44 protein-coding genes (1 of these 44 running past the window's edge) are annotated in these 57,671 nt (G+C 75.4%); 21 read left to right on the top strand and 23 right to left on the bottom strand.

The features are described 5' to 3' along the window. Positions 1-378 carry the 5' portion of a maleylpyruvate isomerase family mycothiol-dependent enzyme gene (locus tag ACH4SE_RS24465; RefSeq protein ID WP_398545595.1) on the bottom strand. It extends 366 nt beyond the left edge of the window, so only the first 378 of its 744 coding nucleotides appear in the window; the start codon lies at positions 376-378; its stop codon lies beyond the left edge, outside the window. Positions 379-425: 47 nt separating this feature from the next. Between ACH4SE_RS24465 and ACH4SE_RS24460 the strand changes: the two genes are divergently transcribed. Next, entirely contained in the window at positions 426-923 is a 498-nt protein-coding gene (locus ACH4SE_RS24460; protein WP_398545594.1) for a GNAT family N-acetyltransferase, read from the top strand. A 152-nt stretch (positions 924-1,075) separates the two neighbouring features. On the opposite strand, the gene ACH4SE_RS24455 is transcribed toward ACH4SE_RS24460, so the two are convergent. The 5 genes from ACH4SE_RS24455 to ACH4SE_RS24435 form a co-directional block, all read right to left on the bottom strand. Continuing rightward, positions 1,076-1,795: an alpha/beta hydrolase gene (locus ACH4SE_RS24455; protein WP_398545593.1), complete on the bottom strand. Its 720-nt coding sequence runs from the start codon at positions 1,793-1,795 to the stop codon at positions 1,076-1,078. A gap of 389 nt (positions 1,796-2,184) precedes the next feature. Next, positions 2,185-3,279: an ABC transporter ATP-binding protein gene (locus ACH4SE_RS24450; RefSeq protein WP_398545592.1), complete on the bottom strand. Its 1,095-nt coding sequence runs from the start codon at positions 3,277-3,279 to the stop codon at positions 2,185-2,187. Next, positions 3,276-4,139: an ABC transporter permease gene (locus ACH4SE_RS24445; RefSeq protein ID WP_398545782.1), complete on the bottom strand. Its 864-nt coding sequence runs from the start codon at positions 4,137-4,139 to the stop codon at positions 3,276-3,278. Before ACH4SE_RS24445 ends, ACH4SE_RS24450 begins: the two co-directional genes overlap by 4 nt. A 92-nt stretch (positions 4,140-4,231) precedes the next feature. Next, on the bottom strand, positions 4,232-5,098 hold the full coding sequence (gene modA / locus ACH4SE_RS24440; RefSeq protein WP_398545591.1) for a molybdate ABC transporter substrate-binding protein: 867 nt from the start codon (positions 5,096-5,098) through the stop codon (positions 4,232-4,234). Positions 5,099-5,277: 179 nt separating this feature from the next. Beyond that, positions 5,278-8,820: a discoidin domain-containing protein gene (locus tag ACH4SE_RS24435; protein ID WP_398545590.1), complete on the bottom strand. Its 3,543-nt coding sequence runs from the start codon at positions 8,818-8,820 to the stop codon at positions 5,278-5,280. A 296-nt stretch (positions 8,821-9,116) separates the two neighbouring features. On the opposite strand from ACH4SE_RS24435, the gene ACH4SE_RS24430 reads away from it, so the two are divergent. The 3 genes from ACH4SE_RS24430 to rsgA all read left to right on the top strand — a co-directional run bounded on the left by ACH4SE_RS24430 (position 9,117) and on the right by rsgA (position 16,014). Continuing rightward, a complete protein-coding gene (locus ACH4SE_RS24430; protein ID WP_398545589.1) occupies positions 9,117-9,539 on the top strand; it encodes a hypothetical protein in 423 nt (140 codons plus the stop codon). Then, entirely contained in the window at positions 9,520-14,688 is a 5,169-nt protein-coding gene (locus tag ACH4SE_RS24425) for a caspase family protein (RefSeq protein WP_398545588.1), read from the top strand. The genes ACH4SE_RS24430 and ACH4SE_RS24425 overlap by 20 nt, the downstream gene beginning before the upstream one ends. A gap of 216 nt (positions 14,689-14,904) precedes the next feature. Continuing rightward, entirely contained in the window at positions 14,905-16,014 is a 1,110-nt protein-coding gene (gene rsgA, locus ACH4SE_RS24420) for a ribosome small subunit-dependent GTPase A (protein ID WP_398545587.1), read from the top strand. Between the two features lie 169 nt (positions 16,015-16,183). On the opposite strand, the gene ACH4SE_RS24415 is transcribed toward rsgA, so the two are convergent. The 4 genes from ACH4SE_RS24415 to ACH4SE_RS24400 all read right to left on the bottom strand — a co-directional run bounded on the left by ACH4SE_RS24415 (position 16,184) and on the right by ACH4SE_RS24400 (position 19,328). Next, positions 16,184-16,315, bottom strand: a complete 132-nt coding sequence (locus ACH4SE_RS24415; protein ID WP_398545586.1) for a hypothetical protein — start codon at positions 16,313-16,315, stop codon at positions 16,184-16,186. A 177-nt stretch (positions 16,316-16,492) separates the two neighbouring features. Then, positions 16,493-17,542, bottom strand: a complete 1,050-nt coding sequence (locus ACH4SE_RS24410; RefSeq protein WP_398545585.1) for a LacI family DNA-binding transcriptional regulator — start codon at positions 17,540-17,542, stop codon at positions 16,493-16,495. A gap of 210 nt (positions 17,543-17,752) precedes the next feature. Then, positions 17,753-18,139, bottom strand: coding sequence for a PPOX class F420-dependent oxidoreductase (locus ACH4SE_RS24405; RefSeq protein WP_398545584.1), 387 nt, complete (start codon positions 18,137-18,139; stop codon positions 17,753-17,755). An 88-nt stretch (positions 18,140-18,227) separates the two neighbouring features. Then, entirely contained in the window at positions 18,228-19,328 is a 1,101-nt protein-coding gene (locus ACH4SE_RS24400) for a glutamate--cysteine ligase (protein ID WP_398545583.1), read from the bottom strand. 140 nt (positions 19,329-19,468) lie between these two features. Between ACH4SE_RS24400 and ACH4SE_RS24395 the strand changes: the two genes are divergently transcribed. After that, entirely contained in the window at positions 19,469-19,816 is a 348-nt protein-coding gene (locus ACH4SE_RS24395; RefSeq protein ID WP_398545582.1) for a VOC family protein, read from the top strand. A gap of 144 nt (positions 19,817-19,960) precedes the next feature. On the opposite strand, the gene ACH4SE_RS24390 is transcribed toward ACH4SE_RS24395, so the two are convergent. Beyond that, on the bottom strand, positions 19,961-20,446 hold the full coding sequence (locus ACH4SE_RS24390) for a DUF456 domain-containing protein (RefSeq protein WP_398545581.1): 486 nt from the start codon (positions 20,444-20,446) through the stop codon (positions 19,961-19,963). Between the two features lie 1,988 nt (positions 20,447-22,434). Between ACH4SE_RS24390 and ACH4SE_RS24385 the strand changes: the two genes are divergently transcribed. The 3 genes from ACH4SE_RS24385 (at position 22,435) to ACH4SE_RS24375 (ending at position 26,277) form a co-directional block, all read left to right on the top strand. Continuing rightward, positions 22,435-23,529 carry a protein phosphatase 2C domain-containing protein gene (locus ACH4SE_RS24385; protein WP_398545580.1) on the top strand — a complete coding sequence of 365 codons (1,095 nt, stop codon included), beginning with the start codon at positions 22,435-22,437 and terminating at the stop codon, positions 23,527-23,529. Between the two features lie 96 nt (positions 23,530-23,625). After that, positions 23,626-25,368, top strand: coding sequence for a pyruvate dehydrogenase (locus tag ACH4SE_RS24380; protein ID WP_398545579.1), 1,743 nt, complete (start codon positions 23,626-23,628; stop codon positions 25,366-25,368). 444 nt (positions 25,369-25,812) lie between these two features. Continuing rightward, positions 25,813-26,277 (top strand): ATP-binding protein, encoded by a 465-nt coding sequence (locus ACH4SE_RS24375; RefSeq protein WP_398545578.1) that lies wholly within the window; start codon positions 25,813-25,815, stop codon positions 26,275-26,277. A 4-nt stretch (positions 26,278-26,281) separates the two neighbouring features. Here ACH4SE_RS24375 and ACH4SE_RS24370 read toward each other — a convergent pair whose 3' ends face one another. The 3 genes from ACH4SE_RS24370 to ACH4SE_RS24360 form a co-directional block, all read right to left on the bottom strand. Further along, positions 26,282-27,019, bottom strand: a complete 738-nt coding sequence (locus tag ACH4SE_RS24370) for an SDR family oxidoreductase (protein ID WP_398545577.1) — start codon at positions 27,017-27,019, stop codon at positions 26,282-26,284. 169 nt (positions 27,020-27,188) lie between these two features. Further along, positions 27,189-28,271, bottom strand: coding sequence for a DUF2637 domain-containing protein (locus ACH4SE_RS24365; protein ID WP_398545576.1), 1,083 nt, complete (start codon positions 28,269-28,271; stop codon positions 27,189-27,191). A 190-nt stretch (positions 28,272-28,461) separates the two neighbouring features. Beyond that, positions 28,462-29,265, bottom strand: a complete 804-nt coding sequence (locus tag ACH4SE_RS24360; RefSeq protein ID WP_398545575.1) for an iron-sulfur protein — start codon at positions 29,263-29,265, stop codon at positions 28,462-28,464. Between the two features lie 69 nt (positions 29,266-29,334). Here ACH4SE_RS24360 and ACH4SE_RS24355 point away from each other — a divergent pair, with 69 nt between their 5' ends. The 6 genes from ACH4SE_RS24355 to ACH4SE_RS24330 all read left to right on the top strand — a co-directional run bounded on the left by ACH4SE_RS24355 (position 29,335) and on the right by ACH4SE_RS24330 (position 36,327). After that, positions 29,335-30,084: a GntR family transcriptional regulator gene (locus tag ACH4SE_RS24355; protein ID WP_398545574.1), complete on the top strand. Its 750-nt coding sequence runs from the start codon at positions 29,335-29,337 to the stop codon at positions 30,082-30,084. Positions 30,085-30,552: 468 nt separating this feature from the next. Then, positions 30,553-31,638, top strand: a complete 1,086-nt coding sequence (locus tag ACH4SE_RS24350; protein ID WP_398545573.1) for a 3-oxoacyl-ACP synthase III family protein — start codon at positions 30,553-30,555, stop codon at positions 31,636-31,638. Further along, complete coding sequence (locus ACH4SE_RS24345; protein WP_398545572.1) at positions 31,635-32,408, top strand: glycosyltransferase family 2 protein; 774 nt, start codon at positions 31,635-31,637, stop codon at positions 32,406-32,408. The genes ACH4SE_RS24350 and ACH4SE_RS24345 overlap by 4 nt, the downstream gene beginning before the upstream one ends. Positions 32,409-32,598: 190 nt before the next feature. Beyond that, on the top strand, positions 32,599-34,080 hold the full coding sequence (locus tag ACH4SE_RS24340; protein WP_398545781.1) for a class I adenylate-forming enzyme family protein: 1,482 nt from the start codon (positions 32,599-32,601) through the stop codon (positions 34,078-34,080). Between the two features lie 274 nt (positions 34,081-34,354). Next, positions 34,355-35,431: a cytochrome P450 gene (locus ACH4SE_RS24335; protein WP_398545571.1), complete on the top strand. Its 1,077-nt coding sequence runs from the start codon at positions 34,355-34,357 to the stop codon at positions 35,429-35,431. Continuing rightward, positions 35,428-36,327 (top strand): NAD-dependent epimerase/dehydratase family protein, encoded by a 900-nt coding sequence (locus tag ACH4SE_RS24330; protein ID WP_398545570.1) that lies wholly within the window; start codon positions 35,428-35,430, stop codon positions 36,325-36,327. Before ACH4SE_RS24335 ends, ACH4SE_RS24330 begins: the two co-directional genes overlap by 4 nt. Positions 36,328-36,390: 63 nt before the next feature. Here ACH4SE_RS24330 and ACH4SE_RS24325 read toward each other — a convergent pair whose 3' ends face one another. Together ACH4SE_RS24325 and ACH4SE_RS24320 are read right to left on the bottom strand one after the other, a co-directional pair. Continuing rightward, the gene (locus ACH4SE_RS24325) at positions 36,391-37,137 is read right to left on the bottom strand and encodes a hypothetical protein (protein ID WP_398545569.1); all 747 of its coding nucleotides are present in this window, start codon (positions 37,135-37,137) and stop codon (positions 36,391-36,393) included. A 197-nt stretch (positions 37,138-37,334) separates the two neighbouring features. Continuing rightward, complete coding sequence (locus ACH4SE_RS24320; RefSeq protein WP_398545568.1) at positions 37,335-38,987, bottom strand: PucR family transcriptional regulator; 1,653 nt, start codon at positions 38,985-38,987, stop codon at positions 37,335-37,337. A 265-nt stretch (positions 38,988-39,252) separates the two neighbouring features. On the opposite strand from ACH4SE_RS24320, the gene ACH4SE_RS24315 reads away from it, so the two are divergent. The 6 genes from ACH4SE_RS24315 (at position 39,253) to ACH4SE_RS24290 (ending at position 45,941) form a co-directional block, all read left to right on the top strand. Further along, a complete protein-coding gene (locus ACH4SE_RS24315; protein ID WP_398545567.1) occupies positions 39,253-40,140 on the top strand; it encodes an FAD binding domain-containing protein in 888 nt (295 codons plus the stop codon). Next, positions 40,131-40,607: a (2Fe-2S)-binding protein gene (locus ACH4SE_RS24310; protein WP_398545566.1), complete on the top strand. Its 477-nt coding sequence runs from the start codon at positions 40,131-40,133 to the stop codon at positions 40,605-40,607. Before ACH4SE_RS24315 ends, ACH4SE_RS24310 begins: the two co-directional genes overlap by 10 nt. Next, positions 40,604-43,003 carry a xanthine dehydrogenase subunit D gene (pucD, locus tag ACH4SE_RS24305; protein ID WP_398545565.1) on the top strand — a complete coding sequence of 800 codons (2,400 nt, stop codon included), beginning with the start codon at positions 40,604-40,606 and terminating at the stop codon, positions 43,001-43,003. The genes ACH4SE_RS24310 and pucD overlap by 4 nt, the downstream gene beginning before the upstream one ends. A gap of 14 nt (positions 43,004-43,017) precedes the next feature. Next, positions 43,018-44,199 (top strand): XdhC family protein, encoded by a 1,182-nt coding sequence (locus ACH4SE_RS24300; protein ID WP_398545564.1) that lies wholly within the window; start codon positions 43,018-43,020, stop codon positions 44,197-44,199. Between the two features lie 4 nt (positions 44,200-44,203). Continuing rightward, positions 44,204-45,298: a winged helix DNA-binding domain-containing protein gene (locus ACH4SE_RS24295; protein WP_398545563.1), complete on the top strand. Its 1,095-nt coding sequence runs from the start codon at positions 44,204-44,206 to the stop codon at positions 45,296-45,298. 130 nt (positions 45,299-45,428) lie between these two features. Beyond that, positions 45,429-45,941, top strand: a complete 513-nt coding sequence (locus tag ACH4SE_RS24290; protein ID WP_398545562.1) for a hypothetical protein — start codon at positions 45,429-45,431, stop codon at positions 45,939-45,941. Positions 45,942-45,996: 55 nt separating this feature from the next. Here the strand turns inward: ACH4SE_RS24290 and ACH4SE_RS24285 are convergent, their stop codons facing one another. The 6 genes from ACH4SE_RS24285 to ACH4SE_RS24260 form a co-directional block, all read right to left on the bottom strand. Next, the gene (locus tag ACH4SE_RS24285; RefSeq protein ID WP_398545561.1) at positions 45,997-47,997 is read right to left on the bottom strand and encodes a sigma-70 family RNA polymerase sigma factor; all 2,001 of its coding nucleotides are present in this window, start codon (positions 47,995-47,997) and stop codon (positions 45,997-45,999) included. 127 nt (positions 47,998-48,124) lie between these two features. Further along, on the bottom strand, positions 48,125-49,546 hold the full coding sequence (locus ACH4SE_RS24280) for a cellulose binding domain-containing protein (RefSeq protein WP_398545560.1): 1,422 nt from the start codon (positions 49,544-49,546) through the stop codon (positions 48,125-48,127). Between the two features lie 168 nt (positions 49,547-49,714). After that, on the bottom strand, positions 49,715-51,226 hold the full coding sequence (locus ACH4SE_RS24275; RefSeq protein WP_398545559.1) for a beta-N-acetylhexosaminidase: 1,512 nt from the start codon (positions 51,224-51,226) through the stop codon (positions 49,715-49,717). A 90-nt stretch (positions 51,227-51,316) separates the two neighbouring features. Beyond that, positions 51,317-52,204, bottom strand: coding sequence for a carbohydrate ABC transporter permease (locus tag ACH4SE_RS24270; RefSeq protein WP_398545558.1), 888 nt, complete (start codon positions 52,202-52,204; stop codon positions 51,317-51,319). Beyond that, positions 52,201-53,187, bottom strand: a complete 987-nt coding sequence (locus tag ACH4SE_RS24265) for a carbohydrate ABC transporter permease (RefSeq protein ID WP_398545557.1) — start codon at positions 53,185-53,187, stop codon at positions 52,201-52,203. The genes ACH4SE_RS24270 and ACH4SE_RS24265 overlap by 4 nt, the downstream gene beginning before the upstream one ends. Positions 53,188-53,259: 72 nt before the next feature. Beyond that, complete coding sequence (locus ACH4SE_RS24260) at positions 53,260-54,549, bottom strand: extracellular solute-binding protein (protein WP_398545556.1); 1,290 nt, start codon at positions 54,547-54,549, stop codon at positions 53,260-53,262. A 262-nt stretch (positions 54,550-54,811) separates the two neighbouring features. On the opposite strand from ACH4SE_RS24260, the gene ACH4SE_RS24255 reads away from it, so the two are divergent. Then, positions 54,812-55,657 carry a GntR family transcriptional regulator gene (locus ACH4SE_RS24255; protein ID WP_398545555.1) on the top strand — a complete coding sequence of 282 codons (846 nt, stop codon included), beginning with the start codon at positions 54,812-54,814 and terminating at the stop codon, positions 55,655-55,657. Between the two features lie 233 nt (positions 55,658-55,890). Here the strand turns inward: ACH4SE_RS24255 and ACH4SE_RS24250 are convergent, their stop codons facing one another. Continuing rightward, the gene (locus ACH4SE_RS24250) at positions 55,891-57,417 is read right to left on the bottom strand and encodes an MFS transporter (RefSeq protein WP_398545554.1); all 1,527 of its coding nucleotides are present in this window, start codon (positions 57,415-57,417) and stop codon (positions 55,891-55,893) included. Between the last annotated feature and the right edge of the window lie 254 nt (positions 57,418-57,671).

Raw genomic sequence — 57,671 nt, 5'->3', positions numbered from 1 at the left:
GTGCACCGCCGTCTCGTGCGCCTGCCGCCGGGCCCAGAACGCCACCGGCGACGGCGCGGGCAGGAAGGTCCAGCACTCCGTCTCCCGACCGGCCGCCAGCAGCGTACGGACCAGGCCGCCGTGCCCCTCCAGGAACCAGGGCAGCAGGGCCTCGCCCACCGGCTCCGCCGGCATCGGATCCTCCGGGACGGGCCCCGGCAGCCGCTCGCCGACGATGCGGGCGGCCCAGCGGTGGAAGGTGCTGGTGTGCCGGACCAGGTCGCCGGCCGTCCAGCCGGGACAGGTGGGGACAACGGCGTGCTCGCCCGCCTCCGCGGCGGCGTCTGCGAGGAGTTCGCCCTCCCGCCGCAGGTGGGCGATGTGTTCGATGGTGCGCATGGTGCGGATTCTGCCCCGGCGGCGCGGAATTGCCTATATTGCTGCCCGTGCCCGAGATCCAGCTGCTCCGCCCCGGCCACGGCCCCGCGCTGCTCGCCTTCGAGGTGGAGAACCGGGCCTGGTTCGCCGCTTCCGTGCCCGACCGGGGGGACGACTTCTTCGCGCGCTTCGGCGACATGCTGCGGGCGCGGCTGGCGGAGCAGGAGGCGGGGGAGTGCTACTTCCACGTCGTCGTCGGTGACGGCGGCGAGGTGCTGGGGCGCGTCAACCTCGTGGACGTGGCGGACGGGGAGGCCGAGCTGGGGTACCGGATCGCCGAACGGGCGGCCGGGCGGGGGCTCGCGACGTGGGGCGTGGCGGAGGTGTGCGGTCTGGCGGCCGGGCGGTACGGGCTGAGGTCGCTGCGGGCCGGGACCACGCTCGGCAACGCCGCGTCGCGGGCGGTGCTGGCGCGGTCCGGGTTCTCCGTCGTCGGGGAGCGGGAGTTCTCCGGGGAACCGGGACTGGTCTACCGGCGCGGCCTGGCGGATCCCGCCGGAGCATAGACGGGCGGCGGCAGGCGCCTCGTCCCGCGTGCGGCACCCGGCCCCGGGCCGCCGGCGGGCGGGTCCCGGCGCTCCCGCGCGGGGACGGCCACGACGGCGCGGGCGAGGAGCCCGGAGGCGCCGCCCCGGCACGGCCGGGGCGGCGATCGGGCCTACCGCAGATGGCGGGCGAAGAAGCGGTCCCCGTCCTCCCGTTCGAAGGACGGGGTGCCGAGATGGCCGCCCAGGTTGGCGTGCAGGGTCTTCTGCTCGCTGCCGAAGGCGTCGAAGAGGTCCAGGGCGCGCTGCCGCGGGTTGCCCTCGTCGTCCCACTGGAGCAGGAACAGCAGCGGGACCCTGACCATTGGGGCCTGCTCGCGCTGCGCGCGCGGGACGTACCCGCCGGCGAAGAGGCCGGCGGCCGCGATGCGCGGGTCGGCCACCGCGAGGGCGATGCCGAGGGCGGTCCAGCCCGAGTAGCCGACCGGGCCCGCGGCCTCGGGCAGCGTGAGGAGGGCGTCCAGGGCGGTGCGCCATTCCGGGACGGCGTTCGCGACCAGCGGGCCCACGAGGGACTCGAAGATCTCGTCGGTCGGCTCGCCCGCCCGCATTGCCCGCCGCAGCTCGGCGCGGGCCTGCTCGGCGGCGGGGCTGCGCGGCCGGTCGCCGCACCCGGCGGCGTCGATGGTGGCCACCGTGCAGCCGTTCGCGGCCGTCAGCCGGGCCCGGGCCACGAGGCGGGCGTCCGTCCTGGGCAGGCCGTTGTTGTGGGCCATGAGGATCAGGGGAGCGGGCGCGGATCCCGTCGTCCACAGGGTGCCGGGGATCTCGCCGAGGGTGAATGTGCGCTCGACGAGACCGTCGTCGAGGCGGTGTTCGGAAGTGAAATGCACGGTCGTGCCTTTCGGGAGTACGCGTGACGGCGCTCCCGGACGGCCTACCGCCCGACCGTGACCCCGGAGGGGAGCACCCATGTCGACACTGCGTTCACGGGTACCACCTCCTCGTTCTCTCGCACGGCCCCGGGGAGGTTAGCAGGGGCGGGCGCCGCCCGCCAAAGGGTTTCGTGCGCCCGGAAGGTGCTGTACGCGTCCGCACGGACCGTCCCGTCGGCCCCGGTGGCACGACGCAGGGGCCGGCGGCGACCCGCTTCGGCTGCGGCATCGTCGCGTTCCCGGTGCGCACCTTCCGGGGGAGCCCGGCGCGCAACCCCTCCAGCGGTGTCGACCTCCGGGAGAACGCGCCCTCCGCTTTCCGCCGGCGCCGAGCGGCTTCCTCCCCCTCACGCGTACGCCGGTGCCTCCGGCAGCGCCGCCCACACCGTGGCGCCGGGCTCCAGGGGGAGGGCGGCGAGGGAGTGGGCGGGGAGGTCGGCGGTCAGGGCGAGGGCCTCCTGCGGCGTCGTGAGGTGGACGCGGAGGGCGTCGGCGTGGGACTCCAGGGTGCGTACGGCCACCGGCCACACCGCCGCGCCCGCCTGTGCGGCGGCGGCCCGGGTGGCGTGGAGGGTCACCGCGGACGGCGGGAAGGCCACGAAGGCGGGGCCTTCCCGCTCCGCGGTGGTGGGGAGGGTGAGGCCCGGGGCCAGGTGGACGGTGCGGCCGCAGGCGTGGCCGCGGAAGAGGTTGAGGCCGACGAGGCGGGCGACGTAGTCCGTACGGGGGCGGCGGGCGACCTCCACGGGGGTGCCCTCCTGGACGCGGCGCCCGCCCTCGACCACCAGCACCCGGTCCGCGAGGACCATCGCGTCGACCGGGTCGTGCGTGACCAGCACCGCGACCGCCTCGAACGCGGCGAGGTGGCGCCGCAGCTCGGCCCGTACGTCGAGCCGGGCGCCCGCGTCCAGGGCGGCGAGCGGCTCGTCCAGGAGCAGCAGCCGCGGGTTCGTCGCCAGCGCGCGGGCCAGCGCGACACGCTGGGCCTGGCCGCCGGACAGCCGGCGCGGCTTCTTCCCGGCATGATCGGCGAGGCCCATCCGGTCGAGGAGCCCCGCGGCGAGCGCCCGGGCGGCGGCACGCGGCACACCGTGGCAGCGCGGGCCGAAGGCGACGTTCTCCAGCGCGGTGAGGTGCGGGAAGAGCAGGTGGTCCTGGAAGACCACGCCGACCGGCCGGTCCTCGGGCGCGGCCCGGCGGCGCAGCGCGGGCTCCTCCAGCGTCCCGCCGTCCAGCCGCAGATGGCCCCCGGTGAGCGGGGCGAGGCCCGCGAGGGCGCGCAGGGCGGTGGTCTTCCCGGCGCCGTTGGGCCCGAGCAGCGCCAGCACCTCGCCGGGCCGCACGGCCAGCTCGACGTCGAGCGTGAAGTCGGGGCGGGCGAGCACCAGCCGGGCGTCGAGGCCCTCGCCGGCGAGCAGGGCGGGGGGTGGGGCGGCGCTCACAGTGCACCTCCCGTCCAGCGCTCCCGCAGGCCCGCGAGAACGGCCAGGGACACCGCCAGGAGGACCAGGCTCAGGGCGATCGCGGCCGCCGGGTCGTCCTGGAGCGCGAGGTAGACGGCCAGCGGCATGGTCTGGGTGCGGCCGGGGAAGCTGCCGGCGAAGGTGATGGTCGCGCCGAACTCGCCGAGCGCCCGCGCCCACGCCAGGACCGCGCCCGCGGCGACGCCGGGCGCGACCATCGGCAGCGTCACCCGGCGGAAGACGGTCAGGCGGGAGGCGCCGAGCGTCGCCGCGGCCTCCTCGTAGCGGACGTCCGCGGCGCGCAGCGTGCCCTCGACGGTGATGACGAGGAAGGGCATCGCCACGAACGCCTCCGCCACGACGACGCCCGACGTGGTGAAGGGCAGCGTCACCCCGAACGCGGAGTCCAGCCAGCGGCCGACCACGCCGTTGCGGCCCAGCGCCAGCAGCAGTGCCACACCGCCGACGACCGGCGGCAGCACCAGCGGCAGCGTCACCAGCGCGCGTACCAGCCGGCGGCCGGGGAAGGATGTGCGGGCCAGCAGCCAGGCGAGCGGCACGCCGAACACCAGCGACACCGCGGTGGCCAGCGTCGCCGTCTGGAGGGAGAGCCGCAGCGCCTGCCAGACGGCCGCGCCGGCGAGCTGCTGCGGCATGCTCCGCCACGGCGCCCTGATCAGCAGCGCGACGAGCGGCAGGAGGAGGAACGCGAGCGCGAGCACGGCGGGCACCGCGAGCGCGGCGGGAGCGCGCCGGCCCCGGGAGCGCCCGCGCGTCCGCCGGGCCGCCGCCGGTCCCTTGCCGGGGCGGGGGCCGCCCCCGTACGCCGGTCCCGGCAGCGCGGCCCCGGCGCCGGACCCGGCCCCGGCTGCGGACTCGGACCCGCCCCCGGGCCCCGGCTCGGATCCGCCTCCGGCGGAGAAGGGGTGGCTCACGGGTTCAGGAAGCCCGCCCCGGCCAGGACCCGCCGGCCCTCCGCGGACCTCACCAGCGCGATGAAGGCCCGCGCGCCCGCGGAGTTGGGGGCGTGCGCGAGCTCCACGACCGGGTAGTCGTTGATCGCACCCGCCGACTCCGGGAACGGCACGCCGTCCACCCTGCCGCCCGCCGCCTCGACGTCGGTCCGGTAGACCACCGACGCGTCGACCTCCTTCAGCTCCACCTTCGTGAGCGCCGACTTCACGTCCTGCTCGTACGTGACGGGCGTGAGGCTCAGCCCGCTCGCGGTGAGCGCCTTCTGCGCGGCCGCGCCGCACGGCACGGTCCTGGCGCACAGCGCGACCTTGAGGCCGGGCTTCGTGAGGTCCCCGAGCGTGGTGATGTGCTCCGGATTGCCCGGCGGCGTGGCGATCTCCAGCTGGTTGCGGGCGAAGACGGAGGGCGCGCCCCTGCCGTCGCCCGCCTCCGTGACCGTCCTCATGGTCGCCTGGCTCGCGGCGGCGAAGACGTCGGCGGGGGCGCCGGAGGTGAGGGAGGCGGCGAGGGTGTCGCTGCCGCCGAAGCTGAAGGTCACCTTCGTCCCCGGGTGGGCCGCCTCGAACCGCCTGCCCAGCTCGGTGAAGCTCTCCTTGAGGGAGGCAGCGGCGAAGACCGTGACCGTGCCGCTGACCTCCTGCGGCGCGGTGGCCGAGGAGGAGGGGGCGGAGCCGGAGGCGCCGGAGGAGGAGCAGGCGGTGAGTGCCAGCAGCAGCGCGGCGCCGCCCACGGCGAGGGGCGGCGTGCGGCGGCGTGCGGAACGGGATGTCACGGAATGTCGTCCTCTCTGCCGCACGCGGGCGTGCCGGCCGCACACGATCATAGAACGCAGGTGCGAGGAGGACAGGGCCGTCCGCATTGCAGAATCCAAACGATCCGGCCCCCAGACCTCGCGCCTGCGGTGAGCAGGGGCGAGACCCGGGGGCCGGGAACGGAGCCGGCCGCGCCGCCGGGCCGGGACGGCCCGGGGCGCGGCCGGCGGTCAGGGCCGGGACGGCGGGATCAGCCCGTCGCCCAGCTCGTCAGCCCGGCGCCGTACTGGTAGAGCGGGTTGCCGTACGTCGGCGGCACCGTCTGGCCCGCGCCGATCTTCGCCCGGATGTCCGCCCGCTCGGCGTCGGTCGCGCCGAGGTCGTAGGGCAGGTCCCACGCCTCGTTGGCGTCGGCCTGGTTGTCGCCGCCGCCCGGCTTGAGGACCTGGTCCAGGCTGCGCGGCAGCTGCCAGGGCAGGTGGCCGCGCGGGGTGTAGTCGCCGAAGAGCAGGCTCGCCGTCGCGGGCCCGACCTCCTCGCCGCCGCGGTAGGTGACCACGATGGCGTCGGCCAGGTTGTTCCAGTCGCTGATCACGATGGGCCGCGGCAGCGTCAGCACGACGACGACCTTGAGCCCCTGGTTTTTGTACTGCTGGATCAGCGCCAGCTGGTCGGCCGGCAGGTACGGCTGGGTGTCCGGCCAGGCCGTGGCGTGGGTGTACGACGGCTCGCCGACGTAGAGCACCGCGACCTTCGGGTTGGCCGCCGTGCCCTGGGCGACGTTCACCCCGCTCTGCGCGGCTCTCGCCTTGAGGGCGTCGAGCTGGTCCAGGGATCCGTAGTCCGGGTGGAAGTAGCTGGACCAGATGCAGCAGGCCGCGCCGTCCGTCGCCCGGTCGCCGGCCGCCACGACGGTGTCGCCCGCGTTGAGCTTGAGCGGCAGCACACCGTCGTTCTTCAGCACGGTCTCGGACTCGCGGGAGGCCTGGTTGGCCAGCTGCGCGTAGGACGGCTGGTGGAAGCGGTACGGGCCGTTGACCGGGTCGCCGTACGGGTGCTCGAAGATGCCCAGCTCGAACTTGAGCGTGAGGATCCGCTTGACCGCGTCGTCGATCCGGGACTGCGGCACGTTCTGCTCGAAGGACGCCATGGTGAAGCCCGCGGCCCCGGGGTCGGCGCCGCCCATCACGTCGGAGCCGGCGTTGGCCGCGTTGACCCACGCGCCCGACGGCAGCCAGTCCGTGGTGATCAGACCGGTGTAGCCCATGTTCTGCCGCAGGTAGGTGAGGATCTTCGCGCTGTCGCCCGCGCCCGGGCCGCCCGGGTCGAGGTAGGAGCTGCCCGCGTAGCCCGGCATGATGTTGACCGCGCCGGCCTCCATCGCCGCCCGGAACGGGATCATGTGGTACTTGATCGTCGTCGCGTCGTAGACGATGCCCGCCTCGCCGCCGGCGCCCTCGCCCGGCCAGTGCTTGACCGTGGCCAGCACCGAGGACGGGTTCAGCTCCGGGCCGCCCTGGAGACCGGCGACCAGCGCCTTGAGCTGCGCGGCCGCGACGTCGGCGTTCTCACCGCCGCCCTCCTGGATGCGCGGGTAGAGCACCTTCGTGCCGACCTCGGCGAGCGGCGACAGGGTGCCGCGCGCACCGACCTCCAGCTCCTCCCTGCGCTGCATGTCGCCGAGCCGGTAGTCGAGCGGGTAGTCCTTGCCCGCCGACAGCGTGCTCTGCAGCGGGTAGGTGGTCTGGTAGCCCGCGGTCGTGTCCCCGGCGGAGACCGGCGGGATGCCGAGCCGGGTCGCGGCGGTGGACTTCAGCACGGTGTCCAGGTCCCCCGGCTGCGCCGGCCCGAAGTGCCAGCCGGACATCGGGTAGCTCTGGACGTTGTAGAACATCTGGTAGGCCTTCTCCTCCGGCGTCATGCGCCCGAGGAGGTCGTTCACCCGTACGGCGACCGGCTGCCGCCAGTCCTCGTACGGCTCGATCTGCCCGTCCTTGTTGAGGTCGCGGGCGCCGTTGACGACGTTGACGCCGTCCGCGACCTGCTCGACGTCCGGCAGGTAGACGCTGAACTGCCGGATGTCGGAGGTGGTCCTGGCGCCCGAGCCGGTCACGGCCACCACGAACCACCTGTACGTCCAGCGGTCGGTGATGTCCCAGCTCGGGGTGTACGCGGTGCCGGTGGGCTCGGCCACCTTGGTGTAGAGGTCCAGCAGGTTGCCGGACGCCGTCCAGTCGTAGTCGGTGCGGCTGATGTTGATCCACACCTCGTAGTGGGCGGCGCCGGAGACCGCGTTCCAGCTCAGCTGCGGGCGGCGGGTGGTGGTGACCATCGCCTTGTCCGCGGGCGCGGACAGCTGGAACTGGCCCGTGGTGGCGGGGGCCTTGGTCGGGCCCGACAGCAGCGGCGGGGCCGCGGTGGAGGTGTCGACCGTGCCGTAGACCTGGAACTCCCACAGGGAGTAGCCGTATCCGGTGGCGCGGGCGGTGCCGGTGAGGCGCACGTAGCGTCCCTTGCCGGTGACGGGCAGCTTCTCGATGCCGCCCTTGCCGGTCGTGGTCGCGTAGAGCTGCGTCCACGAGGTGCCGTTGTCCGAGACCTCGACGCGGTAGCCGGTGCCGTACGCCGACTCCCAGTTGAGCACGAGGCCGCTGATGGTGCCGGTGCCGCCCAGGTCGACCTGGAGCCACTGGTTGTCGCCGGCCAGGCTGGACCAGCGGGTGGTCGTCCGGCCGTCGAGGGCGGCGGCCGGGGCGTTGCCGCCCTCGTAGGAGGAGGCGGTGACCTGCTTGAAGGCGGAGATCACGGTGCCGGAGAAGTCACCGCCGCCGGGGTCGGTGGGGGGCGGTGTGGTGGTGCCGCCGCCCGAGGTGGTGCGGATCTGGAACTCCCACAGGGAGTAGCCGTACCCGGTCGCCCGCGCGGTGCCGTACATCCGCACGTAGCGGCCGGTGCCGGAGACGTCGAGGGTCTGGACGCCGCCCTTGCCGGTGGTCGTGGACCAGACGTCCGTCCAGGTCTGCGCGTCGTTCGAGACCTGGATGCGGAAGGCGGTGCCGTACGCCGTCTCCCAGGTGAGCACCACCTGGCAGACGGTCTGCGACGAGCCGAGGTCCACCTGGAGCCACTGCGGGTCGCTCGCCGCCGACGACCAGCGGGTGCCGGTGTCGCCGTCGACGGCCGCGGAGGCCGGGGTGCCGGCGTTCTCGGTGGAGGAGGCCGTCGCCGTCCTGCCCTGCGCGGCGTCGGCGGTGCCGCAGGTGCCGGGGCCGGTGCCGCCGGTGCTGCCGTAGACCTGGAACTCCCACAGGGAGTAGCCGTATCCGGTGGCGCGGGCCGTCCCGTACATCCGGACGTAGCGGCCGGAAGCGTTTACGGGGATCGTCTGCAGGCCGCCGGTGGAGGTGGTGGTGGAGTAGGCGTCGGTCCACGTCTGGCCGTTGTCGGAGACCTGGATCCTGAACGCCGTGGCGTAGGCCGTCTCCCAGTTGAGCGAGACGGAGGTGAGGGTGTCGGTGGCGCCCAGGTCGACCTGGAGCCACTGCGGGTCGCCGGCCGCGGACGACCAGCGGGTGCCGGTGTTGCCGTCGACGGCCGCGGAGGCCGGGGTGCCGGCGTTCTCGGTGGAGGAGGCCGTCGCGGTCCTGCCCTGCGACAGCAGTGTGGGGGCGGCGTGCGCGGTGCCGGTCGCGGCGGTGATCGCCCCGGCCACGGCGACCACGGCCGCCACCATCGCGGTCAGTAACGGTCTTCTGCGCCGGACGCCCCGCCGGGCGGGGGACAGGAGGCTCATATGCATCTCCATGGGGGGGGGTCGGGCCTCGTACGAAGCTTGGAGAGCGCTCTCCCGGGGGAGTTTCACGGACGTCCCGAAGCGGTGTCAATGCCCGTGCACGGGAAGCCGGTTGCGGCCGCCGGGGCGGTGCACGGGCCCGCCGCGCAGGCGCGCAGGCCAGGAGCCGCGGCACCTGGCGCACGGCAGGTCCTGCGAGGAAACGGCGCAGCGTCACGCAGCCCCGGGGAAAGCGGTCCCGAAGGCCGGCGGATGGGTATATTGACCCGCACTCGGCGAAGGATGACTGGGGGGTCATGGAAGCGAACGTCGCTGTGACGGTGCGGATCGACGGCGAAGGCTCCGGGCCGGACGTGGAAAGGTTGCACCAGGCACTGCTCGCGAACGCGGTGCTGCGACGGCACGCACGCCCCGAAATCGTGCGCAGCGAAGGCGAACAGGGAAAGCTTTCCGGCTGGGTGAGCACGGCGGTCGCGCTGGCGCCCGTGGTCATGGCGGCCCCCGCTTTCGCACGTGAGGTGAAGCGCGTCGTCGACGGGTGGTTCCGGTCCCGCCCGGACGCGGCGCCGCTGGTCGTGACCGGCCCGCGGGGCAGTGTCACCGTGTCCGGGGCGCTCACCGACGACCAGTTCGAAGCCCTCGTCGGCGTACTCCTGCCCGACGGCGGCGAGAGCCCGGAGGGGGACGCGGGAGACGCCGGTGCCGCTCCAGCCTCCTGACAAGGCGTCGTCCCGGGCGGTTTTCCTCGGAACCACCGAATACCACCCGAGCACACGGCTCCAGCAGTTGGCCAACGTCGAGAGCAGCATCCGGCGGCTGCGCCATCTGCTGTGCGAACGCGTGGAAGCGGTGTTCGACGACGAGTTGTGCCCGGCGCCGCTGCTGAATCCCGCGCGCAGCCATGTCGCGCTGGAAGCACTGGAATCGGCCGCGAGGGAAGCCGACGACGTCCTCCTGGTGTATTACGGCGGACACGCCATTCCCTCGTCGCAGGGAAACGAGGACCAGCTCTACCTCGTGCTCAGCGAGGCGGTCCATCCGCACACCGAGGCCGACAGCCTGGATTTCGGCCGGGTGCGGGCCGTGCTGCGCAAGGCCCGGGCGCGAGTCCGCATCCTGATCCTGGACTGCTGCTACAGCGGTATAGCCGCCAGAGGGGTGCTGTCGGGCGGCAGCGCACCGCTGACCACCGAGCAGCTCCAGCGGATGACGCTGGAGGAGGGCTGGCACATCGTCACCTCCGCGGCGGCCGACGAGACCGCGGCCGACAGCGACGGGCACGGCTACACCGCCTTCACCGGCGCACTCATCGACGGCCTCGAACAAGGTGTCGACCCCGCCCCGGACGGTGCCGAACCCGCCTACCTGGGCATCGACAGCCTCTTCGGCTACGTCCGCCACCGTCTGCCGGAACAGGGGCCGCAGATCCTCCAGAACGGCGGGTCCGACGTGGCCCTCGGCCCCAACCCCCGGCGGCTTCCGGTGGAGTACGAGCAGTGGGCGGACGCCGTCGAGGACTTCCTGCGCAGCCTCGTCCCCGCCGCGGTCTACCCGGACGGCCACGACGACGTCGTCGACCTGGCGCGGAGGCTGGTTCTCCGGCTGGCCCGCAGCTACCAGAGCGAGCCCCGGCTCGCCAACGACCCCTGGCGCTCCGCCGGTTTCGCGGTCCGGATGTGCGAGCACCTCACGCACATGGTGAAACGGGCCGGCCCGCGCGGCCCCCGCCTCAGCCAGGCGGAGGCGCTGCTCGTCGCCCTGATGCCCTTCGTGTACGCCACCTGGTGGGACGGAGCCCTCGGCGAGTTGCTGAAGTCCACCGATCCGGAACGCGATCTGCTTCCTTCCCGGGCGGCCCCGGACACGGCGAGGGGCAGCTACCAGGAATTCCTCGGCCGGCGGCCGGACGCCGTGCGCCGCGCCAGGGCCGCCGTGCGGCGCGGCAACGGAACCGCGGCGCGCGCCATCTGGTGGTGGCTCTTCCGGCACTGGGCACTCGAGCGGGCGTTCATCGAGCGCAGCCCCGACCCCCTGCGGACCGTCTGCGCCCTCATGGCCGAGGCGGACGGACCGTCGCGCGACCTGACCCGCCTCCTCGGCCTGTACGGCCGCATGACCCTCCAGCACGTGCTCGACCCGCTGCTGCGCGCCCTGCTGGCCAGCCCGGATCCCCGCCTGCGGAGCGACAAGCCGCCGGCCACCGACACCGTCATCCGGACCGGTCTCATCGCCCGGTTCCTCACCGTCGCCCAGCAGATGGCCGTCGACCCCTTCGTGCTGCCCACCGCCATCGACCACGTCAACGCCGGTAGCGGCTTCACCCCCGAAATGTTCCGCGAGCGCTTCTGGACCTGGAGGCCGCTCTCCCGCGACGGCGCGGGAACCGTCGGCTACGACCTCGACGCCGAGTGCGGATCCCCCCAGGCCGCCTCCGTGCTCCGGGCGCACGCCGCCGCCCTCGACCACTACGTCCTCCAGCTCGCCCATCCGGACAACGGGCTGTCCGGGACCGCGGACCTGGGCGATCTGGTCCCGCTGCGCTACAGCTCCCTCGGCGTGCTGCCCAAGCTGGACGACCGGCACAGACCGCTCTTCAGCCTGACCGAGATGCGGCTCACCCTCGACGACGACAGCATCCGCGAACTGCTCATGGGCCGGCAGATCTACCACCACCCCGAGGCGGCGATCCGCGAGCTGTTCCAGAACGCCCTGGACGCCTGCCGCCACCGTGACCGGCGGCTCGCCTTCCTGCGCCACAAGCGCGGCGGCGCTCCGACCGGCAGCTGGCGCGGGCAGATCGGTTTCGTGCGCGGCACCGACGAGAACGGGCGGCCCTTCATCGAGTGCAGCGACAACGGCGTGGGCATGGGCGAGCACGAACTGGAGAAGCTCTTCGCCCGCGGCGGCAAGCGGTTCACCAGGTCGCAGGAGTACCTGGAGGAGCAGGCCGAATGGCGGCACGCCGGCATCAGCATGCAGCCGAACAGCATCTTCGGTATCGGTGTCTACTCGTACTTCCTGCTGGCGGAGGAGATCCGCGTCGTCACCCGGCGGTTCAACCGCGACGGCGAACTCGGCAGCGGACTGAGGGTCGACATCACGGGCCCGGGCGCGCTGTTCCACATCTCGAACATGCCGGGCATCGAAGCCGGTACCACGGTCCGGCTGTATCTGAAGCAGGATCTGGACCTCCCGCCGCTGGACGACGTGCTCGCACGCTGGATCTGGACGAGCGACTACGACCTGGAGGCACGCGAGGAGGGTGTGGACGACGTCTTCCGGCTCCCGGCCGGCCGGCTCGGGGGACCGGTCTCCCGGTCGGGCGGGACGCCTGTCGCGACGGAGGGCGCACCTGCCGTGTGGTGGTGCTCCGGCGAGGGGGGTGTCCTGCGGGACGGGATCTGGATCAGCCTGCCGCTCTTCGGGGCGGTGGTGAACCTCACCGGGCCGGACGCCCCCGAGCTGACCATCGACCGCAACCAGCCCCGTAACCCCGAGGCCGTCGCCGTCGACGGGCTGCTCACCGGCCGCCTGGACAGCCTGGTACGGACCGCGGACGGCCCGCTGACGCCGGCGTGGCTGGTCGAGCTGGCCCGGGAGCGTCCGGCGGTGGCGGACGCGGTTCTCGAAGCCGCGATCGAGAGCGGCCTTCCCTCCTGGCGGCTGGGCGACCAGGAGGCGGACATCGCCGTGGTGGGCTGCTTCCCGCCCGAGTACGCGCTCTGGGCCCGGAGCGTGACCGCGGACGCGGGGAAGCGGCAGGACAAGCAGGCGAAGGACGATCGCGACCACCGGGTGCTCCGGCAGGCGGACTCGGTGCTCGCGAGCCTGCCGGACACCGTCGCCGACTGGCGGCTCAGAGCCTGGGCCAAAGCGGGGCTGATCCCCGGTGTGCGGTTCACCGCCTCCGAAGCCGTGCCGGTCGCACGGCCGAGCGATGCCCTCCTGACCGACCCCGAGAACCTCGAGGCCCTGGCGCCGGGGGAGGACGAGGAGACGCTCCGCAGCCTCTCCGTGAGGGTCCGCCGTCGTGGCCAGGTCCCGTCGGCGCTCGTGAGGCTGGCGGCAGCCGCCGAGCGGCTGGGAACGCCCATCTCCTCGCTGGTGGCCCGGCTGCGCCTCCTGGGAGGGGACACGGCCGGGTTCAGGGGCATCCCCGACCACCTCACCCGCGACGACGCCGAGCTGCTGGGCCATTACCGTGTCGCCGTCCGGTGGCCGGATTCGCAGGCCACGGTGCCGATGGGGTACATCCTGGCCACGGCCCGGGAGAAGGAGATGCCGCCCGCGCAGATCCGCGAGCGGCTGGAGCAGCTCGGCTGCCGCACGCCGGCCGCCGGCTGTGTGCCGCGCTCCGCGGTCGTGCAGGACGGGGATCTGCTCCTCCTCAGCGCGCGGGCGGACGGCGCGCTTCCCTGGCTGGACCCCGATGCCGAGGTCCCGCTCGGCCATGTCCTGGTGATCGCCGCACGGCAGGAGACGACCCCGCAACGCGTTGCCGGACGTCTGACGGACTTCGGGTTCAGGGTGCCGGACGGAGCGGCGGAGCACCCGGCCTGGCAGACCGTCCTCGGCAACGAGGACCGCATTCTGCTGAGCCGGGACATGGACGGCGTGGCGCCCTGGCTGGCCACGAGGACCGAGGTGACCGCCGAGCAGCTGCTGGCGGCCGCTGCCGCGGCGGGCTCCACGCTCCGGCAGGCCTGCGAGCGCGCCCTGCTGCTGGGGTGGGGAGTACCCGCGGACGCCGGCAGCCACCCGGCGTGGGAGGTCCTCCTGGAGCAGGGCGACCGCCGGCTGCTGAGCAGGGAACTGGACGACATGCCCCCGTGGATCCCTTCCGGGAGCCGCGTGCCGATCGGTCACCTCCTCGCGGTGTGCGAGTCCGTGGAAGCGCCGCCGCGCCCGCGGGTCGCCGAGCGCTTCGCGCAGCTCGGCTACGTCGTGGACGAACGGGACCGCGGGACGCGCTCGCCCGAGACGCTCAAGGACGACCTGGTCGTCCTGAGCACCGGCCTCAACGGTGAGGGCCCGTGGCTCGACCCCCTCGACCCGGTACCCGCCGGCCATGTGCTCTGCGCGGCGAGGGCCACCGGCTACACGGCGAAGGACGTGGTGGCACGTCTCATCCGGCTCGGACACCGTGTGCCCGCCTTCGCCCCGCACACGTTCCGGACCGCCACCCGGGACGCGGACCTGATCATCCTGAGCGAGGGCCTCGACGGTGAACGGCCCTGGCTGCCGGTCGCGGCCGACGTGTCCTTCCCGCACCTGCTCGCCGCGGCTGCCGCGACGGCGTCCTCGCCCCAGCAGGTCGCGGAGCGGCTCAGCCGCTTCGGCCACCGCATCGAGGAGTCCGCGAGCGCCGGGACCGCCTGGCGCGCGCTGCTGAAGCGGACCGATCTGGTCATGGTGAGCCGGGACCTGGACGGCAAGACGCCGTGGCTGGAGACCGGCGAACCCGTGAGCGTGGAGCACCTCGTCGCCGCCGGGGCGAACGCGGGCCGCACCCCCCGGCAGGTGGCGGAACGGCTTGCGGAACTCGGTTTCACGATCGCGGACACGGCCGCCGCGCACCCCGCCTGGCAGGTGGTGCTGAGCCGGAGCGATCTGGCGCTCGTCGAGCACACCAACGGCCGCCAGAGCCCGCAGTTCCAGCTCGCGGGACAGGTGCCCCTGCGGCGGGTCCTGTCCCTCGCGGCCCGCACGGCGCAGGAGCCCTGGCAGGTGTGGGAGCGGTTGGAGCAGCTCGGCTACGAGCCCACACCCGGCGTGGAATTCCCCCGGCGTGACGGGTCGGGGGGAGCAGGACGGCGCGCGGCGAGGGACGGGAACAATTCGGTGGCGGAACGAAGCCCGGGACACTAAAGTCCAGTTGTTCCCCGCGGGGCCGCCGATTCCGGCGGGCCGCCGCGCAGGCCGAGTCGAGCGAGGAGGTGTGGACCGATGGCTGTCTTTGCGCTGGGCGCTGCCCGTATTCAGCAGATCGTGCCATGCACTCCCGTGGTCTCCGGCTGACCTTCCTTCCTCTTCGCGCGCCCTCCGCGCGCCGCTGCCGGGGCCACCCTTTCGAAGGGTTCCCCCTTGTCTTTCGCTTTTCGTGACGCCTCCTCGCACGCCCTCACGCCCTACGGCTGGGACGACGTGTGGGAGGCGGAGTTCGCCCCGTACGCCGCGCAGGGGCTGGTGCCCGGGCGGGTGGTACGGGTGGACAGGGACCAGTGCGACCTGGTCACCCCCGGCGGTCCGGTGCGGGCCGACACCGCGATGGTGATGCCGCCCGACCCGATGAAGGTGGTGTGCACGGGCGACTGGGCCGCCGTGGACGCCACGGGCGACCCGCTGTTCGTGCGGGCGCTGCTGCCGCGGCGCACCGCGTTCGTCCGCTCCACCTCCTCCAAGCGCTCCGAGGGGCAGGTGCTCGCGGCCAACACCGACTACGCGGTGGTGTGCGTCTCGCTCGCCGCCGAACTCGACCTCGGACGTCTGGAGCGCTTCGTGTCACTGGCCTGGGAGAGCGGTGCCCGGCCGGTCGTGGTGCTCACCAAGGCCGACACCGTGGCCGACACCGGCTTCCTGGTGGCCGACGCGCGGGCCGCCGCGCCCGGCGTGGACGTGCTGGCCGTCAGCGCAGCCACCGGGGAAGGCCTCGACGCGCTCACCGCGGTGATCGGCGACGGCACCTCGGTGCTGCTCGGGCAGTCCGGTGCGGGCAAGTCCACGCTGACCAACGCGCTGGTCGGCCGCGAGGTCCAGGAGGTGCAGGCCACCCGGGACGCGGACGGCAAGGGCCGGCACACCACGACCACCCGCGACCTGCGGGCGCTGCCCGGCGGCGGGGCCGTCGTCGACACGCCGGGGCTGCGCGGCGTCGGGCTGTGGGACGCGCAGGAGGGCCTCGGGCAGGTCTTCGCCGAGATCGAGGCCATGGCCGCGGAGTGCCGCTTCCAGGACTGCGCGCACGAGTCGGAGCCCGGCTGCGCCGTCCGCGCGGCCCTCGACGACGGCCGTCTCACCCACCGCCGCCTGGAGAGCTACCGCAAGCTGCTGCGCGAGAACGCCTGGATCGCCTCGCGCACCGACCAGCGGCTGCGCGCGGAGATGCGGCGCGAGTGGAAGAGGCGCTCGGCGGCGGGACGCGAGATGTACGAGCGCAAGCGCGGCGGAGGTGGTGGACACCGCCGTACGGTCTGAGATCCGGTGAGCCGGGGGCCCGGGAGACCGGAGCCCCCGGCGGCCGCACACCCGCCCGGCGGCCGCACACCCGCCCGGCGGCCGCACACCCGCCCGGCGGCCGCACACCCGCCCGGCGGCCGGGCACGTGCCCGGCCCCCGGGCGCGAGGCGGCGTCACCCGGCGCCGCTCACCCCGCGCCGCCGCCGCGTCCCTGGCGGCGGCGCGTGCCGAGCGGGCTGCCCGCGCTCCAGAACGAGCCGATGACAACGGCCACCACGAGCGCGACTATCACGACTCCGAGAATCACGGAGTAGGCCATGGCAGTCCTCCTCGTCCTCCGGGGCGGCCTTCACCGCACCCTCACGTTTCGCTGCCCGACCGTGACCTTCCCGTTGCCCGGCGTTCCCAACCCACGCCTCCGGCAACCGATTTCGGCGGCGCCTCACCCGGAAGGGCGGACCCCGCCCGAACGCTGACGGCCCGCCGGGCCGCCCTCTCAGGCCGAGGCGCGCACGACGAGCTGGGTGGGCGTGACGATCGGGGCGAGCTGGGCGGGGGCGGAGCCCTCCCCGGAGGGGGACTCCAGGGCGCGCAGCAGCAGCCGCGCCATCATCCGGCCCATCTCCTCGATGTCCTGCCGGATGGTGGTGAGCGGCGGATCGGTCCACTCCGCCACCGAGACGATGTCGTCGAAACCGACGACCGCGACGTCCTCCGGCACCCGCAGCCCGCGCCGCCGCAGCACCCGCAGCGCGCCGGACGCCATGACGTCGGAGGCGGCGAAGACGGCGTCCAGGTCCGGAGCGCGCTCCAGCAGCTGCTCCATCGCGCGGGCGCCCCCCTCGGGCGTGAAGTCGCCCTCGGCGACCAGCGCCGGGTCGGCGTGCGGCAGGACGTCGCGGAAGCCGTCGAGGCGGTCGATGGAGGCCGTCTGGTCCAGCGGGCCCGCGATGTGCGCGATCCGCCGCCGGCCGAGGCCCAGCAGATGGCGTACGGCGTCGCGCGCGCCCCCGCGGTTGTCGCAGTCGACGTACAGCGTCACCGGCCCTGACCCGGCGTCCGACCAGCCGGGCCGCCCGCCGATCACCGTCGCCACGCCCGCCCGGCGGGCCATCTCCGGCAGCGAGTTGTCGTCGTGCAGCGAGAAGATCAGCGCGCCGTCCACGTGGCCGCCCGCGAGGTAGCGGCCGACCCGCTGGTAGTCGGCGGCGCCCTCGGTGAGCAGCAGCACCAGCTGGTTGTCGTGGACGGTGAGTTCCTTGCTGATGCCGCGTACCTGCTGGGCGAAGAAGGGGTCGGCGAAGAAGCGCGTCTCCGGCTCGGCCACGACCACGGCGACCGCGCCGTTGCGCCGTGTCACCAGCGTGCGGGCGGCCTGGTTGGGGACGTAGCCCAGCTCGTCGACGGCCGCGCGCACCCGCTCGGCCAGCGGTGCCCGCACGCCCTCGCTGCCGTTGACCACCCGCGAGACCGTGGCCCGCGAGACCCCGGCCCGGGCCGCGACTTCCTCAAGCGTCGGGCGGGCCGCGAACGTCGGGTCGGACACGGGGAGGGCTCCTTCGCACGCGGATAACAGAAAATCCCGGGATCGGTACGGACACCGACAGCGTAACGGTTCACCGGGCGTGCGTGAGAGCGCTCTCTTATTTCACAGCGTGAGCTTTGCCCTGGCCGGGCGGGGTGGCGGGCCGGGGGAGGGGCGGGGGCGAGGGGGGTCAGGGAGACGAGGCGGGGGGGAGCGGTGGTGCCGGGGCCCTCAGTCCTCCAGGCCCCAGCTGATGACCGCGTAGGGGGTGATGCGGATCAGCTCGGGGCTCATGTGCGCCCCCAGGTCGTGCGGGCCGACGACCTGCTCGGCCGTGCCGCGGACCTCCACGCCGCGCACCCGCCACGGCTGCACGCTCGCGATGTCGTCGACGACCAGCGAGACGTACGCGTTCGCGGCGACGTTCCGCCACTTCTTCGTGGCACCCATCGAGTAGCCGCCGATGTCGATCGTGCCGTCCGGGCGCAGGAAGTAGCCCACCGGGTTGGCCTGCGGGCGGCCCTTCGCGTCCACCGTCGCGAGCCGGCCGAGGCGCTGGCTGCGCAGGTAGGCCAGTTCGGAGTCGTCCAGTTCGGTCCGCGTGCTCGGCTTCGTCATGCGGCCCACCCTGCCACCCGCCGCCGCGGACCCGCATCGGACCCGCGGCGTAAGGCGTGTCGCCTCGGTCGGACGGCGGAGGCGCCGCTCAGCCCTTCCCGGCGGCCGAGGTCGTACGGAGGAGGCCGTCGAGACCGGACTCGGCCGCGGCCTCGCGCTGGAGGGTGGCGCCGCCGCCCTGCTCACGGAGCTGCTCGAGGCCCGCGGTGACCCGCGCGAGGTCCCCGCTGCTCCGCAGGGCGGGGGTCACGTGGGCGGTGAACGCCTCCACGGCCTCGTCCGCGTGCCCGAGGGTCCCCCGGACGGGGTGCACCAGCGTCTTCGTCACACCGTGCCGGGCCGCGTGCCATTCGGCGGCGCGCAGGACGGCGTCGGAGGGAGCGAGCGGCTCCGTGCCGTCCTCCGCCTCCTGCAGCGCGGTCGTCACCAGGGCGCGGGTCAGTCCCGCCAGGGTGACGGCGGCTTCCACGTCCAGCTGCACGTCGCAGACCCGCACCTCCAGCGTGGGGTAGTTCTCCGAGAGCCGGGCCTGCCAGTAGATCTGGCCCAGGTCGCTGATCACACCGGTGGCGAGGAGCGCGGCCGTCTCCCGCTCGTAGTCCGCGGCGCCCGCGGTGTGCGGCGGCGGCCCGGTGACCGGCCACCGCCCGCTCACGACCGTGCGCCAGCCGGCGAAGCCGGTGTCGTGGCCGTCCCAGAACGGCGAGTTCGCGGCCAGCGCCACCAGCACCGGCAGCCACGGCCGTATCCGCCCCAGGGCGGCCGCGCCGCGCTCGCGGTCCGGGACGGCGACGTGCACGTGCATGCCGCAGATCAGCTGCTCGTCGACCAGCCTGCGGGCCTCGGCGCGCATGTCGTGGTAGCGCTGCTTCGGGCTCACCGGCACCGCGTCCTCGGGCGCGAGGGGGGCGGCGCCGGTGGCGGCGAGCCGGCAGCCCGTGTGGTCCGCCGCCCTGGCGATGGTCTGCCGCAGCCGCGAGAGGTGCCCGGAGACCTCGGTGAGGTCCGAGCACACCGGCGTGGCGATCTCTATCTGCGCCTGGAGCAGTTCGTTGCCGACCTCGGAGCGGTGGAGGAAGGGGATGTCCTTCGCCGCGGACTGCACCTCACCCACCTGGGGGCAGGGCAGACCCGTCTTCGGGTCCAGGAGCAGGTATTCCTCTTCCACACCGAGCGTCGCAGCATCCATGCGACGCGCCTACCCCGGATCCGCGGCTCGCACCACCCGGGGCCGGACGGGGGGACGGCCCGCCGGAGGCCCGTGGTGGAATGGCCCCGGGGCGGCCCCGCCGGTCCCGCGCCTTGCCGGTCCTTCGACGGGAGCAGCCCGTGTCCGTACGCCGTGTCGTGCCCGTCGTCCACTCCCCGGCCGGGCCGCAGAGCCGGGAGTTCTACGGGCTGCTCGGCCTCGAACCGGTCATGGACCACGGTTGGATCACGACGTTCGCCTCCCCGGCCGAACCGGCGGCCCAGCTCAGCGTCATGTCCGCCGACGCGACCGCGCCCGTCAGCCCGGACATCAGCATCGAGGTCGACGACGTGGACGAGGTCCACGCCCGAATGGTGCGTGCCGGTGCGGAGATCGTCCACCCGCTGCAGGACGAGGAGTGGGGCGTGCGGCGGTTCTTCGTCCGCGACCCCGGCGGGAAGGTGGTCAACGTCCTCTCGCACCGCTGAGCCGGCGGGTCGCTGAGGTGCTGAGGTGCTGAGGTGCTGAGGTGCTGAGCCGCTGAGGTGCTGAGGTGCTGAGCCCACAGGCCTCTGAGCCGACGGGCCGACGGGCGTGGGCCTGTGACGGGACGGAGGGCGCGTGCGCGCCGGTCAGGACGCGATCACCGCGCCCAGCCATGTGCCCGCGACCAGCAGGCACGCCAGCAGTTCCACCAGCACGGAGGTCCCCACCGCGCGCATCGCCGTCCGGGTCGCGCCCCACGCCGCGCGGTGGCCGCCGCCCAGCCGGACGCGTTCGGACAGGTACACGTAGCCCACGAAACCCAGCACCGCGCCGATCACCGGCACGAGGAAGAAACCGGCGATGGCGACCGCGCCCGCGTCGATCACCGTGCGCCAGGCGAGGCCGGACGCGCGGATCCGGCGGTTCGGCAGCAGCCACAGCACCACCTGCGCGACCGCGAGCACTCCCGTCGCCGCGGCGAGCACGGCCCACGTCAGACCCGTGTGCTCCGATGTCGCCCACCACAGCACCGCCGCCCAGCACAGCAGCGTGCCCGGCACGCCCGGCACCGGCACGCACACCAGGCCGAGCAGCAGCACCACGCCGATCAGCCCGGTCTGTGCGGTCCCCATGGACCCACCCTGCCGGATCCCCGTGCTTCCCGCCCTCGCGGGTGGAGATCGGCACCTCCGTACGGGTACGGGCCGCCGGTCCCGGTACGGGCTGCCGGTGCCGGTACGGGCTGCCGGTGCCGGTACGGGCTGCCGGTGCTGGTGGGGCGGGTGCGGTGGGGGAGCGGGCGGCGGGCGGTGCGGCGATTCCACGTTTCCCGGCGGGCCGGGCGGTGGACAATAAGGGCATGAGGCAGCAGGGGGACTCACCGAAGCGTCAAGAAGACGACTGGTGGCGGGAGTTGTACGGCGAGGAGGCCGGCGGCGCGGCCGGTGCCGGCGGTGTGGCGCCGGACTCGGTCGACGAGCACTTCGACACCGCGCTCACGGCGATGTCCCCCCCGCCCCCGGCCTCGCCCCCCGCTGAAACGCTCCGGCTGCGCCGCCCGGTGCCGCCTCCCCCGCCCCCTTCCTGGCCCCGCCCGACCCGCACGCCGCCCCCGGCGCCGGAGGAGCGCGGGGGCGGTGCGCCGGGTGCCCGGGGAGCGGGCGCGGGAGGCGCTCCCGCGCCGGGCGCGCCGGGTGCTTTCGCGTCGGGTGCTTCGGGCGCCTCGGGTGCGGGAGAGGCGGTCTCGCCGGGTGCTCCCGCGCCGGGTGTGGTTGCGGAGGGTGCGGGGGCTGCGCCGGGTGTTCCCGCCGGGGACGCGCCGGGGGTGCCGGTCGTGAGGTTGCCGGGACGGAGCGAGCCGGCACCGCAGGAGGAGCCCGCGCCGGGTGCGGCCGCGGGGCCGGTGGCCGCCGCGCCGGATGAGGGAGCGGCGCCGTCCGCGGCCGAGCCCCGCCCGGCGCCGTACGGCACCTCCGGCGAGGGCGGCGGCCCGCCGGAGGAGCGTGCGGAAGGGCGGGAGGACGAGGCGCCCCCGTGGGACGCGTGGGCCGCCCGCCCCATGTTCCCGTCCGCGGGGGACGTCCGGGGCGGCGAGCAGGGTGCGGCGCGGGACGGTTCCGAGGGTGAGGCGCCGCACCGGTGGCCCGTGTGGTCGACCACGCCCGGGAACGCGGAGGGCCGCCCCGTGCAGCCCCGCCCCGCGCCGGAGCCGCAGCCGCGGCAGGAGGAGCCGGACGGGGTCGACGCGGCCCCGCAGTGGGGTGCCGCGCCCCCCGCCCCGGCGGAACCGTGGGCGTCGGCGCCGCCCGCGGGGTGGCCGGTCCCGCGCTTCCCGGAGCAGCAGGAGCGCGCGCCCGCACCGGGGCCGGACGCCACTTTCAGCCCGGCGGAGCCGTGGTCGTCCCCCGCCCCGGCCGAGCGCGGCCCGTACTCCCCGCCGCGCCCGCCCCGCGTCGCACCCGGGGAGAACCCGTACCGCACGGCCCCACCGCCACCCGCGGACGAGCCCGAGGTGGCCCAGCCGCCGGCGCCACCCGCGCCGGCCACGTCGCCCCCGCCGCCCGCCGCTGCCGCGTCCGGGCCGGTGGCGCCGCCCGCCTCTGCTGCGCAGCAGCATGTCCTGCCGCCCGCCGCCGGCTCGCCCGCCGCCGGTTCGCCCGCCGCCGGTTCGCCCGACGCGGTTGCGCCGTCGACGCCTGCCACGTCGCCCCCGCCGCCCGCCGCTGCCGCGTCCGGGCCGGTGGCGCCGCCCGCCGCTGCCGCGCAGCAGCACGTCCCGCCGCCCGCCGCCGGCTCGCCCGACGCGGTTGCGCCGTCGACGTCGGCCACGCCCGTCACGTCGCCCCCGCCGCCCGCGGCTGCCGCGTCCGGGCCGGTGGCGCCGCCCGCCTCTGCGGCTCCGCCGCCCCCGCCGGGGAGCGGCGCGGCTGCGCCCGGGTCCCACCACCCGCGGGGTGATGCCGTCGCCCCCGGTGGGCCGCGGCCGCAGGCCGCGCAGGCCGCTCCGGCCGGGCCTCCTGCGCCGGCGGCGGAGCCGCAGGCCGGCTCGGCTCGGCCGGCGGCGGGGCAGGGCGAGGCGGACCGGTCGCCCTCCGACGCGTTCGCGCCCCCCGCGCGGACGGTGCCCGCGGCCGAGCCGGAGGCCGCTGCGGCGGCGGGAGGCGCGGATCCGGCCGGGGCGCCTGCCCTGCGGCCCGCCGCGGCGGGCGGGGTGGGCCCCGGGCCCGCCGCGATCGAGGCGCCCGCTGTGCGGGCCGAGCTGCCGCCCGCGGAGGCCGGGGGCGCGGCGTGGGGGGAGACGTCGTTCGGGGAGGGGACGGTGCGGTGGGCGCCCGAGCTGCCGCCCGGGTGGGTGGCCGCGGGGGAGGAGGAGCCGGCCGCGGCCGTGGTGGGCGGCGGGGCGCCGACGTACGCGGCCGAGCCGACCGCCTGGCCCGAGGCGGATCCCGAGCGGCTGGACGGCCTGGTGCCGGACACCGTGCTGGACGGCGCGCGCTACGCGGGCCTGACACTGCGTACGGTCAGCGTGCGCGGGGACTCGGCGCGCTACCGGGGCCAGCCGCGCCGCGACGCGCTGCTCACCGCCCGCTTCGGCTCCGGCGACGACGCCCTGCTGCTCGTCGCGATGGCCAGCGGCGCGCGGGCCGCGGACGACGCGCACCGCGCCGCCCAGGACGCCGTGCGGTGGATCGCCGGGGCGGTCGGCCGCAGCCGGGAGCGGCTGGCCGGCGACCTGCGGGCGGCCCGCCGGGGCGCGCTCAAGTCGGGCCTGCACCGGCTCACCGACCGCTGCTACGGCAGGCTGCGGGCGCGCGGCGAGGACCTGGGCCTGGAGGACGGCGCCTACACGGCGGCCCTGCGCTGCCTGCTGCTGCCGGTGGATCCGCGGTGCCCGATCCGGCTCTTCTTCGGGGTGGGCGACGGCGGGCTCTTCCGGGTGCGGGACGGTGCGTGGCAGGACCTGGACACCACCCCCGGCGACGCCGGGTCGCCCTTCCGCTTCCGGGCGACGCAGGCCCGTCCGGGTGATGCGCTGCTGATGTGCAGCGCCGGGCTTGCCGAGCCGCTGCGGGGCGAGCCGGAGCTGGCCGGGCTGCTCGCGGAGCGCTGGGGCGGCGGCCGCGCGCCCGGCCTGGCGGGCTATCTGGCCGACGTGCAGACCCGGGTCAAGGGCTACGCCGACGACCGTACGGCGGTGACCGTCTGGGACGCCTGACCGCCCCCGGGTGAGGCCCCTCCCGCGGCCCGGGGGCGTACGAGAACGGCCGTGGCCCGGGATGCGGCGGCCGCGCGCTCGTGCGCAGATGGGTACATGGCGAAGCAGACCGTGGCCGAGCAGTTCATCGACATCCTCGTGCGCGCGGGCGTACGGCGGCTGTACGGGGTCGTGGGCGACAGCCTCAACCCCGTCGTCGACGCCGTGCGGCGCACGCGCTCGCTCGAATGGGTGCACGTGCGGCACGAGGAGACCGCGGCCTTCGCCGCCGGGGCGGAGGCGCAGCTCACCGGGCGGCTCGCGGCGTGCGCGGGGTCCTGCGGGCCGGGGAACCTGCACCTGATCAACGGGCTCTTCGACGCGCACCGCTCGATGGCGCCGGTGCTCGCGCTCGCCTCGCACATCCCCAGCAGCGAGATCGGCACGAGCTACTTCCAGGAGACGCACCCGGACCGGCTGTTCGCCGAGTGCAGCCACTACAGCGAGCTGATCTCCAGCGCCGCCCAGATGCCGCGGGTGCTCCAGACCGCGATCCAGCACGCCGTGGGCCGCGGCGGGGTGTCCGTCATCAGCCTGCCCGGCGACATCGCCGCGCACCCCGCGCCGCAGCGCAGCATCGAGCACGCGCTCGTCACCCGCCGCCCCACGGTGCGGCCGGGCGACGCCGAACTCGACGCGCTGGCCCGCATGGTGGACGGCGCCCGGCGCATCACGCTGTTCTGCGGCAGCGGTACGGCGGGCGCGCACGACGAGGTGATGGCCTTCGCCGAGCGCGTCAAGTCACCCGTGGGGCACGCGCTGCGCGGCAAGGAATGGATCCAGTTCGACAACAAGTTCGACGTCGGCATGAGCGGGCTGCTCGGCTACGGCGCGGCGTACGAGGCGATGCACGAGTGCGACCTGCTGATCCTGCTGGGCACCGACTTCCCGTACAACGCCTTCCTGCCGGACGACGTGGCGATCGTCCAGGTCGACATGCGGCCCGAACACCTCGGCCGCCGCTCGAAGCTGGACCTCGCGGTGTGGGGCGCCGTCGGCGAGACGCTGCGCTGCCTCACCCCGAAGGTGCGGGAGAAGACCGACCGGCGCTTCCTGGACCGGATGCTGAAGAAGCACAGCGACGCGCTGGAGGGCGTCGTGAAGGCCTACACCCGCAAGGTCGACAAGCACGTGCCGATCCACCCGGAGTACGTCGCCTCGGTGCTGGACGAGGAGGCGGACGACGACGCCGTCTTCACCGTCGACACCGGGATGTGCAACGTGTGGGCGGCCCGCTACCTGACGCCCAACGGCCGCCGCCGGGTGATCGGTTCGTTCACGCACGGCTCGATGGCCAACGCGCTGCCGCAGGCGATCGGCGCGCAGTTCCTGGACCGCGGCCGCCAGGTGGTGTCGATGTCCGGCGACGGCGGGTTCAGCATGCTGATGGGCGACTTCCTCACCCTGGTGCAGTACGACCTGCCGGTGAAGGTCGTGCTGTTCAACAACTCCTCGCTCGGCATGGTCGAGCTGGAGATGATGGTCGAGGGCCTGCCCGCGTACGGCACCACCAACCACAACCCGGACTTCGCCGCGGTGGCCCGCGCGGCGGGCGCGTACGGGGTGCGGGTGGAGAAGCCCAAGGAGGTGCGCGCGGCGCTGCGGGACGCCTTCCGGCACAAGGGCCCGGCCCTGGTGGACGTGGTGACCGACCCGCACGCGCTCTCGCTGCCGCCGAAGATCACCGGCGAGCAGATCGGCGGCTTCGCGCTGTCGGTCGGCAAGGTCGTCCTGGACGGCGGGGTCGGCAAGATGGTGCAGATGGCCCGCTCGAACCTGCGCAACGTGCCGCGCCCGTAACGCCGTTGCGGGGCCCGGCGCGCCGCGTGCCGCACCGTGTCCGGACCCCTCCCACGGCCCGGCGCCGTGCGGCGGCGGTCGGCGGTGACGCCGCGGCGTCCTCGGCCGTGACGTGGTCGCCGTCGGCGTGCGCCCGCAGCGGACGGTATCGGCCGGCGCTGGTGGTCGGATCACTCTGCGTCGGCCGGAAGGGGCGGGACTCCCCGTGCGCGAGCGGTTCCTCCCGCGGGGGAGAGGGCCTGGGGCGCAGGCGTGTCCGCCGCGGACGGCAGGGCGAACGGGCCTCACGGTGACGGCAGACCGCCGGCCCTCCGGGACGCCGGCGCGTCATACACCCGATCTGTCAACGCCCTTCGGTCACGAGCCCGTTGCGTCCCGGCGTCCCGGAGGGCTCCGCCGGCACCCGTGCACCGCGGCGTCGCCCTCGTCACAGGACTGGACAGGGTGCGTGCGGGGCATGCCTCTGTCAGGGGGAATCGGTCCGGACCAGAACGGGGGCGGCTCACGGACAGCACGGGGAATCGTCTACGCTACGCGGTCCGGCGCGCGGACCTGCGCGCCGTCGCGGAGTCCCGCAGGCGGCTGCGGGACCACCTTCGCCAGTGGGGAGTGCCGGCGCTCGCCGACACCGCGGAACTGCTCACCACCGAGATCGTCACCAACGCGCTCCAGCACACCGGCGGCGGCGCCGTCCTGACGGCCACCCTCTCGCCGGGCCCGGAACGCAAACTGCGGGTCGAGGTGCACGACTCGCTCGGGCGCCGCCCGCCCGGCGGCGCCCGCCCCGCGGACGACGCCACCTCGGGTCGCGGCCTGATGCTCGTCGAGGCCCTCGCCGACACGTGGGGGGTGCAGGCGCGGGGGGCCGGCAAGGTCGTGTGGTTCGAGATCGACGCGGCCGCCGCCTGACGGTTCAGGCCAGGCCGCCCGTCGCGCGCAGGTTCTGGCCGGTGACCCAGCGGCCGTCCGGACCGGTGAGGAAGGCGACGACGGCCGCGATGTCGGACGGCAGCCCGAGCCGGCCGAGCGGCGTGATCCCCGCGACGGCCTCCAGCGCCTCCGCCGGGTTGACCGACCGCAGCAGATCGGTGTCCGTCGCCCCGGGGGAGACGGTGTTCGCGGTGATGCCGCGCGGTCCCAGCTCCTGCGCGGCGACCGCCGTCAGCTGCTCGATCGCGCCCTTGCTCGCCGCGTACGCCCCGATGCCGCGCGCCGCCCGCGCGGTGTTGACCGACGAGACGGTGACGATCCGCCCGCCGTCCCGCATCCGCCGGGCCGCGTACCGCAGTGTCAGGAAGACCGCCCGGGTGTTCACCGCGAACACCTCGTCGAAGAGGTCGTCGCCGGTCTCCGCGAGTGTCGTCGGGCGGTGCGAGAGCGCCGCGTTGTTGACGAGGATGTCGAGTCCCCCGAGTCTCTCCTCGGCGGTGCGCATCAGCTCCTCGGGACCGTCCGGATCGGCCAGGTCGACCCGGACGGCGTGCGCCCGCCCGCCCGCCGCGGCCGTGACCTCCGCCGCCGCGCGCTCGTCCCTGAGGTAGCCGAAGACGACCTCGGCCCCGTCCGCGCACAGCCGCTCCACGACGGCCCGGCCGATTCCGCGCGAGCCGCCCGTGACGACCGCCGCCCTGCCCCTGACGCCCTGCTCCACTGCCGCCTCCCGGTTTCCGAGTCAGGGAAGAGACGCTAGCCCCGGTCACCCCCGTGGCGGCGGCGGTTCGCGGTGAGCGATCGCACGGCGCGCCCGGAAAGGCGAGGGGACCGCGTACGGGCGGCCAGTGCCCGTACGCGGTCCCGCGTGGTCGCCCGTGGGGCGGCCGTCAGCCGAACTGCCGCTCCATCTCGGCCAGCTTGCGCTCCAGCGAGTCCAGCCGCGGAAGCGTCATGGTGTCGTCCTCGGCCGTCAGGTCGATCGGGAAGGAACCGCTCCCGGCCGTCCCGGTCGTGCCGGCCGCCTCGTCGCGCACCGGCTGGAGCGCCGGCAGCGCCCGGACCGGCAGTTCGGCGGAGGCCGTGCCGGAACCGGCTATGGCAGGCTCCGACGCGCCCTCGCCCGAGCCGGCCAGGCTCGTGGCGGGCATCTCCACCGGCACCTGGCGGCCACCGCCACCGCGCGGCCACGAACGGCCCTGCCGGGTCAGCGCCTTGATCTTGGCCCGCTCCATCCGGTCGTGCTCGCGGCGGCGTGCCTGGTTGTTCTCGCGCTGCCGCTTGTCCTCGCGGACCTCCTCGACCGCCTCGTCCAGCGAGCGCACACCCTCCAGCAGCATCAGCGACCACGCGGCGAAGGTCTCGCGCGGGGCGCGCAGCCAGCGCACCATGCGGATCTGCGGCAGCGGGCGGGGCACCAGGCCCTGCTCGCGCAGCGCCGCCCGGCGGGTCTGCTTCAGGGCGCGGTCGAAGAGCACCGCGGCGGACAGCGACATGCCGGCGAAGAACTGCGGGGCGCCCGCGTGGCCCATGCCGCGCGGCGCGTGCACCCAGTTGAACCAGGCCGCGGCCCCCGCGAAGAGCCACACCAGCATGCGCGAGCCGAGCGCCGCGTCACCGTGGCTGGCCTCCCGCACCGCCAGCACCGAGCAGAACATCGCCGCCCCGTCCAGGCCGAAGGGCACCAGGTACTCCCACCCGCCGGTCAGGTTCAGGTTCTCCCGGCCGAAGCCCACCAGGCCGTGGAAGGAGAGCGCGGCCGCGACCGCGGCGCAGCAGAACAGCAGCACGTACGACGCGCTGCCGTAGATCGCCTCCTTGCGGCGGCGGCGCTCCTCGCTGCGCTCCCAGGAGTCCGCGGGCTTCCCTTCCGTGTTCTGTGCGCGGCGGGTGCGGAACACGACCGCGCACGCCGCGAGCACGACCAGGCCGACGATGCCCGAGAGCACCCAGTCCAGCGATATGTCTCTCATATGCGTTTCCTAGAGTCGCTTCCCGTCGCGCTCGGGCCGCGGGACGGCGTACGACCGACATCTTTGCGAAGAGCGCGGGTGAGTGCAGACGTTCCGGCACAAGAGTCCCGCCGAAATCCCGTGAAGAGGGACGTTTGCTCGAACTCGCGTGCCAGAGCAGTCTAGTTGAGCGAGATCGTAGCGCGGCCGCTCAGGCCGCCGCCGCGCGGCGGCCGATCCGGTCGGAACCGGTCGCGCGCGGACACGAAACGCACTCCCGCCGGGGGCTGACGGTGTAGAAGAGGCAGCAGGTGAGCCGGTCGCGCGCGCAGCCCCCCCTGTCGCCCCCGGGACCGGCGGTACGGAAGCCGGCGCCGCCCGCGTACGGGGCGGTCCCGCCCGGCAGCAGCTCCGTCAGCTCCGCGACCGCGCGCTCCTGCTGGCCCATCAGCCCCGCGACGTGGTGCAGGCCCTCGGTGACCTCGTCGGTCGCCATCGCCCACAGCGCCCGCGGCCCGCGCCGCATCCGCGGCCCGAACGCGTCCAGCAGCGGCGCCAGGTGCTCGGCCACCGCGGCCCGCAGCTCGTCCCGCAGCGCCGCCTCCGAGGGGACGGTCCACGCGCCCGGCAGGGCCGCCGCCGGGTCGTCCGGCAGGCAGGCGAAGGCGCGGGTGCGCACCGTCATGGCGCCCGACGCGCGGTGGAAGGACACGTCCGCGACCGGCAGCCGCGGCACCCGGCGGTGCAGGAACCACGGCACCGTGAAGAGCAGGCACGCGGGCCAGGCGTAGCGGTGCAGGGCGAGCGCGGCAGCGACGTGCGGGCGCGGCGCGCGGCCGTACTCCCGGGTGAGCTCGGCGGTGCTGTGCGCGGTGAAGGCGTCCAGGGCCGCGCCGCCCGCCGCCAGCTCCGCGGCGCCGACCCAGCCGCCGCCGGAGCGCGGCGCGCCCTCGGTGACCCGCAGCCCGGGGAAGGCCGCGGCGAGCCGTGCGTAGGCGGTGCCGGTCACGGGCATGCGCGAGCCTTCCGGGGAGCCGAAGATCAGCAGAGGTAAGCCTTACCTTATCGTGCGCGGGCGGCGATTATGCTCGTCGCAGTACGCCATAGGGGTGACCCAGGGGGCGTGCGCGCGACGAGCAGACGAGAGCGAGAGGTGGTGCGGCCGGTGGACGGTCCAGCGTCCCTGCGGGGCGGCGGCCGCGGCCGGGCGCCGCTGCCGGAGCCCCGGCGGATGCCGGAGCGGTACTCCGTGCGCGGGCAGGTCCTCGCGGAGCTGCGGGCCGCGCTGCTCACCGGCGAGCTGCCGCCCGGCTCCGTGCACTCCGCGCCGGCGCTCGGCGCCCGCTACGGCGTGTCGGCCACGCCCGTCCGGGAGGCCATGCAGCTGCTCGCCCAGGAGGGGGCGGTCGAGGTGCTGCCCAACCGCGGCTTCCGCGTGACATGCCGCACCACGGCCGACCTGGCGGAGATCGCGCAGGTCAGGATGCTGGTCGAGATACCCGTCGTGCAGTCGCTGGCCCGCAGTGTGCCGCCCGCGCGCTGGGCCGCGCTGCGGCCGCTCGCCGCCACCGCTGCGGCCGCCGCCGCGGCCGGCGACCGCGCCGGCTACGCCGAGGCGGACCGCGCCTTCCACCAGGCGCTGCTGCGACCCATGGGCAACACCCACCTGCTGGACGTCGCCGACGGCCTGCACCGCCGTGCCCAGTGGCCCACCGACGGCCCGCGCCCCGACCTGCGCGCCCACGCCGCCCACCACGGCACCCTCCTCGACGCGCTCGCTTCCGGCGCTCCCGTCGAACCGCTCCTCCGCGCCCACCTGGCCGCCTGCCCCTGATCGGCGGCGGCCCGTGTCCCGACCTGCGCGCGCACCACGGCACCGCGCCTGTGTGGCACCGCTCCTCCGCACGTACCCGGCTGCCTGCCCCTGATCGGCGGTGGCCCGTGTCCCGACCTGCGCGCGCACCACGGCATCGCGCCTGTGTGGCACCGCTCCTCCGCACCTACCCGCCCGCCTGCCCCTGACCGGCGGCGGCCCGTGTCCCGACCTGCGCGCGCACGCCGCGCACCTCGGCACCGCCCCTCCGCGCCTACCCGCCTGCCTGCCCCTGACCGGCGGCGGGCCGGCGGGACCTGGGGGCGGAGGGCGCCGGCGCCTCCGGGACCGCAACGCGGGGCCCGCCCCCCGGCCGGGGGTGCTCCGTCTCGTGCGGTGCGGGCAGTGGGCCGCAAGTCCGGTTGCACGGAGGGCGGTTGAGTACGCGTACTCAGGCAGAACGTTCGAATCGGCTCATAGCATCGCGGCATGGCATCGGACCTCCAGACCACCGCGCCCCGCGCGGACGGCACACCCCGTGCGGGGCGCGCGCCCGGCGAGGGCGGCGCACCCCGCGTGACACGGGCGGGCATCACCGCGGCGGCCGCATGGCTGCCCGAACGGAGCGTCAGCTCGGCCGAGTTGCAGGAGCGGATCAGCGCGGCCGCGGGCCTGCGGCTGCCGCCCCGGATGGTCGAGCGGGCCACGGGGATAGCCACCCGGCGGGCGGCCGCCGAGGGCGAGTACGCCTCGACGCTCGCCGTGCGCGCCGCACGCACCGCGCTCGCCCGTGCCGGCCTGGCGCCGGGCGATCTCGACCTCCTGGTCTTCGCCTCCGCCACCCGCGACGTCGTCGAGCCCGCCACCGCCCACATCGTGCAGGCCGAACTCGGCTCCAGCGCCCACGCGCTGGACGTCACCAACGCGTGCAACAGCTTTGTCAACGGCATCGACACCGCCCGCGCGATGATCCTTGCCGGGCGCGCCCGCCGGGCCCTCGTCGTCACCGGCGAGACCCCGAGCCGCGCCGTGCGGCACGCCCCGTCCGGCCCCGGCCAGCTCAAGGACGGCTTCGCCGGCTACACCTTCGGCGACGCCGGGGCCGCCGTCGTCGTCGAGCCCGTGGCGCGCGGCGGCATCCTCGACGTCGACACCGAGACCCGCTCCGAGCACTGGCCGCTCGGCGGCATCTCCGGTGGCGGGTCGCGCCATCCGCGCGGCGACGAGCACACCTACTTCCACGGCGACGGACGCCGGCTGCGCGCCGTCTTCGAGCGGTTCGGCATGCGCGTGCTGGACCGGATGCGCGAGCGCACCGGGCTGGGGTGGGAGGACTTCCGCCACGTCCTCGTCCACCAGGTCACCCTTCCCTACCTCGACCGCTTCGTCGAACTCACCGGCGTTCCGCGCGACCGGCTCGTCGTGACCGTTCCCGAACTCGGCAACATGGCCAGCGCCACGCTCGGCGTCCAGCTCGACCGCGTCCACGGCGGGCTCACGTCCGGTGACAGGGTGCTGTTCGTCGGGCTCGGCGGCGGGGCGAGCGTCATGTCGATGGTCTGGGAGAAGGCGTGAGCACGACGGGGGGCGGTACGGGGGCCGGTGCGGGCGCGCTGTGGGTCGTGGTGCCCGCGTACCAGGAGGCCGCGCGTATCGTCGGCACCCTCGAAGCCCTCGCCGCGCAGCGCGACCGGGACTTCACGCTCGTCGTCGTCGACAACGCCTCCACGGACGGCACGTCCGCGCTCGCCCGCGACTTCGCCCGCTGGGCGCCCTTCCCCGTCCACGTCCTGCACGAGCCCGACAAGGGCGTGGGCTGCGCCGTCGACACCGGCTTCCGCTACGCGATACGGGGCGGGGCCACGCTGCTCGCCCGCACCGACGCCGACTGCCTGCCGCGGCCCGGCTGGACGGCCGCGGCGCGCGCCGCGCTCCGGGAGGGCGCGGGACTCGTCTGCGGGCGTATCGACGCGCGCCGCGACGAGCACGGGCCGCTCGGCCGGGCGGGCTTCCGGGCGCTGGTGCGCGGCGCCGCGCTGTTCGGGCGGCTGCGCCCCGCGCACCGCCGCAGCCGCGGGTACCTGGCGCCGTACCGCATGCACGCGGGCAATAACATGGCCGTCACCGCTGCTCTTTACGAGGCGGTGGGGGGCATGCCCAGGCGTCCGTCCCCGACGGACCGCCTCTTCCTGAACCGGGTGCGGCGGCACACCGCGGCGATCGTGCACGCGCGGGAGATGGTCGTCGAGAACTCGACGCGGCGGCTTCGGGCGTACGGCGTCGTGGGGACGGCGCGGTGGTACCTGGACCGCGGAGCGGGGCGGCAGGGGGAGGATCCGCGGTGAACCGGCCCGCGGCCGCTGCCGGGTGGGGCGCCCCCGTGCGGTGTGCCGCGCGCCCGGCCGCTCCCGCGGGAGGCGGCCCGCGGGTCCGCATTCCGCGGAGGCGCGGCGCTCCCTCCCGCGTCCCGCCGGTGCGGGGCGCCGCGGGTGACGACCGATGCCTGTTTCCGGCCGATACGAGGGGGAATTGACCGTGCTGGACGAACTCGCGCGCGCGTTGCGGAACGCGCCGGAGCGGCCTGCCGTCCTGCGGGCCGGGGTGAACGGGGGCGTGCGGACCGCCCTCACCCGGGGGGAGCTGGCCGATCTCGCCGACGGATACGCCGGGGCGCTGCACGCGCGGGGGATCGGGGTGGGCGGGACGGTGGGCGTCGCCGTACGGCCGGGGCCGCGGGCGCTGGCCGTGCTGCTGGCCGTGCACCGGCTCGGGGCGCGCGGGGCGGTGCTGGATCCCGGTGCCGGGCCCGACGTGCTGCGGGCCCGGCTGGCGCTCGCGCGGCCCGGTATCGTGCTCGCCGACGCCGCCGCGCAGGCCGTGGCCGGGTGGGCCCGGCCGCTCGCCCGGCGGGCGCACCTGGCGCTGCCGGACCTCGCGGAGCTGGGGCCCGTCGCCACCGTCGGCCCGAGGCTGCCGGGATGCGCGGCCGCGCTGGACACCGGGGCGCGGTCGGGCGTGCTGCCGGGGCCCGTGGACGGGGACGGGGACGCCGCGATCGTCTTCACGTCCGGGACGACGTCGCGGCCGCGTGCCGTCGTCCACACCCGGGCCTCCCTCGCCGCGGGGATGCGGACCGTCGCCGGACTCGTCCGGCCGGCCCCCGGCGTGCCCGTGCTCGGGGGGACCTTCTTCGTCCTCGTCCCCTCCCTGGCCTGCGGCGCCCCCGTGGCCCTGCCCGCCCGCTCGCCCCGCGCCCTGGTCCGGCAGCTGCGGCGGCTCGCCCCGCAGGCGACGTACCTGACGCCGCCCCAGCTGCGGCGCGTACTGGCGGAAGGCGCTTCCTTCACCGGCCGGGTGTGGACGGGCTCCGCCCCGGCGAGCGCCGAACTGCTCAGCCGTGTACGGCGGGCGGGCGCCGACGAGGCGTGGGGCGTCTACGCGCTCACCGAACTCTTCCCGGCAGCGGCCGTCGAGCAGGCGGAGAAGGCCGCGTACGAGGGGGAGGGCGATCTCGTCGGCGCCCCGCTGCCCGGCGTACGCACCCGTACGGACGAGGCCGGGCAGCTGCTGCTGGCCGGGCCCGGCGCACGGGACCGCTACCTGGGGGAGGCGCCGCAGGAGTGGGTGGCGACCGGCGACCGGGGGCGGGTCGGCGCCGACGGGCGGCTCGTGCTGGAAGGGCGGCTGAAGGACATGGTGCTGCGGGACGCGGAGAACATCTATCCGGGGCTGTACGAGCCCGCGTTGCACGTGCCGGGCGTCGAGCTGGCGCTGCTCGTGGGGGTGCCGGCGGGGGACGGGGACGAGCGCCTGGTGGCCGTCGTCCAGCCGGTCGCCGGCGCGGACGCCGGGGAGGTGCGGGCGGCGCTGGCGGGGCCGCTGGCCCGGATGGGGGCGGCGCGGCCGGACGCCGTCGTCCTGGCGGACGTTCCGCTCGCGGGCCGGTCCCGCAAACCGGACCGCGCGGCGGCGGCGCGTCTGGCGGCGGCTCGCCTCCCGCCGGGTGCGCGGTGCTGAGCGCGTGTGCGCCCGTCCCCTCCCGTGTTCCCGCGGGGGCGCCTGACCGTCCCCGCGGACGGGGGCGGAGGACGGGACCGCGGGGCCGCCTCCCGGGGCGGGCCGGGCCGGTTCCGGGCACGGCGGCGCGCACGGGTGGCGGGTTCGCCGCCGGCGCGGGCCACCCCCGCGGGACAGGCGGGCGGGCCGGCGCGCACACGCGGCCGGGGGCCCTGCTGGGGCGCAGGGGTGCGCGCGGGACGCCGGCGTACCGGAGAAGCGGAGGAGAGGGCGCATGAGCGAGGCGGGGGCCCGGCGGCGGGACCGGCGGGTGTACAGCAGGGCCCATCCCGTGGTGTTCGCCCTGCTGGGGGCGGCCCGGCGGAGGGACGTGGTGAAGGTGGGGCGGACCGTGGTCGTCAGCGGTGCGGAGGAGTACCGGACGGCTCTCACACGGGTGCCGCTGGATCGTGCGGCGGCCGGGACGACGGGCGGCGCGGTGCGCGAACTGGGCGGCGGCGGAGGGCTGTTCGACGAGGAGGGCGGCGAGCACCGGGGAAGCCGGCGGGCGGTCGCGGAGGGGCTGGGGGCCGCCGGGGTGGAGCGGCTGCGGCCGGTGTGGCGGGAGGTGCTGGACCGCCGCCTCGCCCCGCTCGCGGCGGGCGGGAGTGTCGACCTCGTCCCGCTGGCCCGGGAGCTGGCGGGGGCGACGGTGTGCGCCCTGCTCGCCTCGGCGGCGCCGCCGCAGACCGTGGCGGAGGCGGCGGGTGCGGCGGCCGCGGCTGCGGTGCGGGCCGAACTGCCGGGCCTGCGGAGCCCGTTCGCGGCGAGGAGGGCGGCCGGGGCGGCTGCGCGGCTCGCGTCGCTGCTGGGCGGGGAGGGCGGGCTGCCGGCCGTGCTGGCGGTGGCCGGGGTGAACACGACGGTCGCCGCGGTGCCGCGCGCGGTTGCCTGGTGCGCGGGGGCGGGGTGGTGGGAGTACGCGGAGGCGGACGGTACGCGGGCCGCGCTCGTGAGCGAGCTGCTGCGGGCGACCGCCCCCTCGCCGGTGCTGCCGCGGGTGGCCGCCGCGGACGCGCGGCTGGGCGGGTGCCCGGTGCGCCGCGGGGACCGGCTCGTGCTGGTGGCCCGGCACGCGGTGCTGGCCGACCGGAGGCCGCCGGACGTGCGCGATCCGGCGCCGCCGGAGCTCGCGCAGCTGGTGTTCGGCGCCGGGGGACACGCGTGCCCGGGGGCGCGGCTGGCGCGGGCGCAGCTGGACGACGTGCTCGCCGCGCTCGCGCCGTACCGGCCCGCCGTGGTCCGTACGCGGGTGGACCGGAAGGCGGCGCTGCCCGGCTGGCGGAGCGTCGTCCTGCGGGCGGGGCGGTGACCACCGTCGCGGTGACCGGCGCGAGCGGCTTCTGCGGGTCCCACGTCGCGGCCGGGGCGGCGGCGCGGGGGGCGCGGGTGCTGTGCGTGGGGCGCCGCCCCGGACCCGTCGGGCGGCACGTGCCGTGGGACGCGGCGGCGCAGGAGCCGGACCTGCGGGGCGCGGACGTCGTCGTGCACTGCGCGGCGGCGGTCGGCGACCCGCTTCCGGGCTCGGCGGCGGAAGCCGTGATGCACGCGGTCAACGTCGCGGGCACCGCCCGGCTGCTGCGGGCCGCCGCCGGGCGGCCCGTGGTGTGGGTGAGCAGCGCCAGCGTCTACGCGCCGGCCGGGCGGCCGGGCGTGCCGGTGGGGGAGGGGCATGCGGTGCGCGGCCAGCTCAACGCCTACGGCCGTACGAAGGCGGCGGGTGAGGCGCTGGCCCTCGCGGCGGGCGCGGTCGTGCTGCGGCCCCGGGCCGTCTACGGCGCCGGGGACCCGCACCTCGTGCCGCGGCTGCTCGCGCGGGTGCGCGGGGGAGTGCTGCTGCTGCCGGGAGGCGACGTGCGGATGAGCCTCACGGCGGTGGAGAACCTGGCGGAGGCCTGCCTGACCGCGGACCGGTGGGCGCCGGGGGCGTACAACATCGCCGACGCGGTGGCGTACGACCGGGACGCGGCGGTCCGGGCCGTGCTCCGGGCGCACGGCGTACGGGCGGTGGTGCGGCACGTGCCGGTGCGGGCCGCCGGGCTGGCGGCGCGGGGGGCCGAGGTGCTGGGCCGCGTGCGGCCGGGGCGGGAGCCGGCCCTCACGCGGTACGCGGTCGACCAGCTCGCCCGCGGTCTCGTCCTCGACATCTCCCGCGCCCGCGCGCAGGGCTGGACGCCCACCCGGACCCTGGCCTCCTACGCGCCGTGAGCCCGGACCTCCGGGCGGCCCCGTCCCGCCGGCGGCCGGGGCGCGCGGTGCCCAGCGCCCCCTTCAGGCCAGGGACGGGGCGAGCCAGGCGGGGATCGCGCCGAGGAGCGTGTAGAGGCGGGCGGCCTCGGCGCGGAGGGGGGCGGCCTCGTCGTCGGGGGAGACCTCGGCGAGGGAGAGGAGCGCGGGGGCGGTGCCGACGAGGTGGCCGAGGGCCACGCGCAGCCGGAGGGATTCGGCGAAGCCGTGGCGGGCCTCGGCGATGTCGCCCTCGGCCGCGGCGAGACCGGCGAGGTGGCGCCAGGTGAAGGAGGTCAGGAAGGTGTTGCCGTGGGCCACGGCGCCCGCGTGGGCGCGGCGGTAGGCGGCGCGGGCGGCGGCGGGGTTGCCGGCGATGTTCTCGGCGACGAGCCCGCGGCGGAAGTCGAGCAGCGGGCGGCCGGGCGAGCTGGGGGACAGGAGCGCGGCGCTGCGCCCGAAGGCGGAGCGGGCCTCGTCGGCGCGGTCGCGGACGTGGTGGAGGGTGGCGCCGTAGGCGAGGTAGCCGCGTTCGGAGGCGGCGGCGCCGCGCTCCTCGTCGGTGCCGGCCATCGCTTCGGCGACGCGCAGCGCGTCCTCGGCCTCGGCCCAGCCGTCGAGGTGGTAGAAGCAGCCCTCGATGAGGATCTCCGCCCGCTGGCGCGCGGCCCCCGGGTCGTCGGCGCAGTGCGGTGCGAGCAGCGCCGCGGCCTCCGCCCAGCAGCCGCGGGCCCGCAGCCGCCAGACGTCCGGAGTTCCGACCACAGATTCCGACAGGGCGGTTTCCGCCACTTCTCCCCCAAGCGCGTCGTCGAGCCAGTGCGAGTTGTGCAGCAGTGCAGGAACGTGGACGTCCGCGCCGACCCCCGCGGTGCGGTATCGGGTTCATGTGTCCGGCAGTTGTCCGCGTGCCTGCCAGTGGCCGAAGTTCAGCACGCGCCGGGGGCTCCCGCCAAGGGGTCGGAGATCACATCTTGTGAACGGGATCACTAACTCATCCGCAGCGCCAGGAAGAAGTCCAGTTTGTCTTCGAGGCGGGACAGGTCACGGCCCGTCAGCTGCTCGATCCGGGTGATGCGGTACCGCAGCGTGTTGACGTGCAGGTGCAGCCGGGCGGCGCAGCGGGTCCAGGAGCCGTCGCAGTCGAGGAAGGCCTCCAGGGTGGTGATGAGGTCGGAGCGGTGCCGCCGGTCGTAGGCGCGCAGCGGGTCGAGGAGGCGGGCGGTGAAGGCGCGCCGGACGTCGTCGGGGACGAAGGGCAGCAGCAGGACGTGCGAGGCGAGTTCCTCGTGCCCGGCGACCGAGACGGTGCCCGGGCGGGCGGCGGCGACCCGGCGGGCGTGCCGGGCCTCCTCCAGCGCGCCGCGCAGGCCCTCGGGGGAGGACACGGCGGCGCTGACGCCGGCGGTGAGCCGGCCCTCGTCGCCGAGGCCGCGGGCCAGCGGGCCGCGCAGCAGGGCGTGCAGGGACCCGGCGGTGAGCGGGTCGTGGGGGCCGCCGGGCTCGCCGGGGGCGTGCGCGGCGCCGGTGAGCGGGACGAGGGCCATGGCCTGGCCCTCGGCGTGGGCGACGGCGGCGCGTCCGGGGCCCGTTTCGGCCGGACCGGACAGCACCTCTTCGAGCAGCGCCTGCGCGGCGGGTCCGGCGTCGGGGCCCCCGCCGGGCCAGTCCAGCGCGGCGACGACGATCTGCCAGTAGGTCGCCCCCCCGCTGCCGGGGGCGAGGACGGGGGCGGCGGCGCGCAGCCGGGCGCCGGTCTCCGCGGGGGAGCCGCCGCCGGCGACCAGGTCGAAGATCTCCGCCGCCAGCCGCCGGCCGACGGCCCGGGCGCCGTCGCGCCGTTCGCGCTCGACGGCGATCAGCTGGGTGACGCCGCGCAGCAGGTCGAGCCGCTCGTCGGGCCAGTCGCCGGCGTCGGCCTCGACGGCCAGGAACCAGTCGGTGAGCACCCGGGCCCGCGGGTCCGTGCCGGGGGCGCCGCCGTGTACGGGGAAGAGCGAGTACGTCCGCCCCTGCACCGCGATCCGGTAGGGCCCGCGGCGGCCGGTGCGGGCGGCGGCCTGCTGGGCCCCGGCCAGTTCCGCGCCCAGCTGCGGGGGCAGCGGGCGGCCGGGCCCGGCGATCTCGCGCCCGGTGGCCGACAGCACCCACGCCCGCAGGTCCAGGTCGCTGCCGAGCAGGTCGAGCACGGCGTCCGGGCCGCCGCCCGCCGGGCCGGAGGACATCAGCCGGCGGTGGCGCTCGACGACGGCCGCGAGGTCGCCGGCCCGCTCGCCGGAGACCTGCCGGGCCACGTATTCGGTGATGGTGGCGAAGGCGACCCGCTCGTCGACGGCGAGCAGCGGCAGCCGGTGCCGGGCGCAGGCCTCGACCAGGTCGTCGGGAACGGCGCCCAGCTCCGCCTCGCCGACCGCGAGCGCGGCGACCCCGGCGGCGGCGATCAGCCGGACGAACGCCTCGCTGTCGCCGGGGCCGCGGCGCCAGCCCAGTCCGGTGAGCACCAGCTCGCCGCCGCTGAGGTAGCGGCTGGGGTCGCGCAGGTCGGTGGTCATCACGCCGCGGACGGTGCGGTCCAGTTCGGCCTCGCCGCCCAGCAGCCGCAGGCCGAGGGTTCCGGTGTCGAGGAGCGCGCGCAGCCGCATGGTGGTGGCCCTGTCCTGTCGTGCGTCGGTCCGGTGCCGTGCCGCCGGACGCCCGTACGGCGCCCGGTGTGCCCGGTGGGAAACCGTGAGGTTTCCGCACGGTCTCTTTCAGAGGAATCTACAAGACCGCGGGTGTGGCCAGCCAAGTGCTTCATGGTTTCGGTGACTGCACCCGGACGGCCCAGCGGCCGTGTACTGGGCGTGCGCAGCGTGTAACAGGACAGGAAGAGCCGCCGCCCGCACCGACCCGGAGATGAGGCACCGCATGGACTTCCTGCGCCCTGCCACCTGGCAGGAGGCGCTCGCCGCCAAGGCCGCCCACCCCGGCGCCGTGCCACTGGCGGGCGGCACCGACGTCATGGTCGAGATCACCTACGGCCACCGCAGGCCCCGGCAGCTGCTGGACCTGAGCCGGATCGGCGAGCTGGCGCGGTGGGAGAGCGGCGAGACGCACGTACGCCTCGGCGCGACCGTCCCGTACGCCCACGTCATCGACCACCTGGGGGACGCGCTGCCGGGCCTGGCCCTCGCGAGCCGTACGGTCGCCTCGCCGCAGATCCGCAACCGCGGCGGCGTCGGCGGCAACCTCGGCACCGCCTCGCCCGCGGGGGACGCGCATCCGGCGCTGCTCGCGGCGGGCGCGCAGATCGAGGCGGAGTCGGTACGGGGGCGGCGGATGATCCCTGTCGACGACTTCTACACCGGTGTGAAGCGCAACGCGCTCGCGCCCGACGAACTGATCCGCGCCGTGCACGTGGCGCGGGCGACCGGGCCGCAGCAGTTCTCCAAGGTCGGCACGCGCAACGCGATGGTGATCGCGGTGTGCGCGTTCGGCATCGCGCTGCACCCGCAGGCCCGTACCGTCCGCACCGGTATCGGCTCGGCCGCGCCGACCCCGGTCCGCGCGCGCACGGCGGAGGAGTTCCTGACCGCGGTGCTCGACGAGGAGCGGCTGTGGGACACCGGCCGGCCCGTGCCGCCGTCCGCCGCACGGGAGTTCGCCACCCTGGTGGCGGCCGCCGCGCGTCCGATCGACGACGTGCGCGGCACCGCGGCGTACCGCAGGCACGCGCTCGGCGTGCTCGCCCGGCGCACCCTGGAGTGGACCTGGCGGCAGTACCGCGACGAGAGGGGGAGCAGGACGTGCGCGTGAACGTCACCGTCAACGGCCGCCCGCGGCAGGCCGACGACGTCTGGGAGGGCGAGAGCCTGCTGTACGTGCTGCGCGAGCGGCTGGGCCTGCCGGGCGCCAAGAACGCCTGCGAGCAGGGCGAGTGCGGCTCGTGCACGGTGCGCCTGGACGGCGTGCCGGTGTGCGCGTGCCTGGTCGCGGCGGGGCAGGCGGAGGGCCGCCGGGTCAACACGGTCGAGGGCCTGGCCGGGCCGGACGGCGAACTTGCCCCGGTGCAGCAGGCGTTCGTCGACGCCGGCGCCGTGCAGTGCGGCTTCTGCACGCCCGGCCTGCTGGTCACCGCCGACGAGCTGCTGGAGCGCAACCCCTCGCCGTCCGACGCCGACATCCGCGAGGCGCTGTCCGGCAACCTGTGCCGCTGCACGGGCTACGAGAAGATCCTCGACGCGGTCCGCCTCGCGGCCGCCCGCACCGGGCGGGCCGGGTGAGCGCCCCGGGCCGGGGGGCCCGCCTCACCCCCGCCGGCCTCACCCAGTCCAGCGCCGCCCGCGCCGGCGGCGTCGGCGACTCCACCCCGCGTCCTGACGGCACGCTCAAGGTCACCGGCGAGTTCGCCTACTCCTCCGACCTGTGGCACGAGGACATGCTGTGGGGCCACACGCTGCGCAGCACCGTCGCGCACGCGGCGATCACCGCCATCGACACCTCCGAGGCGCTCGCCACCCCCGGGGTCCACGCCGTGCTCACCCACGACGACCTGCCCACCGGCGTGCGCCACTACGGCCTGGAGATCCGGGACACGCCCGTGCTCGCCCACGGCAAGGTCCGCCACCACGGCGAGCCGGTCGCGCTCGTCGCCGCCGACCACCCGGAGACCGCGCGCCGCGCCGCCGCGAAGATCCGCGTCGACTACGCGCCGCTGCCCGTCGTGACGGACGAGGCGAGCGCGACCGGACCCGGCGCGGTCCTCGTCCACGAGAACCGCGACGACCACTACGCGGCGCACGTCCCGCACCCCAACGTCGTCCACCGGCAGCCGATCGTGCGCGGCGACGCCGCCGCGGCCGCCGCCCGCGCCGACGTCGTGGTGCGCGGCGAGTACGTCTTCGGCATGCAGGACCAGGCCTTCCTCGGCCCCGAGTCGGGCCTGGCGGTGCCCGCCGGGGACGGCGGCGTGGACCTCTACGTCGCCACCCAGTGGCTGCACTCCGACCTGCGGCAGATCGCCCCCGTCCTCGGCCTGCCCGAGCGCAAGGTGCGCATGACGCTGTCCGGCGTCGGCGGCGCGTTCGGCGGGCGCGAGGACCTGTCCATGCAGATCCACGGCTGCCTGCTGGCCCTGCGCACCGGCAGGCCCGTGAAGATGGTCTACAACCGCTTCGAGTCCTTCTTCGGCCACGTCCACCGGCACCCCGCCAGGCTCACCTACGAGCACGGGGCGACCCGCGACGGCAGGCTCACCCACGTCCGCTGCCGCATCGTCCTCGACGGCGGCGCGTACGCCTCGTCCTCGCCCGCAGTCGTCGGCAACGCCGCCTCGCTCGCGGTGGGCCCCTACGTCGTGGACGACGTCGAGATCGAGGCGCTCGCGCTCTACACCAACAACCCGCCCTGCGGGGCGATGCGCGGCTTCGGCGCCGTGCAGGCGTGCTTCGCCTACGAGGCCCAGATGGACAAGCTCGCCGCCGAACTCGGCCTCCACCCGGTCGACTTCCGCCGCATCAACGCCATGGGCCAGGGCTCGGTCATGCCCACCGGGCAGGTCGTCGACGCCCCCGCGCCCGTCGCCGAGCTGCTCCGCCGCGTCAAGGCCCGCCCGCTGCCGCCCGAACGCCAGTGGGAGACCACCGAGGGCCCCGACCTGCGCGCCCTGCCCGGCGGGCTGTCCAACACCACGCACGGCGAAGGCGTCGTCCGCGGCGTCGGCTACGCCGTCGGCATCAAGAACGTCGGCTTCTCCGAGGGCTTCGACGACTACTCCACCGCCCGCGTCCGCATCGAGGCGGTCGCCGGAGAGCCCGTCGTCACCGTCCACACCGCGATGGCCGAGGTCGGCCAGGGCGGCGTCACCGTCCAGGCGCAGATCGCCCGCAGCGAACTGGGCGTCGCCCAGGTCACGCTGGCCCCGGCCGACACCACCGTGGGCTCGGCCGGCTCCACCTCCGCCTCCCGGCAGACGTACATGACCGGCGGGGCCGTCAAGCACACCTGCGAGGCCGTACGGGAGCGGGTGCTCGACCTCGGCCGCCGCAGGTTCGGCACCTACCACCCGGCGTGGGCCACCGCCGAACTCCTGCTGGAGGACGGCAAGGTGGTCACGGACGGCGGCGAGGTGCTCGCCGCGCTCGCCGACGTGCTCGGCGACCAGGCGATCGACCTGGAACTGGAATTCCGCCACCGCCCCACCCAGCCCTTCGACCTGCGCACCGGGCAGGGCAACGGGCACGTCCAGTACAGCTTCGCCGCGCACCGCGCCGTCGTGGAGGTCGACACCGAACTGGGCCTGGTCAAGGTCGTCGAGCTGGCCTGCGCGCAGGACGTCGGCAAGGCCGTCAACCCGCTGTCCGTCACCGGCCAGATCCAGGGCGGCAGCGCGCAGGGCCTCGGCGTGGCGGTGATGGAGGAGATCGTCGTCGACCCGGCGACCGCGCTGGTCCGCAACCCCTCCTTCACCGACTACCTGATCCCCACCATCCTGGACACCCCGCCCATGCCCGTCGACATCCTCGAACTCGCCGACCCCCACGCCCCGTACGGCCTGCGGGGCGCGGGCGAGGCCCCGACGCTCTCCTCGACCCCGGCGATCCTGGCGGCCGTCCGCCAGGCCACCGGCCGCGCCCTGAACCGCACCCCCGTCCGCCCGGAACACCTGACGGGGCCCTGAGGGAGGTGAGCGCGATGCTCGGAACCGCGGCCGACCTGCACCGGTGGTGCGCCGCCGGCCGGCCCTTCGCCGTCGCGACGGTCGTGGCCGTCAGCGGCAGCGCGCCGCGCCCGCCCGGGGCCGCGCTCGCCGTCGACGCGGACGGCACCGCGGTCGGCAGCGTGTCCGGCGGCTGCGTGGAGGCGGACGTCTACCTGCTGTGCCAGGAGGTCCTGGCCGCAGGGGAGGGGGCGCCCCCGCTGCTGCGCCGCTACGGCTACTCCGACGACGACGCCTTCGCCGTCGGCCTGACCTGCGGCGGCGAGCTCGACGTCCTCGTCCAGCGCGTCGACCCCGCCGCCCGCCCCGAACTCGCCGCGGCCTTCGCGGCCTTCGCCGCCGGCGAGGTGGCGGCCCTCACCCGCGTCGTGGCGGGCCCCGCCGGACTGCTGGGCCGCGCCCTCCTCGTCCGCCCGGACCTGCGCTGCGAGGGCGGCCTCGGCGACGCTCGGCTGGACGCCGCCGCAGCCGAGCGGACCCGCGCGCTGCTCGCCGCCGGGCGCACGGGCACCTTCGTGATCGGCGCGGACGGCAGCCACTGCGGCGAGCCGCTCACGCTGCTCGCGGAGTCGCACGCGGCGCCGCCCCGGCTGCTGGTCTTCGGGGCCTGCGACTTCGCCGCGGCGCTGGTCCCCGCCGCGTCCCTGCTCGGCTACCGCGTCACGGTGTGCGACGCCCGGCCCGCCTTCACCACGCCGCGGCGCTTCCCGGGCGCTGACGAGGTCGTCGTCGACCGGCCCGACCGCTACCTCGGCGCCGAAGCGGCCGCGGGCCGCCTCGACGCCCGTACGGCGGTGTGCGTCCTGACGCACGACGCGCGCTTCGACGTCCCCGTCCTGGCCCGGGCGCTGCGCCTGCCGCTCGGCTACGTCGGGGCGATGGGCTCGCGCCGCACCCACGCCGACCGCACGGCCCGGCTGCGCGCGGCCGGCGTCCCCGCCGCGGCGCTCGCCCGGCTGCGCTCCCCGATCGGCCTGGACCTCGGCGCCCGTACCCCGCAGGAGACGGCGCTGTCGATCACCGCGGAGATCCTGGCCTGCCGCACGGGCGCGCCGGGGACCCCGCTGACCGGGGCGTCCGCGCCCATCCACGCGCCCGGGGGCGAGCCGCGGTCCCCTGCCGCGGACCGTGCCTGTCCGCATGGCGTCCTACCGTGAGCCCATGCACCTCAGCCCGCGGACGCTCAACCGCACGCTCCTCACCCGCCAGCACCTCCTCCACCGCACCACCGGATCCGCCGAGGACGTCGTCGCGCACCTCCTCGGCATGCAGTCCCAGATGCCCTCCTCGCCGTACGTGGGGCTGTGGTCGCGGCTCGACGGCTTCGACGTGGGGGAGCTGGGGCGGCTGCTCACCGAACGCCGGGTCGTACGGCTGGCGATGATGCGCAGCACCGTCCACCTGGTGACGGCGCAGGACGCGCTGCGCCTGCGGCCGTGGCTGGACCCGATGCTGCGGCGGGCGTTCGCGGGCTCGCAGTGGGCGAAGGGCCTGGCAGGTGCGGACGAGGCTGCGGTGACGGCGGAGGGCCGCGCGCTGCTGCGGGAGAGGCCGCGCACCCCCGCGGAGTTGCGCGCGGCGCTCGCGCCCCGCTTCCCCGCCGCGGACCCGGCGGCGCTGGTGCACGCGCTGCGCTCGTGGCTGCCGCTCGTGCAGCTGCCGCCCCGCGGGGTGTGGGGTGCGGGCGGCGGGACGACCTACGGCCTGCTGGACGAGTGGCTCGGCGCGGAGTCCTCCACCGGTGCGGTGGCGGACGGCGCCGGCACCGTCCGCCGCTACCTCGCCGCCTTCGGCCCCGCCGCGCCCGCCGACCTCCAGAAGTGGTCGGGCCTGACGGGCCTGAGATCCGCCTTCGCCGGGCTGGACCTGCGCACGTACACCACCGGGGACGGCCGGGAGCTGTACGACCTGCCGGACGCCGGGCTCGCCGACCCGGACGTGCCCGTGACGGCCCGTTTCGTCGCGGACTTCGACAACCTGCTGCTGTCGCACGCGGACCGTACGCGGATCGTGCCGGAGGCCTACCGCCCGCGGGTGATGACGGCGAACGGCATCGTGCGCGGCACGATCCTGGTGGACGGCTTCGTGGCCGGCACCTGGCGTTTCGCACGGGCGAAGGGCACCGCAGCGGCTGAGGTCACGCACTTCGCACCGCTGGCGGCCGGCGACCGCGAGGCCCTCACCGCCGAGGGGCTGCGCCTGCTGGCGACGACGGACCCGGACGCGGCGCACGACGTGACGTTCACACAGGCCTGAGCCCCGCCGGGAAGCGGCTCCGGCGGCGGGAACCGGGGCGCTTCCACCCCTCGGACGCCCATGGACGCACAGCGATACGGCGGTTACTCTCGGCGTTCCCCACAGGAACTCCACAACCGGAGGTACGTCGATGAGCACAGCGATCAGCCGGCGTCTCGCCCGTACGGCGGCCGTCGCCGCCGCGTTATCCGGCGGGCTGCTGGTCATGCCCACCCCGGCGCACGCGGCCTGGGCGGCGCAGTACAACCTCTCGATCCAGGTCACGTACCGGTTCCCCGCCGGCTCGACGGTCCAGCTCGGCCGCGCGGACGGCTGGGTGCAGTTCGACGACGGCGGCAACTCCTTCCGCTACTCCCTGACCGTGTGCCGCCAGTCCGGCTACACCACCCCGGACCTGCGCGTCTCGGTCAACGCGGGCTGGGTCGGCTCGACCTGGAGCCAGACGAACCTCGAGTACGTCACGCTCCCCGGCACCTCCACCGTCACGCCCACGGCGCCGTGCTACGGCCAGACGAACACCGTCACCGGCGAGGAGACCTACGCCAACTTCTCCAACGTGCACTTCGAGCTCTTCGGCGACACCTTCAACGGCTCCGCCTACACCACCGCGAGCCAGGACGCGCTGATCTACAACCAGTACTGACCCCCGCCCCGGTCCCGGCGCGACGCGCCGGGACCGGGCCCGCCGGGCGGCGCGGCTACCGCGCCGCCTCGAACGCCCGCCCCGCGGGAGTCTCGACGGCGCCCGGGCGGAAGAGCCCGCTGCTCGGCTTCGTGCCGTCCGCCCCGAGGCCGAACCACGCGTAGCGCTGCAGGTACGGCAGACCGTCCAGCATCTTCGCCGCCGACGTCACGAAGGCCGCCTGCTGGGCGTCGCTCGGGAAGCGCGTGCCGTTCGAGAAGTCGACGAGGGCGAACTCGGTGAGCCAGATCGGCTTGTGGTAGCGGTCGTGCACCGCCCGGAGGTAGGACCTGAGCTGGGCGACCGCCTCGGGGGTGCGGAAGTCGCCGCCGTACCAGTGCAGGGCGATGAAGTCGACGCGGTAGCCCCTCGCCTGGGCCCCCGACATGAAGCGGTCCAGCCAGCCGCCCGGGGTGTCGCCGCCGTAGGCGACCGCGGGGCTGCCCAGCACCTTCCCGCCGGCCATCAGCTTCGGCCACAGCGAGAGCGCCTGCTCCACGGTCATGTTCGACTGGGCGGCCATGTCGGGCTCGTTGAAGCCCAGCAGGTACGGGCCGGCCTTCTCCGCCTCGGCGAGCGAGGCCGCGTCGGTGCTCGCGGGGCCCCAGACCATCGGGACGAAGCCGGGGCCGCTGATGCCGCGGTGGGTGGTGGACCAGGTGTAGTACCAGCTCGCGCCGGACTTGCCGAGGGCGGAGTCCACGCCGTCGAAGGCCCAGACGCCGACGCCCTTGCGGGCCGAGGACGCGGGGACGGCGGGCGGCGCGACCGTGGCCGGGACGTGGGCGGTGGCCGTGGCCGAGGGCGTGGCGGAGGACGGGGTGAGGGGGGCCGGGGGCGTCGTGGCGGACGGCGGGGTGGTGGGGGGCGCGACCGCGGGGGCGGTGCTGCTCGCCGCCGGGCGCGGGGTGGCGGAGGCGTCGGCGGCGGGCGCGGACCTCCCGCCCGCGGAGAGGTGGACGGCGAGCAGCGCGCCCGCCGCGACCGCGGCCACGGTGCCGGCCGCGGCCGTGGTCACCCCGGCGGGGCCGCGCGGCAGCCGCGGCCGGGCCCGGTGTCCGTGCCGCGCACCGCTCCGGTGTGGGGGGTGTGCCGGGGCGGTGCGCGGGGCCGCGGCACGGGGCGCGGCCTGGGTGGGGGGCGTGTGCGCGGGCGATCCGGGGCCCGCGGGACCGCCGGGCGCGCCCGGCGTGAGGGAGCCGGCGGATCCCGGCGCGGCGAGCGGCCCGCCGGGCCCGAGCCCGATCGGCACCGGCAGCAGCGGCAGCCCGCTCAGCAGCCGGTCCATCGGCAGCAGCCCGCCGGTCAGCGCGGTGCAGCCCGCGCAGCCGCGGACGTGCCGGGAGAGGCGCTTGCGCCACAGCGGGCTCGGCACCCCGTCCCAGCCGGCGGCGGTGTGCCGCAGCCCGTCGCAGGGCCGGGCGGCGCCGAGGGCGCGGACCACCGCCCGGGAGACGTCCAGCTGCTCCTTCATGCGCTGGACCCTGACCGCGGCGTGCTGCCGGGACAGCCCGAGGGCGTCGGCGAGTTCGGCGCGGCCGAGTTCGCCGGTCTCCTCCAGCCACCACAGGGCGAGCAGCGTGCGGTCGTCGCCGTCGAGCCAGCGGGTGGCCTCGGCGATCTCCCGGCGCTGGTCGGTCAGGCCGAGCCGCAGGACGGTGAGGGCGGCGAAGTCGGAGGCGGGGTCGGGCACCAGCTCGGCGGCGTCGAGACCGGTGCGGTGGTGCCAGGCCGCCCTGCGGGCGTGCTCGCGGTCGCGGACCTGGCGTACGGCGATGGCCACCAGCCAGGAGCGGAAGGCCGCGGGGTCGCGCAGCCCGTCCAGGCCGCGCACGACCCGCAGCAGGGTCTCCTGGACCACGTCGTCGACGTCGTCGTGCCCGTCGAGGGCGCGGCCGACGACGTTGTAGACGAGCGGCAGGCACTGGGCGACCAGCCGGTCGAGTGCCTCCTGGTCGCCCGCCCGCGCGGCCTCCACCAGCGCGGGGTCGGGTCCGGCACGGCCGTCTGCGCGCATACTGCTCCGTTCCGATCTTCCGTCGTCCGTCGTCCGTCGGCGCCGTGCGTACGGCGCTCCTCCCCCCGGACAGGAGACGGTGCCACGCCCGGCGGATAACGGAAACCCGCCGGGCGCGGCTCACGGCTCACGGGGTGGGCACGGTGTCCGTGAAGGCGGTCCCGGCCGTCCGGTAGCCGGCGACGCGGGAGCTGACCTGCGCGGGGGTCAGCACCTGGTCCTTGACGAAGAGGACGTAGTCGACCTGCTCGTGGTACGAGCGGGAGGTGCTGCCGGTCTGGCCCGCGAGGTCGATGAGCCAGTGGTTGAAGTCGATCCACTGCGGCGTCTCGGGCAGGTACGGCTCGCCGTGCGTCGCGACGACCTGGCCGTCGATGGAGTAGGTGATGTTCGTGTTGTCGACGGTGATCTGGAGGTTGTGCCAGCCGTTGAGGCTGCCGTACTGCTGCCCGTGGGCGTTGACGGCGTTCCACGGGTCGGGGTTGTACGTCTCCCAGGACGTCTCGTACATGATGTTCTGCGTCTCGCCCCAGCCGCCGTTGGGCAGGTACTCGAAGTCCTGCTCGCTGTAGTCGGGATCCATGGGCGCGTTCAGCGGGGTGAAGGTGAAGAACGTCTGGTTGATGTGGTCGCCGTCCGGGCCGCTGTCCGGGGAGTCGCCGAAGCGGACCCGGGCCGCGTACGTCCCGTTCTTGAACTTCCGCGCGGTGGTCTGGAGTTCGGTCTCCCGGGTGCCGGACGCGGTGCCGTCGGTGGTGAGTTTGAGGTCCATGACGCGGTTGCTGGTGCCGTCGGCGGCGAAGGTGATGTCGCCGGGCGACCAGGTCGCGCCCGCCACGCCCGGACCGCCCTGGCCGGACTTGACCGTCCAGCCGTGCTGCGAGAGGGCCGCGTCGGAGCTGGAGTTGTAGGAGAAGTCGTCGAAGAGCGCGGGCGCGCCCGGGTTGTCGCCGCCTCCCGAGGTCGGCGGGGTGGTCGGCGGGGTGGTGGGCGGCGTGGGGTCGTTGCCCGCGGGGGCGGTGCCGAAGACGACTGCGCCGTTCTCCTGCACGGTGACCTTCGGCCAGTTCGCGTACGACGTCTGGGCGGCGCCGAAGGAGTAGTCGTCGGACTGCGTGAGGGTCTGCCAGTCGGCGCGGTAGAAGCGCAGCTGCATGTCGCCCGTGCTCTGGCCGGGGGCCAGCGAGCCCGCTCCGGAGGTGAAGCCGATCTCCAGGTAGCGGTCGGCGGTCGCGGTGGGGTGGGCGAGGGTGCCGAAGGTGCCGGTGACGTTCGCGCAGCCCTTGACGGCCCACGAGCAGGCGAAGCGGTAGGAGACGGAGGGGCCGTCGGACCTGAAGTAGTAGCGCAGGGTGACCTGGCTGAGCGGTACGGACGCGCTGCCGGTGTTGGTGACCTGGAGCCACGGCTCCGACTGGTCGGCCGTCGCGCCCGTCGCGCTGGTCCGGTACTGCGCGGTGAGCGCGTCCTGCGCGGCGGAGGCGGGCAGCGCGGTGAGGGCCGCGCAGCCGAGCCCGGCGGCCGCGCACAGCGCCATGGCGGCGCGCATGCGGAGCGGGCGGCGTGCGGTGCGTGAGGCGGTGCTTCGTACGGACGTACCTGACACGATGATCCCTTTCCAGTGGGGTGGGTGGGTCCGGTGGCCAAGTGGGCCGAGGGGGGAGGGAGGTGCACGCCGGGCACCGGGCCCGGCGGGTCGGGGGCCGCGGCCGGCGGTTCAGCGCGGGGCGGCGGCCGTGGGGGCGCCGCCGGCTTCGCGGCGGTGGTGCACGCGCAGCGCGTCCAGCCGGGACTGGTGGCGGCGCAGCGCGGGGCGGAAGTCGGCCGACCAGCGGCTCGCCGGGTTCCAGGCCCGGTCGGCGAGCGCGGCCAGCCGCGGGAAGGCGAGGTACTCGGCCTGGGCGGTGGTCGTCACGTACTCCGTCCACAGCTGCCCCTGCGTGCCGAGCACCCGGGCGGCCGCCTCCGGCTCCCAGCCGGACGGCACGGGCTCGCCGTCGTGCACCGCGCGCAGGTCGAGCACCCCGCCGGCCTGGCCGGGCGGTTCGTCGGGGCCGGCGGCCTGCGGGTAGTCCAGGTACGTCGAGCGGTAGGGCGTCATGACGACGTCGTGGCCGCGCCGGGCGGCGGCGAGCCCGTGGTCGGCGTCCCGCCACGGCATGACGGTGAAGCCCGCGGGCGGTGCCCCCGAGTCCTCCGCCCAGCACACCGGCAGCCGGCCCTGCGCCAGCAGGAAGCCGCCGACCTCGCCGAGGAACCAGCCGTGCAGCGCCCGGGGCGACGCCAGGCCCAGCCGCGCCGCCCGCTCGCGCGCCGCGGCGCCGGTCTCCCACTCGGTGACGGGGCACTCGTCGCCGCCGACGTGCACGTAGCGGGACGGGAAGACGTCCATCACCTCGCCGAGCACGGTGCGGCAGAAGTCCAGCACCTCGTCGTGGACGCCGAGCACGGTCTCGCACACCCCCCACTCGGTCCACACGTCGAGCTGCCGCCCGGGCACGTTCCCCAGTTCCGGGTAGGCCGCGAGCGCCGCCCGGGTGTGCCCCGGCATCTCGATCTCCGGGACCACGGTGACCCCGCGCTCGGCGGCATAAGCGACCAGGCCGCGCAGCTCGGCCGCCGTGTAGGCGCCCTCGTGCGGCTGTGCGCCGCCGCGCCGCCCGCCGACCTCGGTGAGCCGCGGGAACGCGGCGACCGGCATCCGCCAGCCCTGGTCGTCGGTGAGGTGCAGGTGCAGCACGTTGAGCTTGTGGAAGGCCAGCAGGTCGGTGAAGCGGCGCAGGAACGACACCGGCAGGAAGTGCCGCGCCACGTCCAGCATCGCGCCGCGCCACGGGTAGCGCGGCACGTCGGTGATCTGCACACCGGGGATCCGCCACGGCACCCCCGTGACGGGCTGCGCCGACAGCGCCTCGGGCGGCAGCAGCTGGCGCAGCGTCTGCACGCCGCGCAGCAGCCCCGCCGGGCGGGCGGCGCGCAGCAGCACCGCGTCGCTGCCGACCGTCAGGCCGTAGCCCTCCTCGCCGAGCCCGCCGAGCATGTCGTCGACGACCAGCACGACCGTGCCGGCCGGGGAGGGCCGCAGCGGCAGCCCGGTGGCGGGCGCGAGCAGCGTCCGCAGCAGCCGGGCCGCGCCTGCCGCGGCGCCCTCGGCCCGTACGGCGGTGGACTCGTCGAAGGTGAAGTGGCCGGGGATGCGGGCGTATTGGGTGGGGTGCGGAATGATCACGGCAGTCGCTCTCCAGGGCAGGGCGGGGCGCGCGCCCGACGGGGAGCGCGGGAAGGGGCGTACGGGGGCCGGGCGTTGCGGCGGCGGGGTTCAGCCCTTGACCGCTCCCGCGGTCATGCCGGAGGTCACCCGGTTCTGGAGCAGCAGGAAGACCACCAGCACCGGCAGCATGAAGAGCGACGAGGCGGCCATCGTGGCGCCCCAGTCCGTGCCGAAGACGTTGCTGAAGGACGACAGCCAGACCGGCAGCGTACGGGCGTCCTGGTTCTTGATGATCAGCGTGTTGGCGAAGGCGAACTCGTTCCACGCCGTGATGAAGCCGAACAGCGACGTCGACAGCAGCCCGGGCGCCAGCAGCGGGAAGGTCACCCGGCGGAAGGCCGCGGGCCGGGTGCATCCGTCGACCTGCGCCGCCTCCTCCAGTTCCACCGGGATCGCGGCGAGGAAGCCGCGCAGCGTGACGATGGTGAAGGGCAGCGTCGTCATGAAGTACACCAGCGTGAGCATCGACAGCTTGTCGAGCATGTCGGTGTCCCGGGCGATCACGTACATCGGGATGAGCAGCGCCTCCCACGGCGCCATCTGCGCGACGAACACCATCAGCAGGAAGGCGCGCCGCCCGCGCCAGCGCATCCGGCCCACCGCGAAGGCCGCGAGCAGCGCCACCACCAGCGACATCAGCACCGCGCCCAGCGTCACGGTGAGGCTGTTGCGCCAGAAGGTGCCGAAGCCCGGGGAGTGCACGGCGGTGCGGAAGTGCGCGAGCGTGGGGTGCAGCGGCACGAAGGACGGGGTGTCGGACTGGATGTCGGCGGACGGCTTGAAGGCGGTCACCACCATCCAGTAGACGGGGAAGACGGAGATCGCCAGCGTGAGCAGCGCGGCCAGGTTGAGCGGCAGCCGGCTCGCGCGCGGCCGGCGGCGCGCCGCCCGGCGGCGCGCCGCGCGCGGCGCCTTACCAGTGGTCCAAGCGGTCACAGCGCGCCCTCCTGGTGGAACATCCGGCGCAGGTTGAACACGAGGGCGCCGAGCAGGATCAGTACGGTCAGGGTGGAGACGGCCGCGCCCAGGTCGTACTTGTGCAGCGACTGGGCGATCTGGAAGGCGTAGACCGGCAGCGTCGTCGTGGCGCCGTTCGGGCCGCCCTCGCTCATCACCCAGATCTGCGTGAACGCCTTGGCGCACCAGATCACCTCCAGCGAGGTGATGAGCGCGAACAGCGGCCGCAGCATCGGGAAGGTCACCAGCCGGAAGGACTGCCACGCGCCGGCGCCGTCGATCCGGGCCGATTCGTACAGCTCCGCCGGGACCGTCGTCAGGCCGCCGTACAGGGTGAGCGCCGCGAAGGGCACGGACTGCCACACCACGAGCACCACGAGGATCGAGAAGGTGGCGCCGCCGTGCGCGAACCACGAGTAGTCGCGGTAGGAGTCGAAGCCCAGCTTGACCAGTGCCCAGTTGACCACTCCGAAGCGGGACTGGAAGAGCCACTGGAAGATGGTGGTGGCGGCGATGACCGGGGTCGCCCAGGTCAGCACCAGGGCGCTCATCACCGCCAGCCGCATCCGCCTGCCGAGCCGGACGAGCATGAGCGCCACCAGCGTGCCGAGCACCATGATCAGCACGACGTTCAGCGCGGTCCACCACACGGTGCGCCGCACGACCGCCCAGAACTCCGGATCGTCCAGCACCGCGCGGTAGTTGGCGAAGCCGGCCCACGTCGCCCCGCCGCGGATCAGCTCCCCGAGGCCGAAGTGCTGGAAGGACATCACGATGTTCCTGACCAGGGGATAGGCCAGCAGGAACGCCGCTCCCACCACCGTCGGGGCGACCAGCAGGTACGGCCAGAGGGCGGAGAGCGCCCGGCCCGTCCGGCGGGCCCTGCGGGCCCGCGGCGGCGCCGGCGGCGGCGGATCCATGACGGCCGGCCGGGGCGCGGCGGCGGAGCGGGCGGTGGACACGGGCACTCCTCGGGGTGCGGCGGGGCGGGGCCGGAGGTCCGGGCGGGCGGGCCCGGACCCGGGCGGAAGGGGTCAGGAGGCGGACGCGAGGGCCTTGTCGATCGCCTCGTCGGCGGTCTTCGCGGCCGCCGCCGGGTCGGCTCCGGTGAGCACCTGCGTCATGTACTGCTTGATCGGGTTGTTGGCCTCGACCGCGGCCCAGTCGGGCGAGTTGGGCGTGGCGTGGCCGTTCACCGCGCCGGCCGCCATCACCGACGCGCCCGGGTTGCCGGCCAGTACCGTGGCGAGCGAGGTGCGGTTGGGCACGTAGCTCATCGCCTTGGCCATGTCGGTCTGGAAGTCCGTGCCGGCCAGCGCCTTGACCACCTCGTAGGCCTGGTCCTGGTGCCGGGAGGCCGCCGGGACGACCAGGTCGGAGCCGCCGGTGAAGACCGCGCCGGGCTTGTCGGCGGTCTTGCCGGGGATCGTGAAGAAGCCGATCTTGTCCTTCATCGCCGGGTTGGCCTGCTCGATGACCGCGGCGCCGCCGGGCACCGAGATGATCTGCGCGGTCTTCCCCTTGGCGAAGACGTCCGCCTGCAGCGGCTTGGCCTCGTCGGAGTCCCTGGGACCCTTGCCGAGCGCCTGGAGCTGCTTGTAGAAGGCCATGCCCGCCTGGGCCTGCGGGGTCTCGAGGGCGCCCTTCCAGCTGCCGCCGTCCTTGACGGCCAGGTCGCCGCCCTCGTCCCAGACGAAGCCCGCGAGCGCGTACCAGGTCTGGCCGGGCAGGTAGATGCCGTCGTTTGCGCCGGTGTTCAGCTTGGTGGTGTCCCGGATCCACTCCTCGCGGGTCTTCGGCGGCGTGGTGATGCCGGCCTTGGCGAAGAGGTCCTTGTTGTAGATCACCACGCGGTTGGCGGCGTACCACGGGATGCCGTACTGCTTGCCGTCGACTTTGCCCGGGTCGGCGAGACCGGGGATCCAGTCCGATCCCTGGAGGTCGGAGACCTTCTCCGTGAGGTCGGTGACGCCGCCGCTGGCCGCGTACTGGGCGACCTGGGTGTTGCCGACCTCGATCACGTCCGGGGCGTCCTTGCTGGCCAGCGCGCTGATGATCTTCTGGCCGATGCCGTCCCACTGCTGGATCTGGATGTCCAGGGTGATGCCCTTGTGCGCGGCCTCGTAGCTGGTCCTGAACCGGCTGACCACCGCGTCCGACATGCTGTCCTGCATGAACCACACGGTGAGCTTCGCCGGGGAGCCCGAACCCCCTGCCGAGCCCGGGGACGTGCCGGAGGAACCGGAGGACGAGCCGCCGCAGGCGGTCAGGCTCAGGGCTGCCGCGAGGGCGAGCGCGGCGGCGGGGAGAAGTCTGGATCTCACGGGAAGTCTCACGGGGGCGTCACCTCGGAAGCGCGGGCCGGTGTTTACCACTTGCCACTGGTCTGGAGCTGTGCGCCGAAGGTGGCATAGACCACTGGTCACGTCAAGGCCCTGTGCACGGCCCGAAAATCGGGTCGTATACGGTCGACTTCAGCGCTGCGGCTGCTCACAGCGGCTGGCGTGCTGGTCAACATCTGGATAACCTCGGCGGACGAGGGTGGACAAGCCACCGCCGGGGTGCCGAAGGGAAGGGACACACGCCATGGTCAGCGAGCCGTCGCGATCCGCGGTGAAACGCGAACGGGTCCGCGACTACCTGATGGAACTCGTCGAGTCCTGCGCCCCCGGCGACCCGATCCCCTCGGAGCGCACGCTGTGCGAGCAACTCGGCGTCTCCCGGCCGACGCTGCGCTCCGCGGTGGACGAACTGGTCACCGGCGGGATGCTGGTGCGCGAGCACGGCCGCGGGATGTTCGTCGCCCGCGCCAAGATCACCCAGGAACTCGCCCCGGCCCGCGACGCGTACCGGCTCCCGCAGGCCTCCGGCACCTGGGCCAGCCGCGTCCTGGAGTTCACCACCGTCCAGGCGGGCGCCCGCGTCGGCCGCCGGCTGCACGTCTCGCCCGCGGCGGAGATCACGTACATCGCCCGGCTGCGGCTCGTCGACGGCGAGCCCATGGCCATCGAGTACCTGCACGTGCCCGCCGCGATCGTGCCCGGGCTCGCCCCCGGCGACATGGAGTCCGGCGACTTCTACGACTTCCTGCGGGAGCGGCACGGGGTGCGGGTGCACGAGGCCGTGCAGTCCATCGAGCCCACCGTCACCAACGAGGAGGAGGCGCGGCTGCTCGGGGTGCCGGTGCTGTCGCCCGCGCTGCTCTTCGAGCGGCTCACCAAGGACGCCGACGGCCGGCCCGTGGAGTACGTGCACTCCGTCTACCGCGGCGACCGCTACCGCATCGTCTCCCGGCTCGCGCTCGGCGACGGCCCGGCGGCGGCGGGGCCGCGGCTGTCGGCGGACCAGCACCACCCGGGCATCCCGCCCGGTGACCTCCCCGCCCGCCGCGAGGTGCCCGCGACGACCTCGGGGGACGTCCAGCCCGCGTAGCCGCCCGGGCCGCCCGGGCCGCCCGGGCCGCCCGGACGGCCGCCGTCCGCGGACGCGGCACCGCCCCGCCGGTCGCGCGGGGGACGCGACCGGCGGGGCGGTGGTGTGTGGGGGGCCGGCGGCACCGGGGGTCCCGTCCCCACGATGACCCGGCATGCCGGCCCCCGGCCCGGTGCCGTCCGCTCAGCCGGCACCGGGTGCTGTGGGGAGTCCGGGGCTCGCGCCCCGGTGGCTCACATGTGGACGGCCGTGACCGTCTCGCCGGCCGGCTGGGTGCGCCCGCTGCGGTACATGACCGCCGCGAGGATGCCGCCGACCAGGAAGAAGCCCGCCGACCACCAGTAGGCCGTGGCGTAGCTGTGCAGCGCCGCGTTCGCCTTGGCCATCGGGCCGGTGTGGTCGGCCAGGTACGCGCTGAGCGCACTGGCGGCCAGCGTGTTCAGCAGCGCGGTGCCGATCGAACCGCCCACCTGCTGCATGGTGTTGACGGCCGCGGAGGCCACGCCCGCGTCCTGCTCGGCGATCCGCTCGGTGGCCACGCTCATCGCGGCGGGCATCACCAGGCCGATACCGAAGCCGGTCACCAGCAGCGGCGGCAGCACGTCGGCGGCGTAGCTGCTGGTCAGACCGAGGTTCGTCATCCAGGCCATCCCGCAGGCCGCGAGCAGCATGCCGCCCGTCACGATCCACCGCGGGCCGAACTTCGGCAGCAGGTTGTTCGTGGTGAGCTGCGCGGCGACCATCAGGGCGCCGATCATCGGCAGGAAGGCCAGGCCGGTCTTGACCGCGTCGTACCGCAGGGTCAGCTGGAGGTAGTAGGTCAGGAAGAGGAAGACGCCGAACATGCCCGCGCCGGAGATGGCCAGCACGGTGAAGGAGGCGCCGCGGTTGCGGTCCAGCAGGACCCGCATCGGCAGCAGCGGGTGCGCGATCCGGGTCTGCCACCAGCTGAAGACGGCCACCAGCAGCGCGCCGCCGGCCAGGAAGCCCCAGGTCAGCGGGGAGCCCCAGTCGTGGGTCTCCGCGTTGGAGAAGCCGTAGACGATGCCGAAGAGGCCGACGGTGACCAGCAGGGTGCCGGGGACGTCCAGCCGCTGCCGGTCGGCCGGGGCGCCCTTGCGCAGCAGCATCATGCCGCCGATGAAGGCGACGACCGCGAAGACCAGGTTGACGTACAGCGTCCAGCGCCAGTTGAGGTTCTTGGTCAGCACGCCGCCGAGCAGCAGGCCGACACCGCCGCCGGCGCCGGCGATGGCGCCGTAGATGCCGAAGGCCTTGGCGCGCTCCTTCACGTCGGTGAAGGTGGTGTTGAGCAGCGACAGCGCCGCGGGGGCGAGCAGGGCGCCGAACAGGCCCTGCAGGGCGCGTCCGGTGACCAGGACCTCGAAGTTCTGGGCGGCGCCGGCCAGGGCGGAGGCGCCCGCGAAGCCGACCACGCCGACGAGGAAGACGATCCTGCGCCCGACGAGGTCCGCGAGCCGCCCGCCGACGAGCAGCAGCGAGCCGAAGGACAGCGAGTAGGCGGTGACGATCCACTGCCGGTTGCCGTCGGAGAACTTCAGGGCCTCCTGTGCGGAGGGCAGCGCGATGGTCACGACGGTGGCGTCGAGCACCACCATGAGCTGGGCGATGGCGATGACGGCCAGGACCCACCAGCGGTGGTTGGCCCGCTCGGTGGGCGCGGGCGCGCCGCCGGAGGTGCCCGGCGCGGGCTTCTTGAGCCGGTCGACGGGGACGTCGGCCGCGGACTGGGATGACATCAGGCGGAGCTCCCGGGCTGGGACGTAGGACGGTACGGTGGTGCCGCAGGAAGAACGAAACGGTTTCGTACTCGAACGACGGTACGTCGCCCCTTATCGAAACGCAAACGTTTCGCTGACGCCCGGTGTGTGCGCCTGGTCACATGCCGCGGGACCAGGTCCTAGGGCGTGTCCGCAAAGTCCCGTCGTCCGCCCGGAGGGCGGGGCAGACGGTGTCTGGTGCGTGCGATCGCAAGGCGGAGGGTCGTCCTCGT

It is taken from the genome of Streptomyces sp. NPDC020983, from assembly GCF_044333485.1.
Classification (GTDB): Bacteria; Actinomycetota; Actinomycetes; order Streptomycetales; family Streptomycetaceae; genus Actinacidiphila.
The sequence above is the reverse complement of the archived record's forward strand: the minus strand, read 5'-3'. Positions and strand labels throughout refer to the sequence as shown.

Coding starts and splice junctions, on each gene's coding strand:
- modA (WP_398545591.1), bottom strand. CDS start 5,098: ATGATCGTGTGCGGCCGGCACGCCCGCGTGCGGCAGAGAGGACGACAT.
- ACH4SE_RS24435 (WP_398545590.1), bottom strand. CDS start 8,820: ATGAGCCTCCTGTCCCCCGCCCGGCGGGGCGTCCGGCGCAGAAGACCG.
- ACH4SE_RS24430 (WP_398545589.1), top strand. CDS start 9,117: ATGGAAGCGAACGTCGCTGTGACGGTGCGGATCGACGGCGAAGGCTCC.
- ACH4SE_RS24415 (WP_398545586.1), bottom strand. CDS start 16,315: ATGGCCTACTCCGTGATTCTCGGAGTCGTGATAGTCGCGCTCGTGGTG.
- ACH4SE_RS24405 (WP_398545584.1), bottom strand. CDS start 18,139: ATGACGAAGCCGAGCACGCGGACCGAACTGGACGACTCCGAACTGGCC.
- ACH4SE_RS24400 (WP_398545583.1), bottom strand. CDS start 19,328: ATGGATGCTGCGACGCTCGGTGTGGAAGAGGAATACCTGCTCCTGGAC.
- ACH4SE_RS24390 (WP_398545581.1), bottom strand. CDS start 20,446: ATGGGGACCGCACAGACCGGGCTGATCGGCGTGGTGCTGCTGCTCGGC.
- ACH4SE_RS24380 (WP_398545579.1), top strand. CDS start 23,626: ATGGCGAAGCAGACCGTGGCCGAGCAGTTCATCGACATCCTCGTGCGC.
- ACH4SE_RS24365 (WP_398545576.1), bottom strand. CDS start 28,271: ATGAGAGACATATCGCTGGACTGGGTGCTCTCGGGCATCGTCGGCCTG.
- ACH4SE_RS24360 (WP_398545575.1), bottom strand. CDS start 29,265: ATGCCCGTGACCGGCACCGCCTACGCACGGCTCGCCGCGGCCTTCCCC.
- ACH4SE_RS24355 (WP_398545574.1), top strand. CDS start 29,335: ATGCTCGTCGCAGTACGCCATAGGGGTGACCCAGGGGGCGTGCGCGCG.
- ACH4SE_RS24350 (WP_398545573.1), top strand. CDS start 30,553: ATGGCATCGGACCTCCAGACCACCGCGCCCCGCGCGGACGGCACACCC.
- ACH4SE_RS24335 (WP_398545571.1), top strand. CDS start 34,355: ATGAGCGAGGCGGGGGCCCGGCGGCGGGACCGGCGGGTGTACAGCAGG.
- ACH4SE_RS24320 (WP_398545568.1), bottom strand. CDS start 38,987: ATGCGGCTGCGCGCGCTCCTCGACACCGGAACCCTCGGCCTGCGGCTG.
- ACH4SE_RS24315 (WP_398545567.1), top strand. CDS start 39,253: ATGGACTTCCTGCGCCCTGCCACCTGGCAGGAGGCGCTCGCCGCCAAG.
- ACH4SE_RS24300 (WP_398545564.1), top strand. CDS start 43,018: ATGCTCGGAACCGCGGCCGACCTGCACCGGTGGTGCGCCGCCGGCCGG.
- ACH4SE_RS24295 (WP_398545563.1), top strand. CDS start 44,204: ATGCACCTCAGCCCGCGGACGCTCAACCGCACGCTCCTCACCCGCCAG.
- ACH4SE_RS24290 (WP_398545562.1), top strand. CDS start 45,429: ATGAGCACAGCGATCAGCCGGCGTCTCGCCCGTACGGCGGCCGTCGCC.
- ACH4SE_RS24285 (WP_398545561.1), bottom strand. CDS start 47,997: ATGCGCGCAGACGGCCGTGCCGGACCCGACCCCGCGCTGGTGGAGGCC.
- ACH4SE_RS24280 (WP_398545560.1), bottom strand. CDS start 49,546: ATGCGCGCCGCCATGGCGCTGTGCGCGGCCGCCGGGCTCGGCTGCGCG.
- ACH4SE_RS24255 (WP_398545555.1), top strand. CDS start 54,812: ATGGTCAGCGAGCCGTCGCGATCCGCGGTGAAACGCGAACGGGTCCGC.
- ACH4SE_RS24250 (WP_398545554.1), bottom strand. CDS start 57,417: ATGTCATCCCAGTCCGCGGCCGACGTCCCCGTCGACCGGCTCAAGAAG.